At 58.4% G+C, this 56514-nt stretch carries 58 protein-coding genes (1 of these 58 cut by a window edge); 24 read left to right on the top strand and 34 right to left on the bottom strand.

What is annotated here, in order from left to right; translation table 11 throughout:
- Nucleotides 1–11: 11 nt before the first annotated feature.
- Complete coding sequence (locus HY36_RS08445; protein WP_035551075.1) at nt 12–1223, top strand: pyridoxal phosphate-dependent aminotransferase; 1212 nt, start codon at nt 12–14, stop codon at nt 1221–1223.
- Between the two features lie 104 nt (nt 1224–1327).
- Entirely contained in the window at nt 1328–1792 is a 465-nt protein-coding gene (locus HY36_RS08440; RefSeq protein ID WP_035551073.1) for a Dps family protein, read from the top strand.
- A 354-nt stretch (nt 1793–2146) separates the two neighbouring features.
- Here the strand turns inward: HY36_RS08440 and HY36_RS08435 are convergent, their stop codons facing one another.
- Nucleotides 2147–3055 carry a LysR family transcriptional regulator gene (locus HY36_RS08435; RefSeq protein ID WP_035551071.1) on the bottom strand — a complete coding sequence of 303 codons (909 nt, stop codon included), beginning with the start codon at nt 3053–3055 and terminating at the stop codon, nt 2147–2149.
- Nucleotides 3056–3305: 250 nt separating this feature from the next.
- Here HY36_RS08435 and HY36_RS08430 point away from each other — a divergent pair, with 250 nt between their 5' ends.
- Nucleotides 3306–3947: a carboxymuconolactone decarboxylase family protein gene (locus HY36_RS08430; protein WP_035551068.1), complete on the top strand. Its 642-nt coding sequence runs from the start codon at nt 3306–3308 to the stop codon at nt 3945–3947.
- 2 nt (nt 3948–3949) lie between these two features.
- Complete coding sequence (locus tag HY36_RS08425) at nt 3950–4489, top strand: VOC family protein (RefSeq protein WP_035551065.1); 540 nt, start codon at nt 3950–3952, stop codon at nt 4487–4489.
- Between the two features lie 5 nt (nt 4490–4494).
- Here the strand turns inward: HY36_RS08425 and HY36_RS08420 are convergent, their stop codons facing one another.
- A complete protein-coding gene (locus HY36_RS08420) occupies nt 4495–5112 on the bottom strand; it encodes a S24 family peptidase (RefSeq protein ID WP_035551063.1) in 618 nt (205 codons plus the stop codon).
- Between the two features lie 78 nt (nt 5113–5190).
- Here HY36_RS08420 and HY36_RS08415 point away from each other — a divergent pair, with 78 nt between their 5' ends.
- A complete protein-coding gene (locus HY36_RS08415) occupies nt 5191–5919 on the top strand; it encodes an alpha/beta fold hydrolase (RefSeq protein ID WP_035551061.1) in 729 nt (242 codons plus the stop codon).
- A 3-nt stretch (nt 5920–5922) separates the two neighbouring features.
- Here the strand turns inward: HY36_RS08415 and HY36_RS08410 are convergent, their stop codons facing one another.
- On the bottom strand, nt 5923–8511 hold the full coding sequence (locus HY36_RS08410; RefSeq protein ID WP_081806107.1) for a response regulator: 2589 nt from the start codon (nt 8509–8511) through the stop codon (nt 5923–5925).
- Nucleotides 8512–8709: 198 nt separating this feature from the next.
- Between HY36_RS08410 and HY36_RS08405 the strand changes: the two genes are divergently transcribed.
- Nucleotides 8710–10599 carry a DUF885 domain-containing protein gene (locus HY36_RS08405; protein ID WP_035551391.1) on the top strand — a complete coding sequence of 630 codons (1890 nt, stop codon included), beginning with the start codon at nt 8710–8712 and terminating at the stop codon, nt 10597–10599.
- A 169-nt stretch (nt 10600–10768) separates the two neighbouring features.
- Complete coding sequence (locus HY36_RS08400) at nt 10769–11788, top strand: TerC family protein (protein WP_241764173.1); 1020 nt, start codon at nt 10769–10771, stop codon at nt 11786–11788.
- A gap of 31 nt (nt 11789–11819) precedes the next feature.
- Here the strand turns inward: HY36_RS08400 and HY36_RS08395 are convergent, their stop codons facing one another.
- Together HY36_RS08395 and dksA are read right to left on the bottom strand one after the other, a co-directional pair.
- The gene (locus HY36_RS08395) at nt 11820–12989 is read right to left on the bottom strand and encodes a FliM/FliN family flagellar motor switch protein (protein WP_081806106.1); all 1170 of its coding nucleotides are present in this window, start codon (nt 12987–12989) and stop codon (nt 11820–11822) included.
- A gap of 240 nt (nt 12990–13229) precedes the next feature.
- The gene (gene dksA, locus HY36_RS08390; RefSeq protein ID WP_027837297.1) at nt 13230–13646 is read right to left on the bottom strand and encodes an RNA polymerase-binding protein DksA; all 417 of its coding nucleotides are present in this window, start codon (nt 13644–13646) and stop codon (nt 13230–13232) included.
- Between the two features lie 281 nt (nt 13647–13927).
- Between dksA and HY36_RS08385 the strand changes: the two genes are divergently transcribed.
- A complete protein-coding gene (locus HY36_RS08385) occupies nt 13928–15226 on the top strand; it encodes a hypothetical protein (RefSeq protein ID WP_035551053.1) in 1299 nt (432 codons plus the stop codon).
- A gap of 3 nt (nt 15227–15229) precedes the next feature.
- Here the strand turns inward: HY36_RS08385 and HY36_RS08380 are convergent, their stop codons facing one another.
- The 3 genes from HY36_RS08380 to HY36_RS08370 are packed head-to-tail and all read right to left on the bottom strand — an operon-like array spanning nt 15230 to nt 16578.
- The gene (locus HY36_RS08380) at nt 15230–15877 is read right to left on the bottom strand and encodes a MarC family protein (protein WP_035551051.1); all 648 of its coding nucleotides are present in this window, start codon (nt 15875–15877) and stop codon (nt 15230–15232) included.
- A 9-nt stretch (nt 15878–15886) separates the two neighbouring features.
- Complete coding sequence (locus HY36_RS08375; protein WP_162175969.1) at nt 15887–16192, bottom strand: hypothetical protein; 306 nt, start codon at nt 16190–16192, stop codon at nt 15887–15889.
- A complete protein-coding gene (locus HY36_RS08370) occupies nt 16192–16578 on the bottom strand; it encodes a flagellar biosynthesis repressor FlbT (RefSeq protein ID WP_035551046.1) in 387 nt (128 codons plus the stop codon). Before HY36_RS08370 ends, HY36_RS08375 begins: the two co-directional genes overlap by 1 nt.
- A gap of 394 nt (nt 16579–16972) precedes the next feature.
- Between HY36_RS08370 and HY36_RS08365 the strand changes: the two genes are divergently transcribed.
- A complete protein-coding gene (locus HY36_RS08365) occupies nt 16973–17848 on the top strand; it encodes an AAA family ATPase (protein ID WP_035551385.1) in 876 nt (291 codons plus the stop codon).
- 122 nt (nt 17849–17970) lie between these two features.
- Here the strand turns inward: HY36_RS08365 and HY36_RS08360 are convergent, their stop codons facing one another.
- Nucleotides 17971–18327 carry a VOC family protein gene (locus tag HY36_RS08360; RefSeq protein WP_035551044.1) on the bottom strand — a complete coding sequence of 119 codons (357 nt, stop codon included), beginning with the start codon at nt 18325–18327 and terminating at the stop codon, nt 17971–17973.
- Between the two features lie 99 nt (nt 18328–18426).
- Here HY36_RS08360 and HY36_RS18115 point away from each other — a divergent pair, with 99 nt between their 5' ends.
- Entirely contained in the window at nt 18427–19152 is a 726-nt protein-coding gene (locus HY36_RS18115) for a helix-turn-helix transcriptional regulator (RefSeq protein ID WP_199285770.1), read from the top strand.
- A gap of 40 nt (nt 19153–19192) precedes the next feature.
- On the opposite strand, the gene HY36_RS08350 is transcribed toward HY36_RS18115, so the two are convergent.
- The 5 genes from HY36_RS08350 to HY36_RS08330 are packed head-to-tail and all read right to left on the bottom strand — an operon-like array spanning nt 19193 to nt 22471.
- Nucleotides 19193–19945 carry a DUF2270 domain-containing protein gene (locus HY36_RS08350; protein WP_051602639.1) on the bottom strand — a complete coding sequence of 251 codons (753 nt, stop codon included), beginning with the start codon at nt 19943–19945 and terminating at the stop codon, nt 19193–19195.
- 55 nt (nt 19946–20000) lie between these two features.
- Complete coding sequence (locus HY36_RS08345) at nt 20001–20906, bottom strand: mechanosensitive ion channel family protein (RefSeq protein WP_035551037.1); 906 nt, start codon at nt 20904–20906, stop codon at nt 20001–20003.
- A gap of 35 nt (nt 20907–20941) precedes the next feature.
- A complete protein-coding gene (locus HY36_RS08340; RefSeq protein WP_035551035.1) occupies nt 20942–21694 on the bottom strand; it encodes a hypothetical protein in 753 nt (250 codons plus the stop codon).
- Nucleotides 21695–21741: 47 nt separating this feature from the next.
- A complete protein-coding gene (locus tag HY36_RS08335; protein ID WP_035551032.1) occupies nt 21742–22164 on the bottom strand; it encodes an SRPBCC family protein in 423 nt (140 codons plus the stop codon).
- Complete coding sequence (locus tag HY36_RS08330) at nt 22157–22471, bottom strand: ArsR/SmtB family transcription factor (RefSeq protein ID WP_035551029.1); 315 nt, start codon at nt 22469–22471, stop codon at nt 22157–22159. Before HY36_RS08330 ends, HY36_RS08335 begins: the two co-directional genes overlap by 8 nt.
- Before the next feature lie 142 nt (nt 22472–22613).
- Here HY36_RS08330 and HY36_RS08325 point away from each other — a divergent pair, with 142 nt between their 5' ends.
- Entirely contained in the window at nt 22614–23795 is a 1182-nt protein-coding gene (locus tag HY36_RS08325; protein WP_035551027.1) for a vWA domain-containing protein, read from the top strand.
- A 10-nt stretch (nt 23796–23805) separates the two neighbouring features.
- A complete protein-coding gene (locus tag HY36_RS08320) occupies nt 23806–24714 on the top strand; it encodes an alpha/beta fold hydrolase (protein WP_035551026.1) in 909 nt (302 codons plus the stop codon).
- 4 nt (nt 24715–24718) lie between these two features.
- Here the strand turns inward: HY36_RS08320 and HY36_RS08315 are convergent, their stop codons facing one another.
- The 3 genes from HY36_RS08315 to HY36_RS08305 are packed head-to-tail and all read right to left on the bottom strand — an operon-like array spanning nt 24719 to nt 27679.
- Nucleotides 24719–26431, bottom strand: coding sequence for a DUF2207 domain-containing protein (locus tag HY36_RS08315; protein ID WP_035551024.1), 1713 nt, complete (start codon nt 26429–26431; stop codon nt 24719–24721).
- A complete protein-coding gene (locus HY36_RS08310) occupies nt 26431–26994 on the bottom strand; it encodes a LemA family protein (RefSeq protein ID WP_081806105.1) in 564 nt (187 codons plus the stop codon). The genes HY36_RS08315 and HY36_RS08310 overlap by 1 nt, the downstream gene beginning before the upstream one ends.
- A 55-nt stretch (nt 26995–27049) precedes the next feature.
- The gene (locus HY36_RS08305; protein WP_035551021.1) at nt 27050–27679 is read right to left on the bottom strand and encodes a GNAT family N-acetyltransferase; all 630 of its coding nucleotides are present in this window, start codon (nt 27677–27679) and stop codon (nt 27050–27052) included.
- Between the two features lie 114 nt (nt 27680–27793).
- On the opposite strand from HY36_RS08305, the gene HY36_RS08300 reads away from it, so the two are divergent.
- Nucleotides 27794–29062, top strand: a complete 1269-nt coding sequence (locus HY36_RS08300) for a TCR/Tet family MFS transporter (protein ID WP_035551018.1) — start codon at nt 27794–27796, stop codon at nt 29060–29062.
- 33 nt (nt 29063–29095) lie between these two features.
- Here the strand turns inward: HY36_RS08300 and HY36_RS08295 are convergent, their stop codons facing one another.
- Nucleotides 29096–29380 carry a hypothetical protein gene (locus tag HY36_RS08295; protein WP_035551015.1) on the bottom strand — a complete coding sequence of 95 codons (285 nt, stop codon included), beginning with the start codon at nt 29378–29380 and terminating at the stop codon, nt 29096–29098.
- Between the two features lie 143 nt (nt 29381–29523).
- Here HY36_RS08295 and HY36_RS08290 point away from each other — a divergent pair, with 143 nt between their 5' ends.
- The 4 genes from HY36_RS08290 (at nt 29524) to HY36_RS08275 (ending at nt 34638) form a co-directional block, all read left to right on the top strand.
- Nucleotides 29524–30054, top strand: coding sequence for a D-glycero-alpha-D-manno-heptose-1,7-bisphosphate 7-phosphatase (locus HY36_RS08290; RefSeq protein ID WP_035551013.1), 531 nt, complete (start codon nt 29524–29526; stop codon nt 30052–30054).
- Nucleotides 30055–30244: 190 nt separating this feature from the next.
- Entirely contained in the window at nt 30245–31453 is a 1209-nt protein-coding gene (locus HY36_RS08285; RefSeq protein ID WP_035551011.1) for an acetyl-CoA C-acyltransferase, read from the top strand.
- A 111-nt stretch (nt 31454–31564) separates the two neighbouring features.
- A complete protein-coding gene (locus HY36_RS08280; RefSeq protein WP_035551008.1) occupies nt 31565–32740 on the top strand; it encodes a redoxin family protein in 1176 nt (391 codons plus the stop codon).
- A gap of 134 nt (nt 32741–32874) precedes the next feature.
- Nucleotides 32875–34638 carry a hypothetical protein gene (locus tag HY36_RS08275; RefSeq protein ID WP_035551007.1) on the top strand — a complete coding sequence of 588 codons (1764 nt, stop codon included), beginning with the start codon at nt 32875–32877 and terminating at the stop codon, nt 34636–34638.
- A gap of 2 nt (nt 34639–34640) precedes the next feature.
- Here the strand turns inward: HY36_RS08275 and HY36_RS08270 are convergent, their stop codons facing one another.
- A complete protein-coding gene (locus tag HY36_RS08270) occupies nt 34641–36095 on the bottom strand; it encodes a TrkH family potassium uptake protein (protein ID WP_035551004.1) in 1455 nt (484 codons plus the stop codon).
- A gap of 261 nt (nt 36096–36356) precedes the next feature.
- Between HY36_RS08270 and HY36_RS08265 the strand changes: the two genes are divergently transcribed.
- The 6 genes from HY36_RS08265 to HY36_RS08240 all read left to right on the top strand — a co-directional run bounded on the left by HY36_RS08265 (nt 36357) and on the right by HY36_RS08240 (nt 42506).
- Nucleotides 36357–37397: a Glu/Leu/Phe/Val family dehydrogenase gene (locus HY36_RS08265; protein ID WP_035551001.1), complete on the top strand. Its 1041-nt coding sequence runs from the start codon at nt 36357–36359 to the stop codon at nt 37395–37397.
- Between the two features lie 78 nt (nt 37398–37475).
- A complete protein-coding gene (locus HY36_RS17795) occupies nt 37476–38306 on the top strand; it encodes a universal stress protein (RefSeq protein WP_081806104.1) in 831 nt (276 codons plus the stop codon).
- Nucleotides 38307–38319: 13 nt separating this feature from the next.
- Entirely contained in the window at nt 38320–38688 is a 369-nt protein-coding gene (locus HY36_RS08255; RefSeq protein ID WP_035550999.1) for a hypothetical protein, read from the top strand.
- Between the two features lie 91 nt (nt 38689–38779).
- Entirely contained in the window at nt 38780–40690 is a 1911-nt protein-coding gene (locus tag HY36_RS08250) for a DUF3604 domain-containing protein (protein WP_051602637.1), read from the top strand.
- Nucleotides 40691–40704: 14 nt separating this feature from the next.
- Complete coding sequence (locus HY36_RS08245; RefSeq protein ID WP_035550996.1) at nt 40705–41538, top strand: peptidyl-prolyl cis-trans isomerase; 834 nt, start codon at nt 40705–40707, stop codon at nt 41536–41538.
- Nucleotides 41538–42506, top strand: a complete 969-nt coding sequence (locus tag HY36_RS08240) for a HupE/UreJ family protein (RefSeq protein ID WP_051602636.1) — start codon at nt 41538–41540, stop codon at nt 42504–42506. Before HY36_RS08245 ends, HY36_RS08240 begins: the two co-directional genes overlap by 1 nt.
- Here HY36_RS08240 and HY36_RS08235 read toward each other — a convergent pair.
- Nucleotides 42503–43324, bottom strand: coding sequence for a sulfite exporter TauE/SafE family protein (locus HY36_RS08235; RefSeq protein WP_035550991.1), 822 nt, complete (start codon nt 43322–43324; stop codon nt 42503–42505). The two genes, HY36_RS08240 and HY36_RS08235, sit on opposite strands and share 4 nt — an antisense overlap.
- Nucleotides 43324–44550 carry a hypothetical protein gene (locus HY36_RS08230; protein WP_051602656.1) on the bottom strand — a complete coding sequence of 409 codons (1227 nt, stop codon included), beginning with the start codon at nt 44548–44550 and terminating at the stop codon, nt 43324–43326. The genes HY36_RS08235 and HY36_RS08230 overlap by 1 nt, the downstream gene beginning before the upstream one ends.
- A gap of 103 nt (nt 44551–44653) precedes the next feature.
- Between HY36_RS08230 and HY36_RS08225 the strand changes: the two genes are divergently transcribed.
- The gene (locus HY36_RS08225; RefSeq protein WP_081806103.1) at nt 44654–45535 is read left to right on the top strand and encodes an alpha/beta hydrolase; all 882 of its coding nucleotides are present in this window, start codon (nt 44654–44656) and stop codon (nt 45533–45535) included.
- A 3-nt stretch (nt 45536–45538) separates the two neighbouring features.
- Here HY36_RS08225 and HY36_RS08220 read toward each other — a convergent pair whose 3' ends face one another.
- The 13 genes from HY36_RS08220 to HY36_RS08160 all read right to left on the bottom strand — a co-directional run.
- On the bottom strand, nt 45539–45952 hold the full coding sequence (locus tag HY36_RS08220; protein ID WP_035550989.1) for a DUF1489 family protein: 414 nt from the start codon (nt 45950–45952) through the stop codon (nt 45539–45541).
- Nucleotides 45953–45970: 18 nt separating this feature from the next.
- Entirely contained in the window at nt 45971–46696 is a 726-nt protein-coding gene (locus HY36_RS08215; RefSeq protein ID WP_035550986.1) for a hypothetical protein, read from the bottom strand.
- Nucleotides 46697–46865: 169 nt separating this feature from the next.
- Nucleotides 46866–47279 (bottom strand): Fur family transcriptional regulator, encoded by a 414-nt coding sequence (locus tag HY36_RS08210; protein ID WP_035550984.1) that lies wholly within the window; start codon nt 47277–47279, stop codon nt 46866–46868.
- A gap of 84 nt (nt 47280–47363) precedes the next feature.
- Nucleotides 47364–48242, bottom strand: coding sequence for a dienelactone hydrolase family protein (locus HY36_RS08205; protein ID WP_241764172.1), 879 nt, complete (start codon nt 48240–48242; stop codon nt 47364–47366).
- 68 nt (nt 48243–48310) lie between these two features.
- Nucleotides 48311–48769 carry a GNAT family N-acetyltransferase gene (locus HY36_RS08200; protein ID WP_051602635.1) on the bottom strand — a complete coding sequence of 153 codons (459 nt, stop codon included), beginning with the start codon at nt 48767–48769 and terminating at the stop codon, nt 48311–48313.
- Entirely contained in the window at nt 48769–49413 is a 645-nt protein-coding gene (gene tsaB, locus HY36_RS17790; protein ID WP_051602634.1) for a tRNA (adenosine(37)-N6)-threonylcarbamoyltransferase complex dimerization subunit type 1 TsaB, read from the bottom strand. The genes HY36_RS08200 and tsaB overlap by 1 nt, the downstream gene beginning before the upstream one ends.
- A 6-nt stretch (nt 49414–49419) precedes the next feature.
- Nucleotides 49420–50019, bottom strand: a complete 600-nt coding sequence (locus HY36_RS08190; RefSeq protein WP_035550978.1) for a malonic semialdehyde reductase — start codon at nt 50017–50019, stop codon at nt 49420–49422.
- A gap of 98 nt (nt 50020–50117) precedes the next feature.
- Entirely contained in the window at nt 50118–50696 is a 579-nt protein-coding gene (locus HY36_RS08185; protein WP_035550975.1) for a NifU family protein, read from the bottom strand.
- Between the two features lie 83 nt (nt 50697–50779).
- Nucleotides 50780–51832: a hypothetical protein gene (locus HY36_RS08180; protein WP_035550972.1), complete on the bottom strand. Its 1053-nt coding sequence runs from the start codon at nt 51830–51832 to the stop codon at nt 50780–50782.
- Nucleotides 51833–52030: 198 nt separating this feature from the next.
- Entirely contained in the window at nt 52031–52486 is a 456-nt protein-coding gene (locus HY36_RS08175) for a copper chaperone PCu(A)C (RefSeq protein WP_051602633.1), read from the bottom strand.
- Nucleotides 52487–52572: 86 nt separating this feature from the next.
- On the bottom strand, nt 52573–53610 hold the full coding sequence (gene trpS / locus HY36_RS08170) for a tryptophan--tRNA ligase (RefSeq protein WP_035550969.1): 1038 nt from the start codon (nt 53608–53610) through the stop codon (nt 52573–52575).
- 24 nt (nt 53611–53634) lie between these two features.
- On the bottom strand, nt 53635–55191 hold the full coding sequence (gene murJ, locus HY36_RS08165) for a murein biosynthesis integral membrane protein MurJ (protein WP_035550966.1): 1557 nt from the start codon (nt 55189–55191) through the stop codon (nt 53635–53637).
- 22 nt (nt 55192–55213) lie between these two features.
- A protein-coding gene (locus HY36_RS08160) for a [protein-PII] uridylyltransferase (RefSeq protein WP_081806102.1) crosses the window boundary here: on the bottom strand, nt 55214–56514 show its final stretch. 1552 nt of this gene lie beyond the right edge of the window; the window shows 1301 of its 2853 coding nt (coding positions 1553–2853); its start codon lies beyond the right edge, outside the window; its stop codon occupies nt 55214–55216.

Here is a 56514-nt window from a genome sequence, read left to right as displayed (position 1 = left end):
AGGAAATACTCATGTCTGAAACCCTTCGCCTTTCTGAAGCCCTGGACCGCGTAAAGCCTTCCGCCACTATCGCCGTCACCACAAAAGCGAATGAACTGAAACGGGCCGGACATGATGTGATTGGCCTCGGAGCGGGCGAGCCGGATTTCGATACGCCGGACAATATCAAGGAAGCCGCCATGCAGGCGATCCGCGATGGCAAAACCAAGTACACACCCGCCGATGGAATTCCGGAACTGAAAGAAGCAATCTGCGCCAAATTCCAGCGCGAGAATGGCCTGACCTATACGCCGAGCCAGATCCATATCGCGCCGGGCGGCAAGCCGGTCATCTATAATGCCTTTGTCGCGACGCTAAATCCCGGCGACGAAGTCATCATCCCGGCGCCATATTGGGTGTCCTATCCCGACATGGCGCTGATGGCAGGCGGCACGCCCGTGCCGGTCGCCTGCGGACCGAACGCCAATTACAAGCTGACGCCGGAAGCGCTGGAAGCTGCAATCACGCCGAACACCAAATGGCTGTTGCTGAACTCACCGTCCAACCCGACTGGCGCCGCCTATACGAAGGAAGAGCTGCGCGGCCTGGCCGATGTGCTGCTGCGCCACCCGCATGTCTGGACGCTGACCGACGACATGTATGAGCACCTCGTCTATGACGATTTTGAGTACTTCACGATCGCGCAGGTCGAACCGAAACTGTTCGAGCGGACGCTTACCGTGAATGGCGTGTCAAAGGCTTATGCCATGACGGGTTGGCGCATCGGCTATGCTGGCGGACCGGAAAAGCTGATCACAGCCATGCGCAAGGTGATCAGCCAGACCACATCCAATCCCTGCTCCATCAGCCAGTGGGCCGCGGTCGAAGCGCTGAACGGGCCGCAGGACTTCTTGCCCGAACGACGCGCCGTTTACCAACAGCGCCGCGACATGGTCGTGGCTGGCCTCAACGCTGCCGAGGGCATCACCTGCGCGACGCCAGAAGGCGCTTTCTATGTCTACCCGTCCTGCGCGGGCGTGATCGGCAAGACCGGCCCTTCCGGAAAAGTCATTGAGAGTGACAAGGATTTTGCTTCCGAACTGCTCGAACAGGAAAAAGTCGCCATCGTCTTCGGTGAAGCTTTCGGCCTTTCCCCAGCATTCCGCGTATCCTACGCGACCTCCACAGAGGCACTGCAGGAAGCCCTGACCCGCATCCAGCGCTTCTGTGCGAACCTGTCATAAACCAATGGTATAGAGGGGCTCTATATCGGGTGTTCCACGTATTGATTTGAATGGAACTTTCCCCGTTCTTACGTGCTGAACAAGAGAGCACAAAGGAGCCCCTCATGCCTGTAGACATCGGTCTGAACGACGACGCCCGAAACACATCCGCCGACGCCCTGCGCGTCCTGCTGGCGGAGACATATGCATTGTACTCCAAGACGCACGGCTACCACTGGAACGTGACCGGCCCACGCTTCAACAGCCTGCACACCATGTTCGAGACACAATATAATGAGCTGTGGCTGGCGCTGGACGAAATCGCTGAACGCATCCGCGCGCTCGGCCATTTTGCCCCAGCCTCTGCCAGCGAGATGGTCGAACCAGCTACGATCAAGCCGGACAATGGCATTCCGGATGCTGACACGATGGTCGAAAACCTGGTTAAAGGTCATGAAGCGGTCAGCCGCGCAGCGAAAGCCGGCCTGAAAATCGCGGAAGATAATGGCGACGCCGTAACGGCCGATCTGATGACGCAGCGCGCCGCCATCTCGGAGAAGACCGCCTGGATGCTGCGCGCCAATCTCTAGGGAATCCGCGCCTCTGGCGCATCCTGTATATTGCACTGCACAACAAGTGCCGCGTTTCATGGGCTTGACGGTCCCGCTGAGGCGCGGCACTCTTTCATTTGTGTAATGAATGGGTCAGCAAGAGCCCACCGGAACAACCCCGGACTGCGCGCAAAAAAAGGCCCGGCAGCGAGTTAACGCGCCGGGCTGTAAAGTATCGGGTCCCGTAGGGGGGAGGAAACGCCCAATCGGAGGAAGGATTGGGTTAATGCCCGGGACCCTTGGCATGCGTGTTAAATAAACACTCCAGCCCTGTTTTCAACCTACGAGACAGCAAAGCTTTCATGCAATTATGCATGAATGTCGCATTTCTGACTAATTCTGACGCATAGCAGGACGACGCAGGATTTCGGTCTCTGCGGTGATGAAATCCCGAAACGCCGCAATCCGCTTGGAACGGCGCAAATCACTCGGATAGATGAAGTAGAGATCGAAGATCGGGCCGACCGTTTCCGGCAACACTTTCACAAGGCGCGGCATTGTCCCGGCCATGTAATCCGGCACATCCGCAATCCCCAGACCAGCATCCACCGCGCGCAACATGGCAAACACATTGTTCACCTTCAGCGCGGCCTGGCGTGGCGGGCTGTCATCGCGACCGACCCGGCAGGCAAAGCTCATCACATCCAGCATGGAAGTTTCGTCGCCATAGGCGATGATGCGGTGATTATCCAGATCCTGCGGCGTGCGGGGCATGCCATAGGCTTTGAGGTATTCCGGCGAGGCATAAAGGTTCGTCGCAACTGTGCCCAGCTTGCGCTGGATAAGGTCTGCCTTGTCCGCAGCCCACAGGCGGATGGCGCATTCGGCCTCCAGCTTCAGCAAATCATATTCGCGGCTGTCATCAAGACGAAGGTCCAGATTCATGTCCGGATGCTTGCGCATGAACCCGCCAAGGCGCGGCACAAGCCAGGTGGACCCGAAAGCCACTGGCGCGGCTACGATCAGTTCACCCTGCGGGGTTTCCTGTTGGTCCTTCAGCAGCGTATTCGCCGATTGCGCGGCGGTGGCCATTTCCATGGTCGAACGGAACAGGGTGTGCCCGCTATCGGTCAGCACCAAACCGCGCGCATGCCGCTGGAACAGGGACACGCCAAGCGCCTCTTCCAGCGCCGCAATCTGGCGCGAGACAGCCGACTGCGATATGCCCAGCCGTTCCCCTGCCGAGGTCAGGCTGCCAGCTTCTGCCGCCGCGTGGAAAGATTTCAGTTTACCCCAATCCATGGGGAGCGTTTGTGACGCCTAAATGACCCCACGGCAAGCAGAGAATGCGGCAGTCCCTCCCACCCGCATACTGTAGGGCGGGTTGAACAAAGCGATGCGCGCCCGTTCCACGCTCTCTCTGTGATGTGGTGTTGGTGGAATCCTGTCCAAATTCGCACCCAAGCCACTACGTTCCCCAACGTGACGCCCCACTGCCATGCCTGTTCTTCTAGTTTCCGGGTGATACACTCCTCATCGGGAGGAATATCAGATGCCACGACTGAAACAGGCGGGGCGCGAAGCGGAAAATCCGTTCGCAAACCGGATTTTTGACATCCTGTTCGGCGAACGGGACCCGATTGCGGAGCCTGGAACCGAGACCGGAACGCCCGGTAACTGGTGGACTGTTTTCAACATCGTGCCGGATGCATTCAAGCACACAACTGAAGGGTTTCAGTTTTACCGGTCAAAAAATCGGAAGCTGGATCCGAAACTGCGTGAACTCGGACAGACCCGCGCAGGCTTTGCCGTTGGCTCACAGTTTGTCTTTTCCCAGCATTGCAAGGCCAGCCGCGACGTCGGCCTCACCGAAGACCAGATCGCCGCCATACCTCATTGGCAGGTGGCATCCTGCTTCAGCCCGCTGGAGCGCGCAGTTCTCGCCTATACGGACGGACTTGTCCTGCAGCGCGGCCGCATTCCGGATGGCGTGTTCGATGCGCTGAAGTCCGGGCTGTCGGATGAGGAAATTCTCGAGCTCACCTACATCACCTGCACCTATATGATGCACGCGATCATGAGCCGCGCACTGAAGCTGGAGTATGATGATGTGGATGAGCGTATTGTTGAGATAGCCGCACCAAAAGATGCGAACACGGACGTCATGTCGATGGTCGACAAGGGAGGAAACTGAACATGGCCTATCATCATCTCGCCCTCGCCGCGAAAGACATGAAAGCAACGCACGCATTCTATGAAGGCATCATGGGGTTTGAGCTGGTAAAGGTTGAAGTTGCTCCCATCATGACCGGAGGCTGGGGCAAGCATTTCTTTTACCGCATGGATGGCGATGACAGCCGGTTTATCGCCTTCTGGGAACTTCATGACACAGAGGGCAGCGAAGACTATGTGTATGACATCAACGCCGCCGCCAAACTGCCGCCGGGCACGAACCATTATTCCTTTTCCGTTGACTCGAAACAGGAGCTGAAAGACTGGAAACAGAAATGGCTCGCAGCCGGTCTGGACGTATTCGAAATCGACCATAACTGGTGCCATTCGATCTATACCAGAGACCCAAACGGAAACTCTGTCGAATTTTGCCTGACCACAGGAACGTTCACCGAGACCGACAGGCAGCGCGCGCTCGACGCACTTTCGGAAACAGAGTTCACCCCCTCCCCGCCCCCTGCCTTCATGCAATTATGGAATGCGAAAAAGGTAGACAGCCGATAGATCGCCTACTGACTGGCCCAGAGGATACGGGCGATCCAGGCGATCTCGGACGGCTTGAAACTGCGCGTGGGATAGGCCGGGTTCAGAGAGGCAAGCTCCACCGCGCGCGAATTCCGCCGCGCAAGGATTTTGGCCATCACTTCACCTTCCAGCGTTTTCGCCACAACCCGGTCACCAATTTTCACCTCGGAGCCCGGCGAGACGATGATCCGATCCCCTGCGCGGTAGGCTGGCTCCATCGAATCTCCGCTGATCTCCAGCGCATATACAGACTCGGTCTCAAGCCCCGGAAAGCGAACCTCTTCCCAGCCGCCCCCAACCGGAAACCCTGCATCGTCAAAAAAGCCATCCTGCCCGGCTTGCGCAAAGCCAATCAAGGGCGCAATCGCGCCGCGCCGCCCATCGACCAGCGCCGCGAAATCCTCAAACCGACTGCCAACTGAATCCAGCACACGCGCAAGACTCTCCGTAGACGGCCAGCGCGGACGACCATCCGCCGCCTCCCGCTTCGACGGATTAAACGCCGTCGGGTCCAGCCCGGCCCGCCGCGCAAGACCAGATGGGGTCAATCCATGATGAGCGGCCAGGGCATCAATGCCTCGCCAGATGTCACGATGTTTCATGGGATAATTTTCCCAACTATTGCCTTGCTCGCTAAATAGGAATATCCACCTATTGTCAAGTCAGCTTGGGAGTCAGGCATGAAACTTTTCATTCATGGCGTGCCGGATACGCCGCATTTGTGGGAACCGTTGATTTCCGTGCTGGACCTCAGTGAAAACGACTATCGTGCGCCTGCCCTGCCCGGTTTTGGGTGCGCCCGTCCGGCCGGGTTCTCTGCCACGAAAGAAGCTTATACAGATTGGCTTGTCGGCCAGATGGAAGACATTGGCGGAGGCATAGATATCGTTGGCCATGACTGGGGCGCCTTGCTGACCTTGCGGGCCGTCTCTCTGCGGCCGGATCTTGTGCGCACCTGGTGCGTTACCAACGCGGTGATCGATCCCGAATATCGTGGACATGCCATGGCCCGCCGCTGGGCTACACCAATCCTGGGGGAGTTGGTTATGCTGGGCATGCGGAACAAGAAGCGGCTTCTTCCCGCCATGATCGCTGGCGGCATGCCGAAAAGCCTCGCGAAGAAAGAAGTTCCTCTGATTGACAAGACCATGCGGCAGAGCATCCTCGATCTTTACCGCTCAGCCGACGGACTGCGGTTTTCAGATGACTGGGTCAACGGCCTCGCAAATCTGCCACAGCGCGGACAGCTTTTCTGGGGCGAGACTGATCCTTATGTTGACCTTTCCGTTGCCAAACGGTTTTCAGAGCGATGGAATGTCCCACTTCACGTGGAGACCGGTGCGGGGCACTGGGCCTGTGCAGAGCGGGCGACGGAATTCGCCACCCTTCTCCAGTCACATTGGGCGTGAACTTCAGGCGGCCTCTTTTTTCGGGCTGCCAAGCTCCTGCTTCACACGCTCTGCCAACTGACGAACAGTAAACGGTTTCGGCAGGAAGGAAACTGCCCGGTCATCATCCAGCTGCTTGGCAATATCGCGCTCTGCATAGCCAGAGATGAAGATCACACGTGCATGGCCAAGCAACTCCTTGGCCTCGCGGATCAGCGTCGGACCATCCTTACCCGGCATGACGACATCTGAGATAACGAGGTCGAAACTTTCCGGATTGTCTTCCAGAATCTCCATTGCCTCTTCGCCATCGCAGGCTTCCTCAACCTCATAGCCGCTCGAGCGCAGCAGAGAGGCCGCAATGCCGCGAACACCGTCTTCATCCTCGATCAACAGGATGCGACCACGGCCGGAAATATCCACTGGCTGGCTCGCGGCGTGCTCGACCTGCGCCATATCCACTGGCTCTGGAATCTCTTCGGCGGCCAGCGCTGGCAGGTAGATGTGGAAGGTCGTGCCTTTGCCCACGCCAGAGGTGGTGCAGATATAGCCGCCGGATTGCTTGATAATGCCGTACACAGTCGCAAGACCAAGACCCGTCCCAACGCCCGCTTCTTTCGTGGTGAAGAAGGGTTGGAAGATCTTGTCCATGACATCCTTCGGCATGCCGTGGCCGGTATCTTCCACTTCAATCAGCATGTAGTCGCCATCATTGACGAAGGAGAAGCCCTTCTCCTGAGCTTCCTTGCCAGTCGCCCGCGCCGTACGGATCGTCAGCTTGCCGCCATTCTTGTGGCTCAGCATCGCATCGCGCGCATTGGTGGCAAGATTGAACAGCGCGTTTTCCAGCTGGTTCTTGTCAGCCTTGACGTATGGCACATCGCGGCCATGCTTGACGTCCAGTTCGATCCGCTCGTCCAGCAATTGACGCAGGAGAATGGAGAATTCGGTCATGAAGTCTGTCACCGCGAAGACTTCGCGCTTGAAGGTCTGCTGGCGCGCATAGGCGAGCAGCATCTTCACAAGATCCTTCGCACGGATCGAGAATTCGTGGATCGACTTCAAATTTGGATAGGAAGGGTCGCCCAGCGGATGGTGGACCATCAGCTGCTCATTGTTCAGGATGATACCCTGAAGCACATTGTTGAAGTCATGCGCCACGCCGCCGGCAAGCTGGCCAATTGCCTGCATCTTCTCGCCATGCGCCAAACGCATCTCCAGCTGGCGCTGTTCTGTAATATCCATGACATATGCAACCGACGGTCGACCCGCGCCGTCCAGCGCCACGAAGACGTTGACGTGCTTTGGCTCCTGCCCGGCAAGCTTCAGGCTGATCGGCTTGTCGATCGCATCAACGAGGAGACCACTCAACGCCTCCTGCCCTTCCTCGGCGAGGAAGAGGTCAGAGAATTTTCCGCCCGGCGCAGCCTTGCCTTCGGTCAAATCCATCAGGGAGCGGTTGGCATCCATGATGATCGCGCTGTCGACGCTGCCGCCTTCCAGACGCACAGCACCAAAAGGCGCGTCATCAAACATCGGGTCGCCATCCGGGCGCGGCGGACGCGAAGCGGTCGATAGGCGGAAGCCTTCCTCGCCCGTATTCATCACCTGTTGGCTGGCCAAGATGATTGTACGACCGGTCGCTTCGGCGCCCTTGCCAGACCAAGTCGTGATCGCCTGAACCGGACGCTCGACACCATCGCGGCCGCGCAACTGAATATCCACCCGGCCCGGCACGCCGGATTTGCGATCTCGCGACAGCATCTTCACAAATTCCGGACGCATGATGTCATCGATCCGGATGTTCTTCGACATTTCCGGCAGGCCGAGCATATCGCGCAGCCAGCCATTGGCGTAGGTAATCGTACCGTCCGGGCGCGCGGCAAAGAACCCCATTGGGGCGTCTTCGACATAAAGCGACTTCAAGTCGGCCGCACCAGTCGCTTCGCGCTCGCCTGCGATCGGGCGGATGCGCCACAGAACCTTGTCACGTGGCAGCGGAGAAACAGTGATCTCGAACTGCGCCGGTACGCGCTCAGGGCCAATCGTGATCGGTGGCAGGATTTCGCGGCGCGCATGGCCGACTTTGGCGTCCTTGGAGAGGCGATAAACGGGCGCTGCCAGACCGGGATTAGCCCCGAACAGGCGGTCGACAGTGACAGGCGCACCTTCGGCCTGTGAACCAATCAGAGCCAGCGCGGTCAGTTCGCGGTAAGATCCATTCGCCGCCATTGGCGCGCCGCCGCGGTCTGCAATCAGAACAGATTCATCCAGCGCTTCGATCCAGCCATAACGAGGAGTCGCCGCCTGCGCTGCACGAGCAATCGAGCCGCGCTCCGGAAACAGGCCCAGCATCCGACCGGCGCCGCGCACACTCCACAACAGGAAAACCAGACCACCAGACGCCATTGCGATCAGAAGGATCGGTCCCGGCGCGCCCGATGCGTTTGGCCAGGCAAGCGCTACACTCGCAGCGGCAATCGACACAAGCAGGCAGATCCAGAATGACAATTGCATCCAGTCCAGCCGTCCACGCTCAGACAACGCACTCAGTTCAGCGGCAGAATCCTGATCGTCAACGGGAGCAGCATTGGCCTGCACTTTTAAATCCATCGGTCGCTTTACACTCCTGCTGCCAGCCGCCAAGGTCGCGCCAGCACTTTACGCCTATTTCCGTCCAGCATCGCTGGCGACTCAGTCATACGGAATCCTAGTCTACCAAATGTGGCACGACAAAGGTTAATGAAGTGGGAAAAGACGTTAAGATGAACGTTGAAAATTGCAGAAATCACAGTGGAATCGGAGGTTTTCATGAGACGGACTTCAACAGCAATCGCAGCGCTCCTGCTGCTCGGCGCATGCCAGAGCGAGCCCAGCGACACGCTTCCGCCGCCAGTTGCCGAGATGCCGCCAGCGCCGGCAATTCAGGACCGCGCTGAAATCGTTGCTGCAGAAAGCGCCCGCCTGAACCAGTTCTTCGAAGACAAGTTCCAGGCCACGCTTTCGCGCAATCCGATGTACCAGACCTATCTGGGCGTGAAGACCGATTATGACAAATGGAACGACGTCTCTGACGAAAATGCCGTGCGCGAAATGGAAATCCAGCGCGCCGACATGGAAGAGATGAAAACCCTGTTCGACTACGACCTGCTGGACGATCAGGCCAAACTGTCCTGGCGACTTGCGGAATATGAACTCGCGCAGGCGGAAGCGGCCTTCCCATTCCGCCATCACAGCTACACGTTCGATCAGATGCGGGGTGTGCAGTCGAGCATTCCGGCTTTCCTGGTCAACCAGCATGGCGTCACCAGCCTGTCAGACGCGGAGGCCTATGTTTCGCGGCTCGAAGGCATCTCAGCTTATCTCGATCAGCACATTGAAAATGCGGAGTATTCGGCGAGCCTTGGCATCAAGCCACCGGCCTTCGCCTACGCCTATGTCCTGAACGATTCCAAAGGCGTCATAACAGGATACCCGTTCACGTCGGACGTTTCCGATGGCAGCGAAGACAGCCCGCTGATGAAGGATTTCCGCGGCAAGGTCACCAAACTGGTCGAGGCTGAAACCATTGGTCAAAGCCAGGCGGACGCATTGCTTTCGGATGCAGTTGCGGCGCTGACATCATCCGTCGGCCCAGCCTATGAGAATGTGATCACGGTCATGGAGGCCCACGCCGAAACCGCCACGACAGATGATGGCGCGTGGAAGCTGCCAGACGGCGACGCCTATTACGCGATGCGCCTGAACCAAATGACCACGACAGGCATGAGCGCAGCTGAAATTCATCAGCTGGGTCTCGACGAAGTGGCGCGCATTCACGGCGAAATGCGCGGAATCATGGCGCAGGTCGGATACGAAGGCACGCTCAAAGAATTCTTTGAATTCATGCGGACTGACGAGCAATTCTACCTGCCGAACACGGAAGAAGGTCGTGAGGCTTACTTGTCCGAGGCACGTCATCAGATCGAGCTGATGAAAGAGGACCTGCCGAGTGTGTTCAACACATTCCCGAAAGCCGACATGATCGTGAAAGCGGTTGAGCCGTTCCGCCAAAAGTCCGCAGGCAAGGCCTTCTATTCCCGCCCTGCCCCGGATGGCAGCCGGCCCGGCACCTACTATGCAAACCTCTACCGCATGCAGGATATGCCGACCTATCAATTGCAGGCACTTGCCTTCCATGAGGGCATTCCGGGCCACCACATGCAGATTGCCATCGCGCAGGAACTGGAAGGCATTCCGAGCTTCCGGAAGTATGGCGGCTACACCGCCTTCTCCGAGGGCTGGGGCCTGTACTCGGAATACTTGCCGAAGGAAATGGGCTATTATTCCGACCCGTATGATGATTTCGGCCGCCTCGCCATGGAGATCTGGCGCGCTGCCCGTCTCGTCGTCGACACCGGAATTCACGACAAGAAATGGACCCGTGAACAGGCAATCCAGTATCTTCTCGACAATACGCCGAACCCCGAAGGCGACGCGAAGAAAGCCATTGAGCGCTACATCGTGATGCCGGGTCAGGCGACAGCCTACAAGATCGGCATGATCAAGATCCTGGAGCTTCGGGAAGCAGCCAGAGCCGAACTTGGTGATGCATTCGACATCGCAGAGTTCCACGATGTTGTGCTGAAGGATGGCCCGGTTCCGCTCAGCATTCTGGAAGAGAATGTGAAAACCTGGGTCGCTTCCAAACAGGAAGCCTGATCCGAAACGCCGCGCAGCCCTTTGCAGACTTTCCGCATTTGGCGGGAATGGCGAATACGCTGCGCGGCGCTTTCTTGGGAACTGATAAAGTCAGGCGACGTAACTTGATCTGAACGTTTGACCGTCCCTATCAGGGGACTGGACCAATTTGCCATCAGGAGATTTGGGGATGCTGGGTGAAATCATGACGGAGGTCTTCTCCGTATCGGGCCTGTTTACGCTGTTGATGTTGTTGATGCTGCAGGCCGTGCTCGGCTTCGACAACCTGCTCTACATTTCCATCGAATCAAAACGCGTTGGCGAAGAGAAAGCGCCGATGGTTCGCCAATGGGGCATCGGCCTCGCGGTCGCTTTCAGGATCATCCTGCTCTTCATCATCGTCGCTCTGTTCGATGCATTGGCCGAGCCGCTGTTCGGATTTCATCTGACCGGGTTCTTTGAAGGCGAGTTTACCTTCCAGAGCCTCATCACGCTCGCGGGCGGCGCGTTCATCATCTACACCGCGATCAAGGAAATCACCCACCTGCTGACGGTCGACCACATTGAGCACAGCGAAGGCGGCAAGGCCAAATCGGTCATGCAGGCCATCACGCTGATCGTGGCAATGAACCTCGTCTTCTCATTCGACTCCATCCTTTCCGCGATGGCGATTGCAAACGTCGAAGTCGCAAACATTGTATCGGCCAGCGGCGAGGTGATCGACACGTTCAAGGGCACCGTGACGGATTGCAAGTCCGCCCTGATCAGCACGCCCATCGAAGGCGCTGTCGGCTGTCGTCCCGGCAAGGATTATCAAGTCTGGCTGATGGCGATCGCGATTATCGTATCCGGTATCGTGATGGCACTCATGGCGGACGCGGTCGCTGAGTTCCTCAAGAAGAACCGGATGTACGAAGTTCTCGGCCTCTTCATCCTGTTCCTGGTCGGGGTCCTGCTGGTCACTGAAGGCGCCCATCTGGCTCATATGAAACTGTTCACCTTCACCATCGAAGCCATGAGCAAATCGAGCTTCTACCTCGTCATCTTCGTACTGGTGGTCACCGACATCATCTCGACCAACTACCAGAAGCGTCTCTGGCGGCAGCGCGAAGCGGAACTCCAAGCCCACGGAGAATCCGAATCCGTTGTCGCTGCGGTTGACGATGAAATGGATAGGAAGCCGCCGATCTTCACAGGCTTCAGACTGTAAGGAACGGCACTACTGGACGCCCTGTTGCCGACTAGCGCAGCAGGGCCGTCCGTCTGCTGATGCGCAGGGCCATCCTGTTGCCCTTGCGTCCGATCTGGCCCTCTGCAACCACAGCGCCGTCGCGGCCACCAGTCAGCAATTCGACAGGCTGGTCTGATGGCAGGCCAAGCAGCAGGGTCGAGCCTGGCTTGAGGTCTGCAAGACGCGAGAGTGGGACGCTGAGCGATGCGATACGCGCGGTCAGAACGGCTGTCATCGCCCCTGCCCCCGCTGCTGCTGGTACACCTGCAGGCGCACTCAAAGCCATCTGGCGAGACCGGACAGGCGCCGGTTCACTCGCGCCATCGAACAGGTCGTCCTCCGCCATGATCAGACGCGCTGGCATCTTTGCGTCATTCACGCGTACATCGAGGTCAAGAATCGTGGTCTGCCCCGGCCCGGCCAGCGCGGACGCAAATTCCGGATCCGTCTCGATACGGGAGAATTTCAGCGACGACGCCAAGGCCGCGCCCAATGGCCGAACCAGCCCTTCCAGCAGCGCCGCATCCATCGGCGTCAACATGCGCGCCTTCTGCTGGGATGGGTGTCCACCGCACGCCGTTTCGATCAAGGCATTCGCCAGCGGCGCGCTGATCACCAGCATCGCGGCAATCTCTCCGCCGGGCGCGGTGAAGCAGGCGATCGCTGATCCCGTACCTGCGCAATCTGTCTGAAGACCCTGGTCGAAACTGCCCCGTGCACTCGCGCGCGCCAGAGCGGCGGCCTTCAGGCCACATCCATCACGCAGGGCGAGACTCAGGCGAGACGCCATCCGGCGTGCCTCGTCGGTCACATCGGTCGGTTGCGCTGGCGGCAAGGCGAGGTCGCAAACCTGTACGTCTTCCACCTGCTCCGGCTCGGGTTCAGGCTCCGGCATGTCATCCAGATTGGGCCGCAGCAACGCTTCGATTTCCGCCGCGCTCAGAACACCGCGCGACGTCGGCAACGGACGATCGGGCGTGATCGGCTCGAACGTTGTTGGCATGTCCAACATGATGTCGGACTCACGTCGAGGTGACATGTCCCATCCATCATCAGCAGCAAGAGGCAAGTCGGTCTTCATGGAGCGGTCGGCCGGTTCTTGGGTTCCTGACCGTTTTGCGCCAGATACGGTTAACGACTGGTTAGGAATTTCCTCTTTCGTCCGCTCATCGTCAGCCATGATTCTACCCTGGTCTCCGTTGGGATTAATGCAGGCGCACTTCACGTTAAGTATCACGAGCTGGCGTTAAGGCCTTGATTACGATGCTGTAAGACATCGTTTGGACCTTCATGCCATTATGCCTTCATCGCATGAGGCACCAAGCATAACCGCCGAAGCGTTGGGTAGATTGGGCGAAAGAAAACGGCGGTAATCCGATGCCGGATTACCGCCGTTGTTTTATTCCGAACTGGAATTGAGTTAGTCGTCTCGCAGCGTGCGCTCTTTGCGCTCATGGCGCTCCTGCGCCTCAAGGCTGAGCGTGGCGGTCGGGCGCGCTTCCAGGCGACGCAGACCAATCGGCTCACCCGTCACTTCGCAATAGCCGTAAGATCCATCATCGATGCGGCGCAGCGCCGAGTCGATCTTGGAGATCAGCTTGCGCTGTCGGTCCCTCGTGCGCAGCTCAAGCGCCTTGTCGCTTTCGGCAGACGCGCGATCCACGATGTCCGGCAAGGATCCTGACTCACCCTGCAGATTGTTGATCGTCTGCTTTGCGCCATCAAGAATGTCAGCCTTCCAGTTTTCCAGAAGCCGACGGAAGTAGGCGAGCTGGCGCTCGTTCATGAACTCCTCGTCGTCCGAGGGGCGATAGTCGTCCGATAGGTCAACACTCATCGCTTATTCACCTTACTCTGTTTGGGGGCGGATATAGACCGCCTAGTGATTCTCTGCAATTCCTGCCGCTGAGTAATTTTTGCCAATGTTTTCAGTCAATTGAGGCAAAATCATGTAATCTTCATGAGATTGTTACCAATCGACGGCGTCGTATTCCGAGAAATTCGGTGCAATTTACAGGCCAGCCCTTGATCTTTCTCGCGACGATGCGCTGAATGAAATCTGTCCCAAACACTACGGATGCATTGGTTTCAGCGTACATGGCCCGACGCCGGAAAACTATGGATAAGACGTCCGGCTGGATGCAGGCAGTTGTCTTCAACTCGCTGCTGGTCCTCATGCCTGTCATCGCCGCGCAGAGCCTCTCAATGGCATTCTCCGGCGAAGGGTTCTCCGACACACCCACCATCGAAGCCATCGACCAGACCCGCCGCAACATGGACGAGTCCTTTGCCTCCATCTCTCCGCGCAGCGGCGGCGACAAATACAAATTCTGGCACGACATCGTCGAACGCGAACTGACCGATATGGACGTTTCCGCAGCGCGTGGTTTCCTGCTGGCTGCGCCCGAAATGCTTGACCGTGAATCTGTGCGGGAGCTTCAGGCAGATTCAGACGGGGTGAAGATGGACCGCGCGGATGATCGCCTGGCCGCTGCCGCCTTGCGCAAGCTTCCGCTCGATATCGGCCTGAAATTCGAAGAGGCAGAAGCTGCCGCTGGCCGCAAGACATTTGCATCCGCATCGACCGCTCTGGACGAAACAGATGAAGCGGAAGCGACGAACCCGGACACGGACGCTGAAACGGCAGACACGTCGGACCTGGGCGAGGAAGCCGAAACCGAGGTGACCCTTGCGGCGAGCGCCCGCTCGGCCGACCGGCGCTTCATCCTGCTCGGCACGTTCGCGGACCTTGCCAACAACTCAGAGCGCTGGGTAAAGGGCGACCGGGTTGATCCGATTACGCTGAAAGTGACGGCCATCGGCCTCATCGGTGCCGAGAGCGCGGATGGCGTGGGCGACGGGAACGTCCGGGCGGCGTCCATCCTGAAGTCCGCCCGGCGCGCCCGGCGAATGACCCCGGAATTCACGACCTATATGCGCAACCGGCTGAACGATGCGATTCCCGACTCGGTACTCCGCCCTGCCCTGGAAGACGCTTTCGACGAACTGGCCACAACCAGCGTGCGTGTTGATCGGGTGCGCGACGCCTATATGAACGCCATCGATCCGGCGGGCCTGCAGCAACTCGAGGCAGACCTCGTCCAGATTGACCGGATCGGCATGCTGACGAGCACGCCCGCAGCCATCACTTTGATCGAGCATTTGAAAGACGAAGCGGATCTGCGTCGCGCGCGCCTGCTGGCCGAGGCTGGCGGTGACCGCTCTGTTGCTCTGGTGAAGCAGAATGGCGAAGACGCCCTGCGCATTGCCGACACCGGAATCAAGTGGACCCGCGACCTGATGTTTCAGGTCATGGGCCTTACTGCGTCTGGGCTGGCCCTGCTCTATGTGATGATCGCAACGTTCCGCCGGAATGTCCGCCTTCCGAAAAAGCGTATCGAGCCGACAGGAATCTGATCGCTAGAGATTGAATGCGCCGCGAATGCCATCGATCAGAAGCTGAACGGACAAGGCCGCAAGAATGACGCCCAGGATCCGCGTCAGCGCGCCCGCAACACTTGCCCCCATAAGTCTGACCAGTGGCCCCGCAGCCAGGAAGATCAGAAGCGTCAGCGCAAGGTTCAGGCCGATCGCAGACAGGACAATCCCCTTCTCGATCCAGTCGGACTTGTCAGACATGTAGAACATGGCCGTGGCGATCGTACCTGGCCCGGCTACCATTGGAATGCCAAGCGGGAACACGGATACATCATCCGGCTCGGGGTCTGCTGCGTGGCTGTCGATATGCTCTTCAACGCGGTTTTCGCGACGTTCCGTCCGTTTCTCGAACACCATGTCGAGCGCGATCATGAACAGCAGGATGCCGCCGGCAGCCCGGAACGCATCAATCGAGATGTGCATTGCGCCGAGTAGCCAGGAGCCGCCAAACGCAAACCCATAAATGATAATCGTGGCGACAATAATCGACTTGATCGCCATGCGGCGACGATAGGCGGCATCACCACTCGCCGTCAGCGTCGCAAACACGGGCGCGACGCCCAAGGCGTCGATCAGGACGAAAAAGGTGACAAAGGATGCGGTAAAAAGAGAGATCAGTTCGGCGCTCATGCGCGCGACCTAATCTTTTTGGTCCGCTGCGTCGAGGATTTCCTGCACGAGCGGCGCAACAATGACTGCATCTCCCATGCCCGCGAACCGGGACAGGTCGGCGCCGCCAGAGGCCAGGGACATCATCATGCGATGGCCGCGCAGACGCTGCAGCAAGCCTTCCTCACCACGATGGCCATCTGCTGTGGCTGTGCGGCCGTGTCCGAGATCCACCAACAAGCCTTCACCCTTCCCGGCCTCCAACAGGGAGATTGCCTCATCTAGTGAGACAGCCTTCGGATCAGGGAGAGGGTCCATGCGCATTGGTTTCGCCATCATTCCGGTCCTCGCGCGTCAGCGGCCATCAGCTTTCTGCACCGGCTCAGCGCGCGATATAGATTGGAACTGGCAACATCGGCCGAAATTTCCAGAACATTTTCACGGTCTTCATCGCTTTCGCAGACGGCGAGCAACCCTGCGATGGCTTCAGCTGCCTGCGCATATGGCGGACCATCGACTTCGCCGAGCAGGTACATCTGCATGATCGCGAAATAGGCGCGCCCCGCCTGCGTGGTCGCTTCGGTAGGTCTCAGAATATCCTTCTCGCGCAGCACTCGGGCGCGCGTTTCGAGCAGAAGTACGCCGCGCCGGTCGCCATTTCTGACAACCGCGCCGTTCACCACGAATGTTTCGCCCGGTTTGAGGGACAGCTTCAATGGCATAGTGTCTGATTCCACTCCTGCAGATTTTGATAAAATTTGCAGAAAGGCGTTAACGCTTGATTGCGATTGCGTAAGTCTGTCAAAAATCTGCAATCAATTGCATACCATAAAGGCACCATGCGCCCGGTTCCCGAATGCGTAGGATCAACAGGCCTGCGAGGGGTTTGGTCCGTCACGGTCCTCAGGGGACGACCTAACCAAATCCAGCGCGGCACTCATCTGAAGCTTGAGGCACTGCGGCGGTACGCATGGCTGACTTCCTTTTACCACAGAGCCTCCCTGCGCAAAAATGAATTCAATGCTGCAGCGCGACAGCTGCCCTTTCGCCACGTCAGCGCTTGCTCCTCAGGCCCGCCACACTATTGTTGGGTCAGACCCAGATGAGGAAGAATTCATGCGTTTTGAAGGCACCCAGGATTATGTCGCCACCGATGATTTGAAAGTGGCAGTCAACGCGGCAATCGCTTTGGAGCGTCCGCTCCTGATCAAGGGTGAACCCGGCACCGGTAAAACCGTCCTCGCCGTTGAAGTGGCCAAAGCGCTCGGCGCAGAACTGATCGAGTGGCACATCAAATCTACAACGAAAGCCAGCCAGGGCCTTTACGAATATGATGCGGTCTCCCGGCTGCGCGACGGCCAGATGGGTGAAGAGCGCGCGAAGGACGTGGCGAACTACATCAAGAAGGGCAAGCTGTGGGAAGCGTTCACCGCTGAAAAGCGCCCAATTCTGCTGATTGACGAGATCGACAAGGCCGACATCGAATTCCCGAACGACCTCCTGCAAGAGCTCGACCGGATGGAGTTCTATGTCTACGAGACCGACCAGACCATCAAGGCGAAGCAACGTCCGATCGTGATCATCACATCGAACAATGAAAAGGAACTGCCGGACGCCTTCCTGCGCCGCTGCTTCTTCCACTTCATCAAGTTCCCGGACGAAGAGACGATGAAAGAGATCGTCGATGTCCACTTCCCGGATATCAAGAACAAGCTGGTCAAGGACGCGCTGACGACCTTCTACGCCATGCGCGAACTGCCGGGTGTGAAGAAGAAGCCGTCCACGTCTGAGCTACTCGACTGGCTGAAGCTCCTGATGAATGAGGACATCGATCTAGAGACCCTCAAGGAACAGGATCCGGACCGCCTCACCCCGCCCCTGCATGGCGCACTCCTGAAAAACGAACAGGATGTCGCCCTGTTCGAGCGCCTCGCCTTCCTCGCCCGCCGCGGCGACGGCAATGGCGGCGGCCGCAGAGGCCCGGCGGGTTAAATCCGCACCATCAAGATGCAATTACCCCCAATCCGAGATGAACAGATGCGATCATCCTGAATTGGGCCATTGTGGATGGAATTCGGTCAGAATTTTATCGCACGGCCTTCGTCGTGCTCGGCTTAGTCAGACAAGCAAATCTTGTTGCCATCGAGATCTCTGACATAAGCAGAATATTTAGGGCCCCGTTGCCCAGGTGCCCCCTCGCACGTACCGCCATGCTCAATGGCTAAGGCGTGAATGCGCCTGACCTCCTCAACGGTTCCGACGCAGAATCCCACCATAGTGCCGTTCCCGAAAGTCGCTGGCTGTTCGTTGAATGGGCGCGCCACGGCAAATGCAAAATCCTGCTCCACCCAATAAGTCATGCGGTCGGACGGAGCAACCTGATTGAGACCCTGCCGCTCAAACAGCGCTTTGTAGAATCGGACAGCAGCGGGCATGTCATTTGTTCCGACGACGAAGTAGTTCATTTTCATGATGCAATCTCCAATACGCCATTTAGCTAGCGCGTGCGTTGAGGTGTGTGGTGAGAGTTGCTTATTGAAAAATGCGACATTTTGTGTCGTATTTCTTTGATGCCCAGAGCAAATACCTCAGTCAGATTGCGCAGGATAGAATTGCTCGCGGTTGAACTGAAACAGGACTCCCACCGCACGGTCAAAGACCTCGCCCGTCAGCACGGCGTCAGCGAACGCACCATCACCCGGGATCTGGCGCTCATGCGGGACCAGGGAATGCAGATTGATGCCGATCGCGGGCGGGGTGGTGGCGTACGCCTCAATCGAAACTGGGGCGTCGGCCGCCTGAATCTTGATTACTCCGAGGCTGTTGACCTTCTCATCAGCATTGCCGTTGCGGAGCAAATGAAATCGCCTCTGTTTCTGGCCAATCTCGACTCGGTTCGCCGTCAACTCGTAGCGTCATTCTCGCCAACCAAACGTGAATCTGTTGACCGATTAAGAGCCCGAATTCTGGTAGGCGCTACGGCCTCGACATATGTGCAGGCCAGTGTCACCGCTCCCCCAAAACGGATTGTTCAATCCTTGCATCAGGCATTTATGGATTTGGAAACACTGGAAATCGACTACAAGAGCGAGGATGGCGCGGTATCGCGGCGACGGATTGATCCGCACTACCTCCTGCTAAAATATCCGGTCTGGTATGTCGTCTCATTTGATCATCTACGAAACGAGCCCCGCACTTTTCGATGTGATCGCATACTAAACGCTTCACGGACCGGTGACGTATTCAGCCTGTTGCCTAAGAGTACTTTTCAATTGTCGCTCATTTGGAATGACTGACTGGCTTGGGCGACTACCGATTGGCAACGTCACACGCACCTCAATCCTTTGAGATGTCGCCCAGCGGCTGCGCCTTGGGCCGCCGGTTGACGTCTTCGCGGCTTTTCAGGAAGTCGGCCATCTTGGTGTTGTCCTGGCGTTCATCGAACCAGGTTTTCCAGGCCAATGTCATCCAGGCGGCATGGAACAGCAGGCCGCAGATGATCGAAACCAGGCCCGGGATCGGCCCAATATGAGCACGTCGGACAAACTCTCCCAGAGTCAGCACATCGGTTGGATGGATCGCAATCTTGGCAAAATAGGCCGCGCCCTGAATGGCGAAAATCCAGCCATAATTCCGGCGCAACCGCCGCCCAATGGCGCGCGCCATGGATATTCGGTATTGCGGCTTTTCATAATCGTCCGACAGGGCGGTGCCTCGGTCGAGCGGTATCCGGGCGCCTTTCCCGCGCAGCATGGGGACGTAAAATGCAATCTCCAGCACGCGCGCCCGGAACCGCCAGACATAGAAAAATCGATAGCGACGCGCTTCCAGTATCAGGAACATAATGCACAACGCACCGACCAGCACGATGGGAAAGGGAGATGCGCGATCACTGGCAAACGACACTGACAAGCCGATCCCGGTCGAGATCACAGCCCAGTTCGTCGTCTGGTCCAGACGTTGTCGCCAAATGGTCGAGCGATAAACTTCCGCACGATAGAGGTGGGCCAGCGCGCCAACCTCCTTGCTGCCCACAATGGCTTCAGGCGGATCGCCATCAGGATCTTCGGTAAATTCCAAATCGCTCATACGGGCATTCTACGGCGCGAATCTCCGCCTCGCCAAGGGGCAATCGGGCGCGGGCTCAGCTGTTTTCGCCGACCTCTTCGCGGTCCTTGACCATCCGTGCCTGCAACGGGATCGGGACAGCTTCCTTCCGGAAGGACAGCGTGGATTGCGGGAATGGAATGGTGATACCTGCGTCGTCCAGCGCATCCTTCACAGCAAAGGCGACTTCATCATAGGTCGCGCGCTGATCCGCCGGACGGCTGCCAGACCACCAGAGCAGTTTGAAATCGATGGACGAGCCACCGAACGAGACACATTGAACGTCCATGGTTTCAGACTGCTCGACCGACTCACAGCTTGCCAGCGCCTCCTGAAGTACCGACTTGGCCTTGCGCATGTCGGTATCATAATCGACGCCGACCACGAGTTCCTGTCGCTTCAGGGTGCGGTCGGTTTCAATATTGACCGGATTCTTGAACAGGTATGAATTCGGCACGATGACAAGCTCACCGTCGGTTTCCCGCACATGGGTCTCGCGGATCAAAATGCTCTCGACCCGGCCATAGACCTCTTCGCATTCGATCACGTCACCGATCCGAAGCTTCTCGCGGCCAAGGATTATAACGCCTGCAAGGAAATTCTCGAACACGTCCTTGAACGCAAAGCCGATCGCGACAGATGTCAGGCCGAGACCGGCAATAATGTCAGAGGGCGACACGGACGGGAAAATCACCGTCATTGCAATCGCCACGCCGACAATCCAGGCCGCGATGGAAATCAGGTTTTGCGCCAGTGTCACCAATGCGTCCCGAACCCGCGCGCGATGCATGGCCGTCGAGACAATCGCCCGGATAATCCGGCCCGCAATCAGGGTCACAATCAGGATGACCAGCGCAATGGTGAGATTGGGCAGGCTCTTGAAGAAGGCTGAAGCCATGTTTTCGACTTCGGTCTTCAGGTCTTCAATGGGCGTAAACTCCATCCGCGTGTAACGCGCGAACCCGGTTCAGGTTCCCATCAATTGCAGTAACCGAGCTTGAGGACGGGTCCATAGCCGTCGAGGGCAAGACGAACATGGTGCGTGTCGTCGGAATTCGCGTCCGCCCGGATGCGCCCAGCCAGCGCTCCGGCCTGCCCGGTAATCCGCCGCCGCCACAGCGCATAGCGTAGAGACTCCGGATCAGCGGTGAGCGCAATGGCACGGTCAAAACTGCTCAAGTCACATGCCTCCATCGCCAGTTCTGCGAGGGAATGACCGAAATCGGCCTGTTCAAACGACCGGTCCAGTCCGCTTGCTGCAATTGGACGCCCGGCCAATTCGAACATCGCATCAACCACGCGCCGTCGGGTTGGAGCGTCCGGTGCCAGACGCGCGCCCTCTGCCATGATCTCAGGACGGCCAATATTGAAGGGCTGCGCCCCTGCCCGTGCATCGCGCAAAAATGCTGTCCAATTCCCCCGCGACAAAGCCGCCTTGGCCTTTTTCCTCGCATAGGGTTCGACGGCCTTCTCACGTCTCAGATCTGCGCCAAGCCGCGCCTGCCAGTGCTGCAGCAACAGCGTGTCGCCACTCTTCGCCACGGTTTCCAGAAACGGCGCCTTCAACCGGTTCTGCTTTTCTGCGGGCAAGTGCTCAGCCGCCGACCAGATCGCGTCCAGCATGCACGCCGCCTCATCAGCGGTGCCGCACGCCGGATGTTCGAACGCATGTGCAGCGTCCAAACCGAACGCGGCAATGCTGAACAGCAAACTGGTCAGAAGGGATTTCATGCTGCCCGGTTAGCAAGAAGCAGCTGAACCGGGCATGAGTAAGCCGCTCAGGAAGCCACCGTGCGCAGCCGAACGAAATGCTGGTCCCAGCCCTTGTCGTGACTTGTCAGCATGTCGAACACATCACCGTCGAACGTCTCAAATCCGGAATGCACCAGTGTCAGTCGTGTGCCGCCAAATGCGGATTCCAGCGTCCAGTCCACAATGGTTTCATGTCCATTCAGGAACGCATGCGTAAATGTGTAACGCAGGCGATGAGGCGGCTCCGACACCAGAACCTTGCCCCAAATCATCTTCGGGTCGGGCTTGTCCGGGTTTTCGCGCAGCAGCGCATAGTCAGTGCCTGCGCTGAGGTCCGAATCTGCCTCGTGGAACCATCGCGCCAGCTTTTCCGGCTCGACAAGATAGGTCCAGACCCGTTCCGGCGCAGCGTTGATGAATATGGTTTTGGTAAGAGTGGCGTCAGTCATCGGATCCCTCCACGGCCTGTTTCAGTTTGAGAAGTTTGTCGTCCCAGAACTGGCTGAAGAAGGTCAGCCATTCCGCAACAGGCTTCAGTCCGTCGGGATTGAGACAATTAATGGCTTCCCTGCCCTGGCGCTCAACGCGGATCAGCTGGGCCGATTCAAGCAGGGCCAGATGTTTGGAAACCGCTGGTCGGCTCATGTCGAACCGGCTGGCAATGTCAGACACGCGCAAATCGCCGCCGGCGAGCAAGGCCATGATCTGGCGGCGAGTGGGGTCAGCAATCGCGCGGAATACGTCTGGATCAGTCATAAAGGAAACCTCTTGGTTTCCCTTTTAATAGGAAACCAAAAGGTTTCATGTCAAGCAGCCTTTTGCTTTTCCCAGCGTCATCTTGGACAGGGCGGCCCGGCGACGCTATCTTTCAAGAGAACCCAATCGAAGAGACCGCCCCATGTTCCTGAACTTCTTCAATGAGCTGCGCGAAGCAAAAGTGCCTGTCACGCTGAAGGAATACCTCCTGCTGATGGAGGCGATGGACAAGCAGGTCATCAATATGGAGGTGGAGGATTTCTACTACCTCTCCCGCGCGGCCCTGGTGAAGGACGAGCGCAACATCGACAAGTTCGACCAGGTGTTCAGCCACGTCTTCAAGGGGCTCGATACGCTCGCCGACGCGGTAGACGTGCAGGATTTGCCGGAAGAATGGCTGCGCAAGATGACCGAGAAATTCCTGACCAAGGAAGAGATGGACGAGATCGAAGCGATGGGCGGCTTCGAAAAGTTGATGGAGACGCTGAAACAGCGGCTCGAAGAACAGAAGAAGCGCCATGAGGGCGGAAACAAATGGATCGGCACGGGCGGCACATCGCCCTTCGGCGCCAACGGCTACAACCCGGAAGGCGTGCGCATCGGGCAGGAAAAATCCCGCCATCGCCGCGCGGTGAAAGTCTGGGACAAGCGCGAATTCAAGAATTACGACGACTCGGTTGAGCTCGGTACACGCAACATCAAGATCGCCATGAAGCGCCTGCGCAAATGGGCGCGCACCGGCGCGGATGATGAACTCGATCTGGACCAGACCATCCGCAACACGGCGCGCAAGGGGTATCTCGACATCGAAATGCGCCCGGAGAAACGCAACACGGTCTCCGTGCTCTTGTTGCTGGATGTCGGCGGATCGATGGACCCTTATGTCCGCGTAATGGAAGAATTGTTCTCAGCTGCGCGGTCCGAGATCAAGAACCTCGAATACTATTACTTCCACAACTGTCCTTATGAAGGTCTGTGGAAGGACAATCGCCGTCGCATGAACAATCGCATCCCGACCTGGGACGTATTGAACAAGTTTCCATCCGATTACAAGGTCATCGTCGTTGGCGACGCCACGATGAGCCCATATGAGATCACCTATGCTGGCGGCTCCGTCGAGCATTGGAACGAGGAAGCCGGCGGCATCTGGATCCAGCGCTTTGTTGAGCGTTACCCGAACTTTGTCTGGCTGAATCCGGTCAAGGAAGGCGCGTGGGAATATACCGGCTCCATCAAACTCATCCGTGAGCTGATTGGTGGACATCGCATGTTTGAGATGACGCTGGAAGGCCTGGACGAGGCGATGAAGGAACTGAGCCGCTAAAGGATCTTGTATGCCGCGTATTGCCGTCAACGGAATTGAAATCGAGTACGCTGAGACAGGTTCACCTGAAGATCCGCTGATGCTGCTCGTGTCAGGCTTTTCCGGGCAGATGACCCGGTGGCCCGAAGCATTCCTGAAGGGATTGGCCGATGCCGGCCGACGCGTCGTCGTATTCGACAATCGCGACATCGGGCTGAGCACGGAACTGGCAGGCAAAGTGCCGCCATCTCCCGAAACCATCGTCAAAGGCATTGCCGCGGGCGAACCGGTCCATGAACGCGTGCCCTACCTTCTGGATGACATGGCCGCAGACGCCGCCAACCTTGTTGATGCCCTCGGTGCAGACCAGGCTGACATACTGGGCGTGTCGATGGGCGGCATGATCGTTCAGCTCATGGCGCTGAACCATCCAGAGAAAGTTCGAACACTGATCCCGGTAATGACAACATCGGGTGACCCGTCCCTACCCCCGTCAGATTCGGTTGCCATTGAGGCCCTTACAGCGGTCCCGCCGGAACGCACGCCTGAAGCCATAGCGGACCAGGCGGTCAAGTCTGCAGCGGCATACGGATCGCATCCCGATATCCGCAACTCAGACGATGATATCCGGAAGCTTTCAATGGATGCCATGACGCGCTCGGATCGCCCCATGGGCGTCGCACGGCAATATGCAGCCATTCTGGCCCAGCCGCGATGGCATGAGCGTTTGGAGCGCGTATCGCACCCTACATTGGTTCTGCACGGCGCAGTGGACACGCTGATCAAGCCGGCTGCCGGAGAGGATATCGCCCGCCGTATTCCGGGAGCAGAGTTAAACATCCTCGACAAATGGGGCCACGACATGCCGGAGAAAATGATCCCCGTGCTGCTGGATCTTATCGTGCCCTTCCTTGATCGCCACGCGCCGGGCGCTCGCTAGGCAGCTACCAGCCGCCGCCACCGCCGCCGCCGCCACCGCCGCCGGAAAAGCCGCCCCCTCCTCCACCGGAAGAGCTGGAACTTTGCGGCAATGAAGCGCTGACACCCGTGCTCATGCTGGACATGACAGCATCATTCATGCCGCCAACATTGCTGAACGAACGACTGCCGAAATGTCCCCAGGCAGGAGCATACGACGCCGCCTCCGTCGGCAATGTGTCCTCGAAATACTTCGTCCAGGGCTTTTCCACATCCAGCGCGATCGCGTAAGGCAAGAACCGCTCATATCGCTCAACACTCATGGGCGGCGGTGCATCCCTGCCGACTTCGACCGAGTTCAGCTGCAACTTCTCAGCTGTTTCCAGATACAATTTGAAACCCTCGATCTCTGTACGGATCTTCTGCCCTTTCGGCGTCGGGGCCGGCATCAGATACATGAACAGGCCATTGAGGGCAGCGAGCGCCAGGATGAACGCCAAATGCCAGACGGACCAATTGACCGTCTGCGTGATCGCCACAGCGACCCCGATAATGGTCAGCACCACAGCCACAAGTGTATAGCTCAAATTCCAACGGAAATACGGCTTGCCATATTTCCGCGACAGGGCCTTGCGAAACAAGGTGTAGGAGGTGGTAAAACTGGCATCATACTTGCCGCCCAGCGTGCGCGTCTTCTTGCCATCGAACAATTCGCTATCGAGCTTTTGCTCGTCAGTGGTCAGGGTGGCCGCCGCACCGCCCTTGCGGGTCAGCACAGTGGACTTCTTCTCTGACGCATCAATATCCACGAGGCCTTTTGTGCCCATATTTATCAGTGTCGAGATCAGCGCCCCGTGGCCGCGAAAGCCCCTGAAGTAAACATGATGCACCGCAGCCGGAGACAACCCTTCTGGCGGCTCATAACGCGCAAAGACCGGGCCCTTCGGAGGATCTTCTCCGACTTTCCGGAAGCTGCGCATCAGGAATCCCAGAACACCCAGGAATGAGGCGAGCAATATGCCCAGCGCGCCATACCGGAACCACCAGAGCACGCTCTTGTCTGCAAATGACGGCGGTTCAATCACGCCCTTCTCAAGACCCAGCGAAATGGTCAGGCCCTCTCCGGCATCGAAGGGTCGCGTTGCCTCAAACACATGGGCGCCGCCGCTTTGCCGATAGGCGTAATCGCTGCCCGAGTTTCCGTAACCGCCTGTATATCCGTCCTGCAAGACCACGCGTGCATCCTCTGGCAGCGTGATACGCGCCGCGGCCTGATCTATCGGGAACAGCCAATAGTTTCCCGTCACGTTCCAGTACAATTCGTCATGCGTGTCGAAGTAGCGGATCTGGTTCTTTACTTCGTATTCGATCTCATAGGTATGCGCGCCGCGATCTATGAACACATCCGCATCCCCGATCCGGATACGGAAGGCATTGCCGTCGCGTTCCACGGCATAGGGCTCCTTGCGGCCATCCCGTGTCACGCGCTTTACATTGATTTGGTAGGGCAGCTTGTCCCCCGGCTGCCCTTCATCATCGGCGTAGTATCGCGGCAATTCGCGGAAAATGCCCCGGCGGATGCGGACGCCTTCCGATGTGACCTGAAGTGTTTCAGACACCTGAATATCGCCATCTTCTTCCACCGTGATGGCCACGTCGAAACTGTTGATCCGCTCTTCGGCGACGGCGGAAAGCACAAACAGGCTGGCGGCCAGGCATGCCGCGAAAAAGCGCAGCATCACGACCGGCTCCCCATATCGATTTCGGGCAGTGCGCGATCGGCCATGTCGACTTCGAAATATGATCGCGCGTGGAACCCGAACGGTCCGGCAAGCAGATTGGCCGGAAAACTCTGAATACTGGTGTTCAGCTCACGCACAGCCCCATTGTAGAAACGCCGCGCCATCTCGATCTTGTCCTCGGTCTCGGAAAGCTCCTGCTGCAACTCCAGAAAGTTCGCACTGGCCTTCATGTCTGGATACGCCTCGGCCACAGCCATCAGGCGCGCAACCGGTTGCGACAGCGCGCTTTCCGCCGCGCCCCGGTTCGCGAGATCATCACCCGCTGCCAGGGCCTGGGTTCGCTTTTCGGTGATCTCCGCGAACAAGTCCCGCTCATGCGCAGCATAGCCTTTCACCGTCTCCACCAATTGGGGAATAAGGTTCGCCCGGCGCTTCAGTTGAACATCAATGTCGGACCATCCATTGTCTGCCATCTGTGACCGGCTGACGAGGCGATTGTAGATGAGCACGCCCCCGACAATGAGAACGGCCACAAGGCCAAGCAGGATATAGGTCAGCACGTGTCGGGCCCTCCGGATTCGCAGACCTTATCCTTATCCGGCCTTGCAGGCGCTGTTAAGGCTGACCGGCCCCCTGTCTGGCGCGCCAGGCATCTCGCGTCATTTCCCAGACGAGGGACCATCGCGCCGAGCCGTCCGGCCGACGGCTTTCTACCTCGCCTTTGCGCTCAAAGCCCATACCGTCCAGCATGCGCTGGGTGGGCACATTCTCAAGGCTGGCCGTTTCACACAGCAGGTCCAGATCGAGCGATTCGAACATCCAGTCGAAGCTCGCCGCCGCGCCGCGTGTGCCCTGCCTTCTATTGTGCTCTGACGGGTGCAGCGCGCCGCCCAGTTCCCCTGCGGCCCAGTGCGGCCAGACCTGCACATCACTGTAGCCCATGATGCGGCCATCCTCTGCCGCCCGCACGAACAGCAGGCCCGTGCCCGCCTCCCGTTCGTCCAGATGGGACTGGATGAACGCCTGAACACTTGCCTCTGTCAGCGGACGCGGCAGCGTGTAAATCGGTGCATGGACTGCAGGATCAGACAACAGGGCATAGAGCGCCGGCGCGTCGTCCGGCCTCGCCAGCCGAGACGCATCAGGCGCATCTCCGAGCGTCTCTGCTCTGCGCACCATTTGGCGAATATTGTCAGCCCGCTGGGCGGACACGAGACGACGCGTGACGGGAATTCCATCGGTCATTTCCCAGACTGGCCACAGCCCGGTTTGCTCGGCAAGGCGTCACCCGGCGACATGGTCAACAAAGTGGACGCATAAACGCATTGACCAGACCGGACGCTACGGCCAGATGCGCGCATGACAGATTCCCCTGCCTCAACGAAGCGCCACGGCAAGAACGCGTTCATGTTCGTGATCATCACGGTCGCGATCGACATGCTGGCCTTCGGCCTGATCATCCCGGTGATTCCGACACTGGTGCAGGAACTCGGCAACATCTCTGCCGAACAGTCCACCCTGTATATCGGCGCGCTCGGCGCGACCTATGCGATCATGAATTTCCTGTTCGGGCCGGTTCTGGGATCACTGTCTGACAGGTATGGCCGTCGCCCCATCCTGCTCGCCTCCATCGCGACCCTCGGGCTGGACTTCCTGATCATGGGCTTTGCCAACTCTGTCTGGCTCCTGTTTCTCGGGCGGGCCCTGTCCGGAATTTCAGGCGCGACGTTCTCAACGGCCAACGCCTATATTGCCGACGTCACCGAACCGGCAGAACGCGGCAAGGCGTTCGGCATGACGGGCGCAGCGTTCGGGTTCGGGTTCGTGTTCGGCCCGGTTCTGGGTGGTTTCCTCGGGGACTTCGACCCGCGCGCTCCCTTCTTCGCCGCCGCCGCGCTCGCCGGTCTCAACTTCATCTATGGTGCGTTCGTGCTTCCGGAATCGCTCAACCAGGAAGACCGACGCGATTTTGACCTGAAACGTGCAAACCCGTTCGGCGCGGTGAAACACTTCTCCAAACTGCCCCACGTGTCCTGGTTCCTTGCCTGTGCAGGCATCTTCTTCCTGGCGCACACTGTCTTCCCGTCCACATGGTCGGTCTATACCGAGATCCGCTATGACTGGACGCCGCGCGATATCGGTCTGTCGCTGGGCCTTGTGGGCGTCGGCGCGGCAATCGTTCAGGCTGGCCTCATGGGACAGGCGCTGAAACGCTTCGGCACGGTTCGCACCGCCCTGTACGGCATCCTCATCAATGCCGTATCGCTTTTCCTGTTCGCGATCGCGGGCACCGGATGGATCGTCTATCTCATCATTCCGCTCAACGCGCTCGGCGGCGTGGCAAACCCCGCGCTCAATGCGCTCATGTCGACTGTTACCCCCAAGAATGCCCAGGGTGAATTGCAGGGGGCGTCCGCCAGCCTGAACTCGTTCGCGATGATCTTCGGCCCGATCCTGATGAGCGGCGCGCTGTTTTACTTCACCCGTCCGGAATCCAGCATTCACTTTGCAGGCGCGGCATTCCTGCTCGCCGCAATCCTGACGGCAGTCTCGCTCATTCCCTTTCAGCGGGGGGTCATCGCGAACCGGGGCGCCCTGCCCGACGATGACGGGACAACCGGCCCCTGACAGGGCCGGCGTCCGTTGGATTTCGCAGCGAGATCAGCCCTTCGGCTTCATGACCAGTCCGGCCAGCACGCCAACGATGCCACCACCCACGCCGCCTTCGAGCAGCGAGTTGATGATATTCATCAGGGATGCAGGATCAGCTGCCGCATCTCCCAGCACCTGAATACCTGCTGCATCCAGTCCGAAATGCGCGCCAATGCCGCCAACAATGCCACCGATAAGTCCCCCGGTGCCACCGCCGCCGCCAAGGCGCGCAACCAACGGTCCAATGACTAGCCCGCCAATCGCGCTCAGAATGAGTGGTAAGATACTTTCCATAATACGCCCTCCCTTAAGGCATTTCGGGGGGCTCTTTCGGCCCCTCCATGGTTAAGGAAATCTGCTTTTGCCGGTCAGGTCCAGCAAATTCCCCCCAATGGGAGAGTTGCAACTTGGCGGGAGGACGGGCAGAGACCGATCCAATGACTGCTTCCCGGCCAGCCCTGTTTCTAGATCGAGATGGCGTGATCAACGTCGACAAGGGCTATGTCAGCCGCATCGAGGACTTCGAATGGATTCCCGGCGCGGCGGAAACGATCGCAGCCTTCAATGCACGAAACTGGTTCGTATTCGTCGTGACAAACCAGTCAGGCATCGCCCGGAACTATTATTCCGAAAGCGATATGCAGACGCTTCATGACTGGATGTTGGCGGAACTTTCGATGAATGGCGCTAACATTGATAAGGTCTATTATTGCCCCTTCCACGAAGAGGGTGAGAACCCGCTTTATCGGAAAAAAAGTTTCGACCGAAAGCCAAATCCCGGGATGCTGCTGACGGCGATGGCTGAATTTCCCGTCAAACGTGAGCAAAGTTTCCTGATCGGCGACAAGGATACCGACATCGCCGCTGCGCGTGCAGCAGGCATTGCAGGTTTCAAGTTCAAAGGCGGCAACTTGTCAGAGTTCGCCGAATGGACTCTCGCTGGTTTTGAAGATGGAAATCGCGGCTGACCTGATCTTTCAAGTACCAGCCGGGAGACGAACAGGCTTCATTCCGACGGGCTTCAGCCCCCCGGTTGTAGAGGATTTTCGATCACAATGCAGTTTCTGCGTTCCGCTTACGCTAAGGTAAGGCTGGCGTTGCGGAATTCTGCTGATTAGTGTGCGCCGCAACAACGACGCTTATCTTGGAGGAAAGCTCATGCGCGAAGCCGTTATTGTATCCTACGCCCGGACCGGCATGGCGAAAGCCAGCCGCGGATCCCTGAACAACACGCACGGCATCACGATGGCCGGCCATGCCATCAAGGGCGCAATCGACCGCGCCGGCATCGAGGCCGCTTCCGTGGAAGACGTGTTCCTCGGCTCTGCCCAGCCAGAAGGCGCAACCGGCCACAACGTAGCGCGTAACGCTGCTCTGTGGGCTGGCTGCCCGTCCACCACGTCTGGCGCCACGATCAACCGTTTCTGCTCTTCCGGCCTGCAGGCCATCGCGAACGCCGCGCACACCGTGATCAATGAAGGCGCTCCGGTTGCCATCGGCGGCGGTGTTGAATCCCTCTCCCTCGTTTCCCGCAGCGGCCACATGAACGTGCACCGCTACACCGAAGACGAACTGATGAAGAAGTGGCCTGCGATCTGGATGACCATGATCGAGACCGCCGAGATCGTTGCGGACCGGTATGGCGTCAGCCGCGAGTATCAGGATGAATATTCCGTTGAATCCCAGAAGCGCACCGCTGCCTTCCAGGAAAAAGGCTACATGGCCGAGGAAATCGTTCCGCTGAAGACAACGATGAAACTGGTCAACCGCGAAACCGGCGAAGAAACCTTCCAGGAAGTCGTCTGTGACCGTGACGAGTGCAACCGCCCCGGCACGACCTATGAAAGCCTTGCTGGCCTGAAGCCGGTCTTCTCTGGCGGCATGGTCGTCAAGGAAGGCAAATACGTGACCGCCGGTAACGCGTCCCAGCTGTCCGATGGCGCCGCCGCTGTGGTCGTCATGGAAGCCAAGGAAGCCGAAAAGCGTGGCCTGAAGCCGCTCGGCCGTTTCGTTGGCTTCAACGTTGCTGGCTGTGACCCGGATGAAATGGGTATCGGCCCGGTCTTCGCTGTTCCACGCCTGCTGGAGCGTCACGGCCTGAAAGTCGACGACATCGACCTGTGGGAACTGAATGAAGCCTTCGCATCGCAGTGCCTCTACAGCCGCGACCGTCTCGGCATCGACCCGGAAAAGTACAACGTGAATGGCGGCTCGATCTCCATCGGTCACCCATTTGGCATGACCGGCGCGCGCTGCACCGGCTCCCTTCTGATGGAAGGCCAGCGTCGCGGCGCGAAATATGGTGTTGTCACCATGTGTATCGGCGGCGGTATGGGCGCGGCCGGCCTGTTCGAAATCTTCAGCTGATCCTCTTCAGTTTGAAGGCTGCGAGCGCCTCGAACTTCGGTTCGGGGCGTTTTCCTTTTGGGGACAAGACCTTATGTTGAAGCCCATCGACTTGCCCGAACTGGAGCCATCATGATCCGCCAATTCATCTCTGCCGCCAGCCTGATCGCACTTGTTGCCTGCGGGCAAGGAGCAGACAAAACCGATCACGGCGTCAGCACGGATCCGAACGCTGCAACGGGCTTCATTACCTCCAACACGGTCGCACCGGAAACCGCGACGGTTCGCGAAGGCGAAACCATCGCGCGCGACGCGGACGGCCGGCCCTACAGCTATGCTCTCCTGGGAGAGCCGCTGCCCGCCCTGACCGGCCAGATGGCGGACGGCACCTCATTTGATCCGGCCTCGCTGGACGGCACATGGAATGTGATCGACGTCTGGGGCATCTGGTGTGGCGACTGCATGGCCGATGCGCCTTATGTCGCTGCGCTGGTCACCGCGATCGAGCAGGATCCGGATCTCGGCTTCCTGTCCATCCACACCCCGGCCAACGCCAATCGCGCGACGCCGTCTGACATGTACGGAAAGTACGGTTCTGTCAGCGCCTATTTCGAGGACAAGGGATATTCCTATCCGACGCTGCTCGATGAAGATGCCAGCCTGCGCGACGCGCTCGCCATCAAATGGACGCCTTCCTACCTGCTGGTCGATCCAAATGGCGTGGTCCGTGGATTCCGAACAGACTTTTCCGTCGCAGAGGGGGAACCCGTGAAGGATTTCCTGAAGGATGTCGCCAGAGTGAAGGCCGAAACGAAGGAGGCCTCGCTTCCTGAAGCGCCGCTCGCGACCATTGGCCCGGATGGCGCGGCATCCCTGTCCGGCGCAATTCCCTTCAATACAAATGCCATCCGCGCCGCCTTCCCCGGTTTTGAGGTCGTCCCGGACCAGATGCAGGCAGAAGGCCAGACCTATCCGGTCTTCAAGATTGTCGCCGACAGCCAGGCCGAAGCCGCCTTTGTGCTGGAGCCTGACTGGTCACTTGGCCAGGTCCAGCGTGTCACGACCACGCACCCGGATGTTGCCGGTCCGGGCGGCGAACGTGTGGGCAGCTTCACGCTCAACCAGCTCACCGATGCACAGCGGGAAACCTGTCAGGATGGCGTGGATGAGGCCGAAGGGCTCCTGATCTGCACAAGCGGTGACACGGGCGCACGCTTTCAGTGGGGCTTCGCGACAAATGGCGACACGTCGCGACCCGTTCTTGCGCGCATGATGTTCCTGCCAGAGCTGCCCCAGACCGCCGATTAACTCAGCGGAAACTGTAACCTGCCGGATTTCGCGCCATTTCCATGATTTTGGCGCGTCTGGACGTTTGATCATTCGCCTAGCAGCTTGTAATTGATAGAAACGCAGGCGCGGGACAAACAGAAAGGCGGGTCTTGATGCTACACCCATCGACCAAACGGCTGATCGACAAGCTCGGCGACATGACGCGCCGGCAAAAAGTGGCGTGGCAGGAAGGCGAAGATGGGAACATCACCCACGACACCGAAGGATATCGGGTCACGCTGACAGCCGACCCCCACGCGGTGCTGCTGACAGATTCCCAGGGCCGCGAAATAGAGACCTGCAGCCCGGCCGAATTTGCTGATGAGATCGACGCAGAGGGCCGCCCCTATGCGCAATTCGTCGAAGAATTGTACCGCGAAGCCAAACGCCATGCGCGCGGCGCGGAAGAAGCCATCAGCGCCGTGCTGGCCGGACTGGACGCTGTGGAGGCCCCGGCTGAAGAGATGATCGATCCACCGGTCGACGAACCAGTCGAAATGGTCGAGGTGACCGAAGACAGTGTCGAAGACCCACTCGATGACAGTTCCCCGCTCGACGCGGAAGACTATGCCGAGATGGACAGCCAGTCCGAAGACATCACCTTCGCGGTCGCCAGCCTCGCTGACCAGGTCAATGGTGCCTCCATGGTTGCGCCTGCCGGGCCTGAAGAGGCGGCGCAGGAAGACGAGATCCTGACGGACGAGAACACAGCCGTGACGGCGACCGAAGTCGACAGTGAGACGACATCCGGCGACGAAATTGAACAAACGGCGACATATGACGACACCGTCGCGACAGACGGCGACACCGTCGCGACAGACGGCGACACCGACGCGACAGCGAGCGACGATGCGCAACACGATGCGATCAATGCGTTCAGCGTGACACCGGAAGCCGAACCTGCTGCGCTGGAAGAGATCGAAGAGCCAACGCCGCTCAATGAGCCCGCCGGTGGCTACACACCCACAGGATTCACAACAACGACACCAGAAGACACGGCACCAGAGCCTGCCGACGATTCTCCCGTTCCGGACATGATGGAAGAGGCTGCACCTGTAGAAGCACAAGCCGACCACGCCTACGCGCCCGCCTTCTCTGATGACGTTTCAGATGCGCCCGGCTACGCACAGGCCGAGCCGTTTGGAAACTTCACCCCCACATCCGAAGACGCGCCCGAAACACCTGTATTCGATGCAGACCCCGCAGAAGACACAACAGCAGACCCAGCCCCGCAATACGAGAAAGACATCGACGCGCCTGAAACCGAGACGGAAGCCGCTGATGACCCTGAGCCACAGCCAGCCCCTGCCCCGCAAGGCAGTTTCGGCAACACTGGCGGCTTCTTCGGTGGCGGCTATGGCAGCAGCCTCGGCGCGTACCGCACCGACACAGCCCCTGCGCCGGATCGTCCTGTCGACAGCTCTCCGGAGGCTCCAGTCGCAGACGTAGCGCCTTCAGAACCCGAACCAATCGAAACCGTCGAAGCGCCCCAACCTTCCCCGGAACCCATGCGGTCCTTCAGCCTGTCGGGCATCACCGCGCCCCGGGACACTGTTGAGCCGCCCGCTCCCGTCGAGGCCAGCACGCCCGAGGAAACCGAACCTGCGCCGGATGTCGTCATCGATGGTACCAGCGATCTTCCCACCTGGCTGGGCCACGACACGCCGCTCGCAGAAGCAGACGAGAGCGCGGAACCGATAGCAGAGTACGACCCACCTCAGCCCGTGACGGAGCCCCAACACGCCCCGGCACCAGAGCCGGAATTCGTAACAGAAGCTGTTGCCGCGCCGGAACCGGCTGCCGCGTCTGAGGAAGAAGTGTCAGAAGCTGAAACACCGGCGCCACGCCCGGTCAAACGGTTCAATCCCTGGAACTGAGCCTAGCCGCGCCAGAAGCGCCGCGTCAGCACCACGAACACCGCCACAAATTCAAGCCGCCCAAGCAGCATGGCGATGGCGCAGACCCATTTCGCAAAGTCCGGCAATAGCTGGAAGGTTCCCGACGGCCCGATCATTGGCCCCAAACCAGGCCCAACATTCGAGACGCTGGTTGCAGCGCCTGAAATCGCCGTCAGGGCATCCACGCCCGTAAGGCTGATCAAGGCTGCCGCGACGAGGAAGGTCAGCAGATAGAGGCTGACAAACACCATAACCGACTGAAGGACTTCCTCGTCCACAGTCTTGCCAGCATAACGCACGGGCGTTCGGCGATGGGGCTGAATCATTTTCTGCGAATAGGCGAGAATTGTTTTCGCGGCGATCTCAAGCCGGAACATTTTCAGGCCGCAGGCTGCCGATCCCGCACACCCGCCAACAAACGTCGCGCCGAGGAACACAACCATGACCGGTTGCCCCCACGTATCATAGGGCGCGGATGCGTAGCCTGTGCCTGTCATGATCGAGATGATGTTGAACAGGGCTTCCTTGAAGCCGTGAAAGATGTGGTCGAAGACAGGCGGGTCTACAACGGCTTCGTGGTACACCACGATGATCGTCGAGAAGGTCAGCGCGAGGCACACATACAGGCGCGGTTGTGGATCTGACAGCATCGGGCGAATGCGCCCTTGCAGCATGAGCATGGCCAGCAGGCTGAATGGCAGGCCCGCCACGAACATGAAGAAGGTCGCCACATAAGGCGCATTCGTGTCGTTGAAATACCCGAATGAGGCATCATGGGTGGAATAGCCGCCAGCTGACATCGTGGTCATCGCATGCGCAATCGCATCGAACCAACTCATGCCTGTCAGGTAATAGAGAAACGCACACAGCACCGAGATCAGCAGATATGTGAGGCCGAGATAGGCGGCGATATCGGTAATGCGCGGCAGGAATTTCCCTGAAATGTCTGAGCTTTCGAGTTCAAACAGCTGCATACCGCCGACCCTTAGCTGTGGCAGGATGGCAATGGCCGTCACGATGATACCGATCCCGCCGATCCATTGCAGGATTGCCCGCCACAGCAAGATCCCGCGCGGCATGTCATCAAGCCCAGTCAGCACAGTTGCGCCGGTTGTCGTCAGGCCCGAAATCGACTCGAACATGGCGTCAGTGAAGCTCATGCCCAGCGCCAGAAACGGAATCGCGGCAATCATGGGCAGAAATACCCAGACCAGGACGGTCAGCAGAAATCCTTCACGCTGACCTGAGCGCTCCACTTCGCCGCGCGACAAGACCCAGATGCACGATCCGATCAAAATTGAGCCAAATGCAGAGACTTCGAAGACATATGTCTCCTGCCGACCATCAGCCATGTCGATCAACGCGCACGGAATCATCGCCATGCCGAGCAGGACGGTCATGATGCCAATGGCAAGGAAAACGGAACGAAGCTGCATGACTGGCGGGAGGATACGCTGCAAATCCTGCTGAGGTGTCAACGCATTGCGTGGTTAAGCAGTCTGCATCAGATGAGTGATCTGAATGGTTTTCGCGCGTATTCCTGTGGCTCCTGACGCTGAATTGCGACCCTTGGTGGCCTGCGGCACGGCAGATATGCCATTTTCACGCCAAGTCCAAGAGCGCTGGCCCTGTTGACGCGGTCAACTACGAGGGCCTACACGCGGCTTTCGTTTCATTTGCAACTGACGATCCCTCGCATGTTTGACCATTCTTCCTTCGATGCCCATGAGGGCGTGCACATGTTTCACGATGCGGCAAGCGGCCTGAGGGCGATTGTCGCGATCCATTCAACGGCGCGAGGCCCTGCGGCTGGCGGATGCCGCATGTGGAATTATGACACCGGCGAAGCCATGCTGCGCGACGCGCTGCGCCTCAGCCATGGCATGAGCTACAAGAACGCCATGGCCGACATTCCACTGGGCGGCGGCAAAGCAGTCATCTGGGGTAATGCAAAGACCGACAAATCTCCGGACTTGTTCCGCGCATTCGGGCGGGCGGTGGAGAGCCTGCAAGGCAAATACATCACGGCAGAAGACGTTGGGATTGATGTCGCCGACATGCAGATCGTGCGCGAAGAGACGGCTCATGTAGCCGGGTTGGACCAAGGCATCGCAGCAAGCGGTGACCCCTCCCCGATAACAGCCATGGGCATCTATCTGGGCATTCGCGAAACCGCCAAGCGCGCCTTCGGAACCGATGACCTGAATGGCCGGACGATCGCAGTTCAAGGAGTGGGGTCGGTTGGCGGCCATGTTTGCGAACATCTGGCCAAGGCAGGCGCAAATCTGATCATCACCGATATTGATCAGGTGGCACTGGCGGACGTGTCATCCCGCACCGGAGCACGGATCGTGACGCCGGATGAGATTTATGACGCCGAGGCGGACATCTTCTCGCCAAACGCGCTGGGCGCGATTGTCAACGAGCAGACTCTTGAGCGGTTTCGAGTGAAGGCCATCGCCGGGGGCGCGAACAATCAGCTGATCGTGCCTGAAATGGGTGAACTGCTCCGTCGCCGGGGAATCCTCTATGCGCCGGACTATGTCATCAATGGCGGCGGGATCATCAATGTATGCGCAGAGATATCCGGCACCTATTCGCGTGAATGGGTAGATGCCAAGGTCCAAACACTTATGGAAACGCTTGGAGGAGTCCTGGACGCGGCGCTTGAGACAAACGAGCCGACCAACCATGTGGCAGACCGGATCGCCCGCCAACGGATTGGCCGAACAGATTAGGTAGTCTCACTTAGTTCGTTCTCTGCGATAGATGTTACACATATCCTATCGAAGCTGATCGACACGAGGAGTGAGACAATGTCCGTAGTAGCCATGTTGCAGGGAACGGTTGAGACCGACCGTGCCACCGTAGAGACTGCGCTGTCATTGGCCCGTCGCATGAACGTTCCGGTGCGTGCCTTGTGCGCCCTTCCCGATCCGAACTCTGCCATGATGGTGATCGCGACACCGGAAGCTGCGGGACTGACCGGCGTTGCCACTCAATCCATCTTCGACATGCAGGAAGAAGTGCTCGCCAACGCCCGCGAAGCCTTTCAGGCGGCAAAGCAGGGCGTCGACGACGTCACTTGCGAATTCAAGCACGAAGTGAACACTGTCGAACGCGCTGCGGCTAACGCTGCGGCTCTGGCTGATGCAGTGATCTTTCCGCGTGCGGCCACAGATGCCTCGCAACCGCTGAATATCGGTTTTGACCATGTGCTGATGGACGCACACTTGCCTGTTGTTCTGGCAGGAACATCGACCGACATGTCAGGTCCGGCGATCATCGCCTGGGATGGCAGCAATGGCGCCGCACGCGCTGTCCGCTTCCACCTTCCCCTCCTCCGCGCAATTGGCGATGTCATCATCGCACAGAACACAGACGATCTGAACAAGGATCCTGAAAGGGAAATCGCCGCCCCGGAGGCCCTTTCCGACTGGCTTCTCTTGCAGGGTATTTCATCGCGCCTGATGGAAATCGAAGGTGAAGTCGCATCTGGACTGCTCGCCATGGCCAAAGGCACGAATGCCAGCATGATCCTTGCGGGCGCCTACGGTCATTCGCGTCTGGCTGAGCGGATCTTCGGTGGCACGACACGGCGCCTTTTGAACGCGGAACATGCCCCCGCACTTGCTCTGGCCCACTAAAGGAGACTCAGACATGAGCCTGTCCAAGATTGTACTCCAACTTGCCCGCAATCCTGGCCTGCCGAACGGCGACGCCGGTCAGGGCTACACGCTGGTCGCTCCGCTGGACACGTCCGGGCAGATTGATCTTGAAGCCTGGCGGGCGCACCGTGATGCCTGCCATGTCGTTCGGTTCAGCCCGGATCCCGATGAGCACGCCACCGGCAAACTGACCCATCGGGGCAGCCGCTGGTTCTTTCACTATGATGAAGATGATGAGGGCGATGATGAATCCGGCTACCGGCTTGGTGATCATGTCTTCAAGGAAGGCGAATATGTCACCATCGCCAGCCACGGTGAAACACCCCTTACATACAAGATTACCGACATCAGCCCCGTCTAGTCTTTACCGGGCGTCAAGCTAGACACATCTGTGATAACGGCGCACTATTTCCACCAATGAGAGCAGGAAACCTGCCCATTGGGAGGAAAACATGAAGAGATATCTGAGCCTCGCCGTTTCGGCGATTGCTTTGGCTGCGTGCAGTAACCCTGCGCCAGAATCGTCTGCACCGGAATCCGATACCGCAGAAACGCAAACAGATGCTCAATCGACCGAGCGGACAGCTGGATACAATGAAGACCGAAATGCCTATTTCGGTGATCTTCATATCCACACCCGGTCGAGCTTTGATGCGTATATCTTCAATGTTCGCAGGACCGCCGATGATGCATACCGGTTTGCACGTGGGGACACGATCACCCACCCTTCCGGCTTTGACATGACCATTGCCGGCGGTCCGCTTGATTTCTACACGGTGACAGACCACGCCGAGTATCTTGGCATCCTGCCCGCCATGAATACGCCCGGCACGGAACTGTCTGAACTTCCCCGTGCACAAGACATGTTCTCAACCGATCCGGGCCGGATCACTGCAGCCTTCCAGGGGGTTGGCGCATCTGTCCGTTCCGGCGAAGTGATCGCGGAGATGCATGATACGGACGTGATGGATTCGGTCTGGATGCAAAATGTCGCTGCGGCTGACCGGCACTATGTACCTGGTGAGTTCACAACATTCGCAGCCTATGAATACACGTCCGTTGCGGCCAATGAAGAGCAAGGCTCCTTCGCTGGCGGCAACCTCCACCGTAACGTCTTCTTCAAGGGCGACGCGCCTGACCGGGCTTTCTCAACGCTCGACTCGACCAACCCCGAAGACCTTTGGGACTGGATGGACGCCAAGCGCGCCGAAGGATACGAATCCATTGCCATCCCGCACAATCCAAATGTGTCGGATGGACTCATGTTCCGACTGCAGACTTATAATGGCGACCCACTTGATGCCGCCTATGCAGAGCAGCGCATGCGCAATGAGCCGCTTGTGGAAGTCACGCAAGTCAAAGGCACCAGCGAGACGCACCCTGCCCTATCGCCAAACGACGAATGGGCAGATTTCGAGATTTATGATCGCCTGCTTGCCTCCTACGAAGTTTCCAAGACCGAAGGCAGCTATGTCCGGGAAGCGTATCGCAACGGATTGAAACTGCAGGAAGAGCAAGGATTTGATCCATTTCGCTTCGGCCTGGTCGCGGCATCTGACAGTCATGTTGTCGGCGGCGCCTATGCCGAAAATGATTACTGGTCGAAGGTTGGCATTGTCGATGGCACGCCAATGGCGCGTGGATCTGTCCCCTTCTTCGGTACAAAGAGCTGGGACGAACAACCAGACAATCAGATTGTTCAGAATGCACGAGAGTGGTTTTCGCGCTGGGGCGCGTCTGGCTTGACGGGGGTTTGGGCGGAAGAAAACACGCGGGAATCCATCTTTGACGCATTCCGCCGCAAAGAAACATTCGCCACCACAGGCCCCCGGATGAAAGTCCGCTTCTTTGCCGGGTTCGAGTATTCCGACGACATGTTGTCTGACTCCAATCTCACCCGACTTGCCTATGATGGCGGGGTGCCGATGGGCGGCGATCTGGTGGGCAATGGTACAGCCCCGACATTCCTTGCCTGGGCACAGCGCGATCCGAATATGGGCGCACTGCAGCGCGTTCAAATCATCAAGGTGACCTCAGAAGGCGAAGCCGTTTATGATGTGGCTTGCCATGATGGAACGCCCGATCCCGACACACACCGTTGCACCGACAATGGCGCAGCCGTCGACATGGAAACCTGCACCCCAACCGGCGACGGCGCAGGCGAATTGAAAGCCCTTTGGCAGGATCCGGAATTCGATCCGGAAAGGCGCGCAACCTACTATGTTCGCGTCCTGGAAAATCCGAGTTGCCGTTGGTCGACATGGGAAGCCATGCGAGCTAACGTTCCCCCTCGGCCTGATGTACCACAAACCATTCAGGAGCGGGCCTACACCTCGCCAATCTGGTACATCCCCAGCGAGTAAGGATTGGTACTTCAGTGAAATTACTTCGCGATCCGCTGACTCATTTCGTCTTGGCGGCAACCTTGATCTTTGTCGCCTATTCAGTCTGGCAGAACCGGTCAGACAAGGCGGATTCAACGATTTTCGTGACGACGGGTGAGCTTGAACGTCTCGCCGCGCTATACACATCCGAAGCAGGCGCACTGCCGAGTGAAACGGACATGGCCGCGATGGTCTCCGATCTGGTGCGGGACGAGGCCTTGTCACGCGAAGCCAGGCGCTTGGGACTGGACAGGGATGATACGATCATCACGCGTCGACTTGCCCAGAAGATGAGCTTTGTCGTGTCCGATCTGGCAGAAGACCCGGAACCGACGCGTGATGAGATGCTGGATTGGCACGCAACGCATACAGAGCGTTTTACAACCCCCGCGACCCTCACATTCTCACACATCTATTTCAGCCCCGATGTGCGCGGCGACGGCACCGAAACAGATGCCGCCGATACGCTCGCACAGCTCAACGCCTCATCGGCAACCGCCTTGGACAATCTCGGAGACCCGTTCATGCTGCAGCGCCAATATGGTGATGTGCCCCTTCGGGAGGTCGCACGGCAGTTTGGGGGCGAGTTCGCAAATGAACTCTCTGAATTAAGCGTATCAGATGAATGGCAAGGTCCGCTCCCCTCCGCCTTTGGCCTTCATTTGGTCAAGCTGGAAAGTTCGACACCCGCCACGGTCATTCCCTTCGACGACATCGTGGATCAAGTCCGCAAGGACTGGCTTGAAAATTCACGCCGAATTGCAAACGAGCAGGCAGTGCGGGACATTATTGCGCGCTATACGGTAGAGATTGAAGGCGTCGAATAGTGCGCTTCGTCCTGAGTCTCTTCGCTGCGGTTGTGATCGCCTTGTGCGCGGCGGCTCACGAAGTCCGCCCGGCCTATCTGGAAGTCAACGAAACCGAGGCCGGACACTATGACGTCATCTGGAAACAGCCCATTCTCGATGGACGTCGCCTGAAACTCGAGCCGTCGTTCCCGGAGGGTTGCACACGAGAGAATGAGCGTGTGTCGGCCCCGGCCGCTACATTGATTACGCGTTGGTCCATGAGCTGTGATCTCAACTCTGGCACCCTGGCAATTGAGGGACTGGACCGCACGCTCACGGATGTCTTTCTGCGCATGGACCGACTGGACAATGAGGATATCTCGATCGTCCTGCGGCCCGAGGCAAATTCGGTCGATCTGGGTCAATCTCAGGGCGCGCCATTGCTGGCCTATTTCCGCATCGGAGTAGAGCACATTATTTTCGGATACGATCACTTGCTGTTCGTTCTCGGGTTGGTGCTGCTTGTTCGCCCGCACCAATTGCTCGCCACAGTTACCGCTTTCACAATTGCCCACTCCATCACGCTTGCGTCCTCGTCTCTTGCCGGGATCACGCTGCCCGGGCCGCCTGTCGAGATCACAATCGCCATGAGTATCGCTCTGCTCGGAGCGGAAGCCATTTACAGGATGCAGGGTCGGGATACCCTGTCCCAGACACGCCCCTGGATCATCGCATTTGGGTTCGGATTGATTCATGGATTTGGATTCGCTGGCGCGCTATCCGAAATCGGTCTTCCAAGAGACGCCGAAGTAATGGCGCTACTGTTATTCAATCTGGGAGTCGAAGCGGGGCAGGTCGCCTTTGTGCTGTTCCTCCTCGCGCTCGCCTGGCTAGGGCTTCGCCTCTACCGCCACGGGGAGCACGCTGTGAAGACGGCTGCAGCCTACGCAATCGGAATCACGGGTAGCTATTGGGCGATCGAACGAATTGTGGCGACCTTCTTCTAAAGGCCCAGCGCTTTCCACAACATGCGAGCCGCCACGACCGCCAGCAAGATCGCGAACCATCGCTTCAGCTTGGCCGCATCCAGCTTGTGCGCCAGCTTCGCGCCAATAGGCGCCATGGTGACGGTAAAGGTAGAGATCAGCGCGAACGCGGCCAGGTTCACATTGCCAAGCGAGAATGGCGGGCGCCCGTCCACGCCCCATCCAACGAAGATCGCCGCCAATGCGCCGGGCAAACCAATCGCCACACCCCAACCAGCCGCCGTCGCCACGGCGCGATGAATGGGACGTCCGCACAGTGTCATCAGGCTGACCCCGAATGTGCCTCCGCCAATTCCCATCAGTGCCGACAGCGCCCCAACGGCTGTGCCCAATCCGGCACGCGGAAAGCCGCGTGGCATGTCGTCCGCCAAGCGCCAGGTGGGTCGTCCAAAGTAAAGCTGCGCCGCAAGCAGAAAGGCAAGAGATCCGAAGATCGCCAGCAGGCCGCGATTGGAAAGATACCCACTGGCGGCCATGCCGAGCAGAGCCCCGACGACAATCCACGGCGCCCAACCGCGAATTATGCTCCAATCCACTGCGCCGTGGGAATTGTGCGCCATCACGCTGCGGATGGATGTCAGGATGATCGTGGCAAGTGATGTGGACACGGCCACATGCATGGCTGTTTCCCCATACCCCATCCCTTCAAAGAGAAAATACAGCACAGGCACAATGATCGCCCCGCCCCCAATTCCGAAGAGGCCTGCGGCCAATCCAGCGGCGATCCCTGCTGCGACGAGTGCGAGCAGCAAAGGGGCATACTGAACAATCAACTCCATCAGGTGACGATCGCCTTTTCGCGATAGCACGCCGTATCCCAGCTGCGCGTTTCGACGATCTCGGCAAGCTCAGACATGGCATCCCAAATTTCGGCATAGCTCAGGAACAAGGGCGACAGCCCCAGCCGGATGGTATGCGGGGTCCGGAAATCTGCCTCGATCCCCCAATCCGCCATGGCGCGTACCAAAGGATAACCGTCAGGGTGGCGAAGGCTGACATGGCCACCGCGCCGCTGAGGGTCTAGCGGAGACGCAATGTCCAGTCCCATGCCCTCCGCCATCATCAGGCACATCTGCCCCAGCGACCTGGACTTGGCCTGTACGTCGCGCATGGCAACATCGTCGAACACTTTCAGTGCTCCATCCAACGCAGCAAGCGAGAGAATTGGCGGCGTTCCGCATGCAAACCGCGCTGCGCCATGCTTGGGCTTGTAGTCAGAAGTAAATTCAAATGGCGCGGCATGCCCCATCCAACCAGGCAAAGGAGAAGACAATTCACCGGCTACATCGCCGCGCGCGTAAAGGAAGGCTGGTGCGCCGGGGCCACCATTCAGATATTTGTAGGTACAGCCCGCGGCCAATCTTGCGTGGGATTTGGCCAGTTGAACATCCAGCACCCCCGTCGCGTGGCTAAGGTCCCAGACGATCCAGCCGCCCTCATCCTGCGCCGCAGCCTCATCCGCGACCATGTCCGCCACATCGGCAGAGCGATAGTTTACGAGGCTTTTGACCAGTACGCCGCCATTCAGCTGGGCAAGCCCCTGCCCCGGTTCGGCGCGGATCAGTTCTACATCCGCGACACCGGACAGGCCTTCCAGAATATACTGGTCGGTTGGAAATTCGTCCGTCTCAACGACAAGCCTACGCGTCCTCGCGAGCGGCAAGGCCGCTGCCGCCAGTTTGAACAGATTGACCGAGACGCTGTCACACACGACCACCTCGGACGCATCCGCTCCGACCAGTTTCGCAGTACGACCACCGACACGTTCAGCCAGCTGAATCCAGTCTGCGCTGTTCCATGCGCCCACACGATCATTCAGCCACGCGCCTTCGGATGCTTCCCGCACCGCTTCCATCGCGCCAATTGTCGCTGGCCCCAGGGAATGTCCGACGAGGTAAGTCACCCCCTCTGGCAACGCAAAGGCCGCACGACACCGCGCCAGCGGGTCGACTTCATCCAATGCCTCCGCATCTGCGCGGGATTCTGGAAGGGATATCAAGGTCATCGCATGTTTGTGCATGACAGACCGCACGGAGGCTAGTAGCAAACATGCCATGCGTGCACCTTTCCTAGCGACTCTCGCACTAATTCTAGCGACTGGATGCGACATGTCTGACACGGAGCAGCTTGCTCCGGCCCCGAAAGACACAAGCACCGCGACGCTGATGAGCTGGGCGGATCTCTTATCTCGAGACCGCCCCACAACGCCTCATACGATCCGAACGGGGCCCCGCGACGCTGATATCGTCGACCTTTGGCTGCCAGATGGGGATGGCCCCCACCCTGTTGTAATCATGGTTCATGGCGGGTGCTGGCAGAAATCCATTGCAGACCATTCGCTGATGGATTTCGCCGCCGAAGACCTTCGCCAGAAGGGATTTGCCGTCTGGAACATTGAGTATCGCGGCGTGGACGAAGATGGCGGCGGCTACCCAGGCACGTTTGAGGACGTCGCACACGCCGCAGACGCGCTGAGAGAGCATGCCGACACTTACAATCTCAAGATCGACCGCATCGGCGCGTTCGGCCACTCGGCAGGCGGCCATTTGGCGCTGTGGCTCGCGGCGAGACCCAAATTGCCAAAGTCCAGCCCGCTCTGGCAATCAGATCCGCTTCATATCGACCTCGTTGTAAATTCCGGCGGCCTGGCTGATTTGGAGGCTTCCGCTCCCGTAACGCTGGAAAGCTGTTTGAGCGCCATCATGGATGATTTGACGGGTGCAGCGTCAGGCGGTCGACCTGATGTCTTTTCAGATACGTCGCCCGCCGAGCTCCTGCCATTCGCAGCCCACCAATTCAGCGTGAATGGCGCGCTAGACCAGATTGCCCCGCCCATTCTCGGGGAGGAATACTCCAACAAGGCAAAGGCGGCCGGCAGCGACGCCCGTTCCATTCTCGTACTGGAGACCGGCCACGTCGAGCTGATCGCGCCTGGCAGCGATGCGTTCGAATTGCAGGCTGAAATCCTGCTGACAGAATTGTCGGACTAAGGCCTACCAGACGCCAGCCTGTTTCAGTGCAGCATCAAGGGACGGCGGAATATCCACCGCCGCTTCCTTGCTACCCAAATCGCGCGGCGCATCCCCCGGTTTCAAATACCGCCAGCCTTGGAATGGACGCTTGGGTTTGGCATATGTCCGCACGAGCTCAGGGTCGAACACCAATTCACACATTGTGTGGCCATCCCCTGCCACTTCGCGAACATCGATGATTTGCTGACGAACGCGGATGGCGCCCTTGATCACCCAATAGATAGAGCCGCCCTGAAGCAATTGGTCTTTCTGCTTTGGCATCATGCGTGTGCGATGAAAGGGTTCATGCCCCTGTTTCATCAGACGCTTCTGCCAATTGACCAGATCGTCGATATCATCCGCGCCGACGCAGAGCTTCACCATGTGAATCGTCATGCGAGTAATCTAGCGACCTCAGCGCGGCAATCCAGACATCAGCTGCGGACCCTTGCGAATGGCCTCAAACTCCGCCTCGGCCTCTGCGCTCGCAAAGAAGAATTCCGTCTGAATGATGTTCGCCGAATATTGTCGTGTCATCGTTCGGAATGCCGCCCGCGCTTCCAGATCAATCGAGAAGCTCGACACATAGCTCATCCCCCAGCGCGGCTCCGTCCGGATGAAATAGCTCTGCTCGTACCGCGTTAGCTTACCGCCTTCTGGACCGGCAACAGGCTTCGGCAAATGATAATCTATACGCAGAAACCGCTCGCCGACCGGATCTAACCAGGCAGACGCCTGAAGGCGCTCGGCCGCCCAAACATCGAATTCGCCATCATTGGTGGATGGGTGGTGGCGAAACGACACTCGCCAAGCGTGTCCCATATCGTCGACACTGACTTGCCGCCCCATGCTCGCGCGCAAATCATCTGGAAACAGTCGGCCATCCGGAGCCGCTTCATTCGCCCAGGTTCTGGCAACCTCTTCGAGTTCGTCATCTTCGCCCTGCCAGGAGACGACTTGCCAGCGCTGCCCTTTTTCGCGGCGAGGATCATACGAATAAACACGGCTGGCATGCTGGCTCTGGAGTTCAACGGTGAAGGCTGCACGCAGCGATGTCGGTGCTTCCGTGGCCGTAAGCGCCGTATCCAGTGGCGGCGCCTGCGTCATGAGGAAAAAGCTCGCAAGAAAAGCCAGAAGCATATCGAATTACCGTCCCGTAATGTGATTAGGTCCGGAATGCGGCTGATCTTTGGCAGCGCAATCAATTTCGCGCGCGAATGGCCCGTCCGGTCAAACCTGTCGGGCCATTCTGCTAGAGCAATGCTTTACGGGTCTTGAACAGGCTGCGCTTATGGCAGACTTGCGGGGGCTATTCGCCGTCTTTGAGCGGAATACCGTACAGTTCGAGACGATGGTCCACCAGTTTGAAGCCAAGCTTCTTGGCAATCTCGACCTGTAGTCGTTCGATTTCTTCGGAGTGGAACTCGACGACCTCACCATTCTTCACATTGATCAGATGGTCATGATGCTCATCAGGCACTTCCTCATAACGGGCGCGCCCGTCGCGGAAGTCGTGAGCCTGAATGATACCGGCGTCTTCAAACAGTTTTACCGTTCGATACACAGTCGCCAAGGATATTGACGCATCCATGGAATTGGCACGGCGATGCAGTTCTTCTGCATCCGGGTGGTCATCAGATTGCGAAAGAACCCGCGCAATGACGCGCCGAGGCTCTGTCATCCGCAATCCTTTTTCCGCACAGAGTTTTTCGAGTCGATCCATGGAAGTGTTTTGCCCTCACATTTCAGGGAAGTCCAGTCGATTGAACGCAGCGTAACCCTGTTTGATTTTTCATGATTTTCAGTCTCAAACGAGGTGAAGGCGGAAATAGTCCAGAGTGCGCTCCCATGCCAGTTTCGCAGCCTCTGAATCGTAGCGAGACGTCGTGTCATTGTGGAAACCGTGGTTCACGCCCGGATAGATGTATGCCTCATATGACACTGAATTGGCGTCCAGCGCCGCCTTGTAGTCAGGCCACCCGGCGTTCACGCGCTCATCAAGGCCGGCAAGATGGATCTGAAGTGGGACCTGAACCTGTGCGGCCTCATCTGCCGTTGGCCAACCACCGTAATACGGAACTGAGGCCGACAGCCAGGGCTGGCGCACCGCCATCAGATTGGAAACGGCGCCGCCAAAGCAGAAGCCAACGCAACCGACCTTGCCGTTCACCGCCACATGTCCGCGCAGGAATTCTGCTGCCGCCATGAAATCCTGCACCATGCCTTCGCGATCACGTTTCGCCTGCATCGCGCGGCCATCATCGTCATTTCCGGGATATCCCCCAAGCGGATACAGGGCGTCCGGCGCGAAGGCGACAAAGCCTGCCTGAGCCGCGCGGCGCGTAACATCTCGAATATGAGGGTTCAGTCCTCGGTTTTCGTGAATGATCACAATGCCAGGGAGTTTTCCCGCGGCGTTGGCAGGGCGCACGAAATACCCTTCCATCTCACCCGCTCCGTTGGGCGAATTGTAGATCAGCATTTCCTCATAAAGGCCGTCCGCGCCGGGTTGGGTTTGTTGCTTCGCATAATCCGGCATCACACAGGCCGCGAGGCTGGTTACCGTCATGCCGCCCACCGCATACTTTCCGAGACCTGAGAAAAAAGCCCGTCGCGAAATGTCGCCATGGCAATAGGCGTCATAGAGTTCGTACACTTCTTGCGGAATATCCTGCTTATTCGACATCAAGGCCTCCATCTCGGTCTGGACCGGAACATAGTCCAATAACTCGCGAGGCCCAACGTGATCTGGAACTATGTGGCTATTCCAAGCATGCGGGACATCAAGATAGCATCCACAGGAATATCCCTTCCGGCTCGATAGTATCGTGGCCGCCGCCCATCTTCTACGAAGCCGTGATCTCGATACAATTGACGTGCAGCCACATTATCTTCCGCCACGTCCAGCATGATCCGTGACACGCCCCGCTCGCCGGCACGTGCGATCAAGGCATCAATCAACTGGCTGGCCAACCCCTTCCTGCGCTCGGCCGGATCAGTCGCCACCGTCAGAATATCGGTTTCTCCCGCCACCGTCTGCGCAATCAGGAAGGCGACGATTGCGCCGACGCTCTCAACGCCCAGTGCCAGAACCTTCGAATCCTCCAACAGTCCTCTAATCGCGGCGGCGTCCCACGCGTCGTCGAAACACTGCGCATGTAGAGTCGCCAGCTGCCGCGCATCGTCTGGCCTCAGAATGACAAGCCCGGTCATCAGGATTTCAACTCAGGCAGCTTCGCATCTGGCTCACGCGCATAAACGGGCGCAGGGGTGTGATATGCCGGGTCGAACAGCGGTGCCTTGAGCGCAGCTGTCACGGCTGAGGGAATGAGCGGGCGAATGTCCAGCAAATCTGCCTGACCTTCTAAAGCCTCAGGCGATTGCATGAATACGGGCGCGGTAAATCCGGTCAGCATGGCCTTCAGCTCATTCAGCCCGACTTCTATCGTATCTGCGATACCCGCATTGTCTGATACACCTTGCACCCACCAGGTTTGTTCGGGCGGTCGTTTCTGGGCCGCAAGACACCCCAGGGCCGTGTCTTTCATGCCCGCCGGAATGGCAGCTTCAATGCTGGTGACACCTACGCACGGGGCAGTCGTGACGAGTGACAAACCGCGGGCGTAGGCCACGCCAATGCGAATGCCGGTAAAACTACCGGGGCCCGTCACGACGGCCAGCCTGTCAATGTCCGACAGGTCAATTCCTGCATCGGCCAACAGCCGCTCCACAAAGCCCGGCAAGGCCTTGTCTTGCCCTCTCGCCATCGTCTCGCGCGCATCGGCCAGGATTTCACCATCCTTGACGATAGCCGCTTCCATGGCGGTGAACGCTGTATTCAGTCCCAGGACGATCATGACACGTCAGACGATCCTGCATGCCTCTTCAAAGCGTAAGCGCGGGCTGCGTGCAAAGATGCTGGACCGGTCACCATAGCCAAGATTGCAAATCCAGTTGGCGCGCCAGTTCTTTTCCTCGCCATCCTGAGATGCGAAAAATTCCTTGTTCACACCATCCATGTCGAACCCGGACATTGGTCCCGTATCGAGCCCAAGTGAGCGCGCAGCCATCAGGAAGTAAGCGCTCTGGAGCGTTCCGTTCCGAAAGGCCGTTTCTTCCCTGTTGTTGTCGAACCAGGTTTTCGCGCTCGGATTATGCGGAAAGAGTTTCGGAATCTTTTCCTGGAACTCCATGTCATAAGCTATGATCACGGACCATTTCGCTTGCTTCACCTTTTGCTGATTGCCCTCGGACACCAATGGCAGCAGGCGCGACTTACCTTCTTCTGACGAAACGAAGACGAACCGCGCCGGTGAGCAATTCGCGCTCGTCGGCCCCATCTTGGCAAGGTCATAGACGGCCCGCACCAGAATCTCCGGCACGTCCTTGTCCTCAAACCCGTTATAGCTACGGCCGTCGCGAAAAATTACGTCGAGCGCATGGTCATTCACCGGATGGGCCATGTCCTGTATCCTTCCGTCAAAACAAGTTCTTTCAAGAAGTCTTGCCGGGAAACGCAAGCACAATCAATGACATGTCGTCAGCGACAATGCTGGCAAAGCTACAGAACGGCCTCGACTGCCGTTACTTCCGGAACATAAGTCTTCAGCATGTTCTCAATCCCCTGCTTCAGGGTCATGGTCGACGACGGACACCCGGCACACGCGCCCCGCATGGACAGGTGGACAATTCCCGTGTCCGGCTCGAACTTGTGAAAGATGATATCACCCCCATCCTGGGCCACGGCAGGGCGAACGCGCGTTTCAATGAGTTCGCGGATCTCTTCCACGATCTCGGCAGCTTCGCCTTCATAGCTGACATCAGCCTCGGTGTCGGCCGAAGGCGCCGCGCCTGCCTCCACGACTGGCAGACCCGCCATGTAGTGATCCATGATCGCAGCCAGCACCATCGGTTTGACGTGCTTCCATTCCTTGTCGGGATCCTTGTTGATCGACACGAAATCGCTACCCAAGAACACGCGTTCAACGCCATCTACCTGAAACAGTGCGCGCGCCAGCAGGCTGATGCGGGCGCTCGCAACATCGGGGAAATCAAACGGACCGGCGTCGCCCGCGACAGGGTGACCGGGCAGGAATTTGACGGTGTCCGGGTTTGGCGTGGGTTCGGTTTGTATGAACATGGCCTTGGGGGCCCTTTCTGGATTGCAGTCTTGACAACCAGATGGCTTGGCCGAGCGACCAGTTCAAGGGATTGCGTGAAGTCTCAGGGTGCGGCGGCCAGTTGCTTTTCCAGCGACGCCACATTTTCCAGCGCTCCAGCTGGTACATGCACCAACGCTTCAGCGAGATTCTGCGACGCGTCCTGCGCTTCACCGAGGTAGAATCCGATGCTGGCCAGATGATTGGCCATAAAAGGACCATCGCCGTTCTGATTTGACACAATCAGTGGCTGCATCTGAGCGGCGCGGCTCCAAGCCAGTTCAGCCCGATCGAAAGCCGAACTTACGGCGGGCAATCTTGCAAGGCGTGGTTCGGAGTTGCGGGCCGCAACCAGCATCTGCTGCGCAATATGAGCGCGAGCTTTGGCGCCATAGAAGGTCTCGATGTCAGTCTTGCTGGCGGGCCACTCCACGATGTCTTGATTCACTTGAAGCGACAAATCGTTTCGGTCCGCTTCAGCCCACCCGGCGAACAATGCCGCTTCCGCCTTAAGCTTGTCGAGTTTTGCTGGCGTAGAGGCCAATCCGCGAGCAGCCCGCGAATCATATCGGTTCAAGGCTTCAGCGGCTGCTGTGAGGCGCGGGCGCATATCTTCACCCTCTACGCCCATCAGCAAACGCGCGGCAGCCTTGAGATCGGAATCAACTTCGCCATCCTGCACAGTCAGTTCAGCCAGCAAGTTCGTATGTTCAGACAAGGCATCAGCAGTCGCGCCCTGCCAGGCCGGCATGGCAGTCAATCGAGCCTGAGGGTGCCAATTGGCACGATCGCCCGCCCAGCCAGCGCCTTCCAGCTCGCGCGCGATCTTCACGATCGACACGCCCACCGCTGGCACGGTCCAGTCCTGGCCTGCCACCTCAATCGGGCTGTCATCAATCTTGTTCGATGCGACAGTCATGATCGGATACGCGCCAACGGCGGCAATCACGACACCCACTTTCATCAAGGTGATGGTACGGCGCCACCAACGTTGAGCGAACAACATGATGGGGCTGGGTTCTGCATAGTCGAATGTCACGAGATGGTCAGAGCCAAGTACGGTCACCACAGGACCTTCCTCCTGGTACGCCGCTGGAAGACGACTATCAAATGCCATTCACTCTACCCTGTTCCAAAACATGCCCACGCCAAGCCTGTTGCGGTTAAAGCACTATGCAGGCAAAAAGCGGATATTAACAGTCTATTTACTGTTAAATATATGCAAGCAACATGCCTGCCCGCGATTTGACCGGGCGGGGCATATCTTCAGGAATTTCTCGTGGCAAAATCCGGCAGTGAATTGCCGAAATCAGGCTCAATCGCCGAGGCCGCGTATCTCTGCCTGGGTGGTCAGGGTTGACTCAGTGCCGTCGGCATCGGTCAGCGTAAGGACCAATTCCGCCGTTTCACCGATTTCAATGTCAGGACTAACCCCAAACAGCATCAGATGATTGCCGCCGCTCTTCAGCTCAAGCGGAGCATCTTCAGTGACGTCCATCTGATCGACCTTGCGCATTCTCATGACGCCGTCGTCCATGCTCATCGTATGAAGCTCAACCGTGTCTGCAATATCGGTCTCTGCGCCGACCAGTGACATCGGCTCGCCCGTAACAGTCAAAGTCAGTCCTCCACCCGCAACATCGCGCCCAGGTGCAGGCTTCACGACGAATGCGCCGCTCGCCGTCACTGAGCTTTCCGCTGTTTCTGGTGCTGGCGCACAGGCGACCATAGCGACAAGTCCGAAAGCGGCAGTGATAGAAGCGATACGCATGGTACAGGTCTCCAACCGTGTGATAGCGACACGAGACCTACCCCACTTCAGGCGAAGGTCAACAACTCCCGTTGCCGCAGGCCGGATCAGGCGCCCCAGAATCCAACAAGTTTCCACACCTCTGCGATAACCGGAGCAGAAATCGCATCGGCCCGCTCTGCACCGTCCTGCAGGACAGAATCAATAAAGGCCGGATCATCCAGAATTTCGCGATAGCGCTGTGTGATCGGCGAGAGATGATTCACAGTCACCTCCGCCAGGGCCGGCTTGAATACACCAAAGCCCTGTCCGCCATACTGTCTTAGGATTGCCTCGACGCTTTCTCCTGACAACGCCGCGTAAATGCCGACCAGATTCTCAACTTCCGGACGGCCCTCAAGGCCATCCACTTCGCTCGGCATATCACCCAGCAAATCCGTTTTCGCCTTCTTGATCTTCTTGGCAATCATGTCGGCGTCATCCACCAGCGCAATTCTGGAGAGTTCGGAGGGATCGGATTTCGACATCTTCTTGGTGCCGTCCTTCAAACTCATCACGCGCGCACCCGGCCCCTTGATGAGCGGTTCTGGCAGCGGGAAAAAGCCTGGCGCATCATATTCACGATTGAAGCGGTCAGCGATATCGCGGCTGAGTTCCAGATGCTGCTTCTGATCCTCGCCTACCGGCACGTGCGTTGCCTTGTAGGCCAGAATATCAGCCGCTTGCAGAACAGGGTATGTGAACAAACCGACTGATGCGCGCTCAGCATCCTTGCCCGCCTTGTCCTTGAACTGGGTCATCCGCTCGACCCAACCCATCCGGGCGACACAGTTGAAGATCCATGCCAGTTCGACATGCGCCTTCACTGAAGACTGCGCGAACAGGATGGATTTCTTGGGGTCCACGCCGCAGGCCAGGAACGCCGCCGCAATCTGGCGGGTCTGGCTGAGCAGAGCCCCCTTCTCCATCGGCATTGTGATCGCGTGCAAATCCACAACTGCGTAAACGGCATCCCAGCCATCTTCCTGCAGGTCCACGAACTTCTTCAGGGCGCCGAGATAGTTGCCCAGATGGAGGTTGCCTGTTGGCTGGATGCCCGAGAAAATGCGTTGCGGGCCACTATAGGATGCAGGTGTATCAGTCATGGGCAGGCGCTTTAGCGCGTTTGTCTAGCGCCGCAAAGCCTGTCGAATGTCAGAAATGCGGATTGCCCCAGTTAAAAGCGCGGCAAATGCGTAAATTACCCCGCCCGCGAACACGATGGCTGCGGCAGAAGCGATCCGGGAATCCCACAACTCCGCGCGGATCTCGGGCAGGTTTTGGAGCATGAACCAGACCGCTGCAGACATGATCGCGGTGGCCAAAGCTGCACGCACCACACCAGAAACAAGACGCGGACCGGGCGTATACCATCCCCGCGCCAGCAAGGTCATCGCCAACAGCGCCGTGTTCATCCAGGCAGCAACGGAGGTTGCGATGGCCAGACCTATAAACCCAGCCCCGCCATTCGATTTCATCCAGAAGAAAAGACCCGCGCCCAGCACGGTATTGATGACGACGGAGACGAGCGCATAGCGCATTGGGGTCTTCGTATCTTCCCGCGCAAAAAATGCCGGCGCGAGCACCTTGATCAAAACGAAGGCAGGTACCCCCCAGGCGAAATGGAACAGCGCGCTTCCGGACATGGCCGCATCAGATGGCAAGAATTCGCCGCGCGTGAAGAACGCATCGATCAGAAAGACCGGCGCAATCATCAGCGCCGCCGCCGCTGGCAGGGTCAGCGCCATGGCAAGCCCGATCCCTTCATCCATTGTCTGTCGACTGGAACCGTCATCGCTCGCGCGCGCAGCACGGCTGAGACGAGGAAGAATCGCGACACCAACCGCCACGCCGACCAGACCAAGGGGCAACTGATACAAGCGATCAGCCGCATATAGCCAGGATTTCGCCCCGACTTCGAAACTCGCCAGCGACTGGCTGACGATAATGTTGATCTGGGTACCGGACGCCGCGATCGTTCCGGGTATGGCGAGCTTCAAAACCTTCTTCACGGCGGGTGTCAGCCTAGGCCAGCCAATCAGGCTGAGGCGAACCTTTTGGCGATTGACGCCCCACCAAAGCGCGCCGGCCTGCAAAAGACCGGCGACAAAATACGCCATCGCAGCGGCAAGGGCTGTGCCCTCGGCGTCCGGAGCGACGAAGGCTGCCGGGATCAGACACAAATTCAGCAGTGTTGGCACGCCTGCTGACAAGACAAATCGCTCGGCCGAGTTCAAAACCCCTGACAACAAGGCGGCGATGGCCATGAACGTCAGATATGGCATCGTAATTCGCGTCAGCAGCACAGCCAAACCATAGCTTTCCGGATCGTCGGCCTGTCCGCCGTGTATCAGCAACAGCACCCATGGCATGAAAATTTGCGCCACGATGGTCAGCGCTGCCGTCGCCGCAAACAGAACTCTCAACGCTTCCTGCGCCACATCACGCGCCGCCTCTGCACCTTCTGCCTCCAAGGTGCGGGCATATGTCGGCACAAAGGCAGAGGCGAACGCCCCCTCAGCAAAAATCCGGCGGAACAGGTTCGGGAACTGTTGGGCCGTTGCCCAGGCATCACCAATCGGCCCGGCACCAATCTTCGCGATAAGCAGAATGTCGCGAACCATACCGAGAATGCGGCTGGCCAATGTCAGCGAGGATTGCACGAGTGTATTGCGAGCGACGCTCATGCGGCCTCCCCTGATCGAATTCTCAGAAACTGTCCACGGCGCGTGATCGCTTCAGCTTCCTGGCCGGCGTTTCCGGTGCATCCGGTTCATGCTGCCCCAATGCGTCAAGAAGACGTTCTTTCAATGTTTCAATCCGGTCAGCATCCGTAAGCTTCTCTCCAGCAGCCGTCTGCACGTAAAAAGCATCGAACATACGCTCTCCATACGATCCGACATGCGCTGAATGGATAGACAAATCGCTTTCTGCCAGAACGCTCGCGACATCATAAAGCAGCCCGGGACGATCCCGGCCCGCGATGTCGACCACCGTATATTCCGTCGAAACATCATTCCGTATCTGGGCGGATGGTTGCACCAGGAAGGCCGCTTCGCGCCGTCCCATGCGTGCAGCGGCTGGCTCTTTCACGCTCGTGCCCGAAAGGGTCTGCTCCAATGCGGTTTCCAGACGTTGCAGGCGGGACGCGTCCTTCAATCCATAAGGCTGTTGTGAGCCATCCTGAAGAATGAAGATGTCGAGGATGCGTCCGCTACGATTGGTAAAGACCTGCGCTGAGACAACATTCGCCCCAAGGTTTGCAAGGGTTCCCGCAAGATCCGCAAACAGGCCGGGCCGGTCTTCCCCGCAGACCATGAGCGTGAGCGCCCCCCCTTCAGGCGGGAAGCGATAGCATACGACGCTCCCCCCCTCCTTCAGCGCTGTGGCGTGCCATGTCAGGTCCGGCACATCAAACCCTGTCCAGTATGCAGTCTCCATCTCAAGCAGCGTGTGCGGAATGCTTCCCAGCTCCTCCACAACGGATTCCCGCCGCGCTTCCGCTCTTGCTTCAAGATGCGCCTGTACGCCCGATTCATCCGCCCGACCGCCGCGCAAGGCAGCTGCCGTATTGTGGTAGAGGTCTGCCATCAGCTGCCCCTTCCAGGCATTCCATACGCCCGGTCCGACTGCGCGAATGTCCGCAGCCGTCAGAATGTAAAGCAAGCGCAACCGCTCAAGCGAGCCAACCAGATTGGCGAACTGCGTGACCGTTCGAGGGTCAGAAATATCGCGCTTCTGCGCGGTCTCACTCAGCTCCAAATGGTTGCCGACCAACCAGGCGACCAATTCCGTTTCGTCTTCTGGAATGCCCAAACGCTGACAAGCCCGCGTGGCTGTCTTCATGCCTTCGATTTGCTGATCGCCTTTTCCCTTTCCGGTATCATGCAGCAGCATGGCAAGGTAAAGCGCACGGCGATTCTCAACGAGCTGGAATATTTCGGTCGCAAGCGGAACGCGCTCGGCATTGACCTGCTCCATCTCCGCGATTGCCTCAACTGCGCGGATCG

Origin of the sequence: Hyphomonas atlantica corrig. (assembly GCF_000682715.1) — a bacterium.
Taxonomy (GTDB): Bacteria; Pseudomonadota; Alphaproteobacteria; order Caulobacterales; family Hyphomonadaceae; genus Hyphomonas; species Hyphomonas atlantica.
Note: the sequence above shows the minus strand (reverse complement) of the source record. Positions and strands in the feature narration are given on the sequence as shown.

Coding starts and splice junctions, on each gene's coding strand:
- HY36_RS08445 (WP_035551075.1), top strand. CDS start 12: ATGTCTGAAACCCTTCGCCTTTCTGAAGCCCTGGACCGCGTAAAGCCT.
- HY36_RS08440 (WP_035551073.1), top strand. CDS start 1,328: ATGCCTGTAGACATCGGTCTGAACGACGACGCCCGAAACACATCCGCC.
- HY36_RS08435 (WP_035551071.1), bottom strand. CDS start 3,055: ATGGATTGGGGTAAACTGAAATCTTTCCACGCGGCGGCAGAAGCTGGC.
- HY36_RS08430 (WP_035551068.1), top strand. CDS start 3,306: ATGCCACGACTGAAACAGGCGGGGCGCGAAGCGGAAAATCCGTTCGCA.
- HY36_RS08425 (WP_035551065.1), top strand. CDS start 3,950: ATGGCCTATCATCATCTCGCCCTCGCCGCGAAAGACATGAAAGCAACG.
- HY36_RS08420 (WP_035551063.1), bottom strand. CDS start 5,112: ATGAAACATCGTGACATCTGGCGAGGCATTGATGCCCTGGCCGCTCAT.
- HY36_RS08415 (WP_035551061.1), top strand. CDS start 5,191: ATGAAACTTTTCATTCATGGCGTGCCGGATACGCCGCATTTGTGGGAA.
- HY36_RS08410 (WP_081806107.1), bottom strand. CDS start 8,511: ATGGATTTAAAAGTGCAGGCCAATGCTGCTCCCGTTGACGATCAGGAT.
- HY36_RS08405 (WP_035551391.1), top strand. CDS start 8,710: ATGAGACGGACTTCAACAGCAATCGCAGCGCTCCTGCTGCTCGGCGCA.
- HY36_RS08400 (WP_241764173.1), top strand. CDS start 10,769: ATGCTGGGTGAAATCATGACGGAGGTCTTCTCCGTATCGGGCCTGTTT.
- HY36_RS08395 (WP_081806106.1), bottom strand. CDS start 12,989: ATGGCTGACGATGAGCGGACGAAAGAGGAAATTCCTAACCAGTCGTTA.
- dksA (WP_027837297.1), bottom strand. CDS start 13,646: ATGAGTGTTGACCTATCGGACGACTATCGCCCCTCGGACGACGAGGAG.
- HY36_RS08385 (WP_035551053.1), top strand. CDS start 13,928: ATGGATAAGACGTCCGGCTGGATGCAGGCAGTTGTCTTCAACTCGCTG.
- HY36_RS08380 (WP_035551051.1), bottom strand. CDS start 15,877: ATGAGCGCCGAACTGATCTCTCTTTTTACCGCATCCTTTGTCACCTTT.
- HY36_RS08375 (WP_162175969.1), bottom strand. CDS start 16,192: ATGGCGAAACCAATGCGCATGGACCCTCTCCCTGATCCGAAGGCTGTC.
- HY36_RS08370 (WP_035551046.1), bottom strand. CDS start 16,578: ATGCCATTGAAGCTGTCCCTCAAACCGGGCGAAACATTCGTGGTGAAC.
- HY36_RS08365 (WP_035551385.1), top strand. CDS start 16,973: ATGCGTTTTGAAGGCACCCAGGATTATGTCGCCACCGATGATTTGAAA.
- HY36_RS08360 (WP_035551044.1), bottom strand. CDS start 18,327: ATGAAAATGAACTACTTCGTCGTCGGAACAAATGACATGCCCGCTGCT.
- HY36_RS18115 (WP_199285770.1), top strand. CDS start 18,427: ATGCCCAGAGCAAATACCTCAGTCAGATTGCGCAGGATAGAATTGCTC.
- HY36_RS08350 (WP_051602639.1), bottom strand. CDS start 19,945: ATGAGCGATTTGGAATTTACCGAAGATCCTGATGGCGATCCGCCTGAA.
- HY36_RS08345 (WP_035551037.1), bottom strand. CDS start 20,906: ATGGAGTTTACGCCCATTGAAGACCTGAAGACCGAAGTCGAAAACATG.
- HY36_RS08340 (WP_035551035.1), bottom strand. CDS start 21,694: ATGAAATCCCTTCTGACCAGTTTGCTGTTCAGCATTGCCGCGTTCGGT.
- HY36_RS08335 (WP_035551032.1), bottom strand. CDS start 22,164: ATGACTGACGCCACTCTTACCAAAACCATATTCATCAACGCTGCGCCG.
- HY36_RS08330 (WP_035551029.1), bottom strand. CDS start 22,471: ATGACTGATCCAGACGTATTCCGCGCGATTGCTGACCCCACTCGCCGC.
- HY36_RS08325 (WP_035551027.1), top strand. CDS start 22,614: ATGTTCCTGAACTTCTTCAATGAGCTGCGCGAAGCAAAAGTGCCTGTC.
- HY36_RS08320 (WP_035551026.1), top strand. CDS start 23,806: ATGCCGCGTATTGCCGTCAACGGAATTGAAATCGAGTACGCTGAGACA.
- HY36_RS08315 (WP_035551024.1), bottom strand. CDS start 26,431: ATGCTGCGCTTTTTCGCGGCATGCCTGGCCGCCAGCCTGTTTGTGCTT.
- HY36_RS08305 (WP_035551021.1), bottom strand. CDS start 27,679: ATGACCGATGGAATTCCCGTCACGCGTCGTCTCGTGTCCGCCCAGCGG.
- HY36_RS08300 (WP_035551018.1), top strand. CDS start 27,794: ATGACAGATTCCCCTGCCTCAACGAAGCGCCACGGCAAGAACGCGTTC.
- HY36_RS08295 (WP_035551015.1), bottom strand. CDS start 29,380: ATGGAAAGTATCTTACCACTCATTCTGAGCGCGATTGGCGGGCTAGTC.
- HY36_RS08290 (WP_035551013.1), top strand. CDS start 29,524: ATGACTGCTTCCCGGCCAGCCCTGTTTCTAGATCGAGATGGCGTGATC.
- HY36_RS08285 (WP_035551011.1), top strand. CDS start 30,245: ATGCGCGAAGCCGTTATTGTATCCTACGCCCGGACCGGCATGGCGAAA.
- HY36_RS08280 (WP_035551008.1), top strand. CDS start 31,565: ATGATCCGCCAATTCATCTCTGCCGCCAGCCTGATCGCACTTGTTGCC.
- HY36_RS08275 (WP_035551007.1), top strand. CDS start 32,875: ATGCTACACCCATCGACCAAACGGCTGATCGACAAGCTCGGCGACATG.
- HY36_RS08270 (WP_035551004.1), bottom strand. CDS start 36,095: ATGCAGCTTCGTTCCGTTTTCCTTGCCATTGGCATCATGACCGTCCTG.
- HY36_RS08265 (WP_035551001.1), top strand. CDS start 36,357: ATGTTTGACCATTCTTCCTTCGATGCCCATGAGGGCGTGCACATGTTT.
- HY36_RS17795 (WP_081806104.1), top strand. CDS start 37,476: ATGTCCGTAGTAGCCATGTTGCAGGGAACGGTTGAGACCGACCGTGCC.
- HY36_RS08255 (WP_035550999.1), top strand. CDS start 38,320: ATGAGCCTGTCCAAGATTGTACTCCAACTTGCCCGCAATCCTGGCCTG.
- HY36_RS08250 (WP_051602637.1), top strand. CDS start 38,780: ATGAAGAGATATCTGAGCCTCGCCGTTTCGGCGATTGCTTTGGCTGCG.
- HY36_RS08235 (WP_035550991.1), bottom strand. CDS start 43,324: ATGGAGTTGATTGTTCAGTATGCCCCTTTGCTGCTCGCACTCGTCGCA.
- HY36_RS08230 (WP_051602656.1), bottom strand. CDS start 44,550: ATGACCTTGATATCCCTTCCAGAATCCCGCGCAGATGCGGAGGCATTG.
- HY36_RS08225 (WP_081806103.1), top strand. CDS start 44,654: ATGTCTGACACGGAGCAGCTTGCTCCGGCCCCGAAAGACACAAGCACC.
- HY36_RS08220 (WP_035550989.1), bottom strand. CDS start 45,952: ATGACGATTCACATGGTGAAGCTCTGCGTCGGCGCGGATGATATCGAC.
- HY36_RS08215 (WP_035550986.1), bottom strand. CDS start 46,696: ATGCTTCTGGCTTTTCTTGCGAGCTTTTTCCTCATGACGCAGGCGCCG.
- HY36_RS08210 (WP_035550984.1), bottom strand. CDS start 47,279: ATGGATCGACTCGAAAAACTCTGTGCGGAAAAAGGATTGCGGATGACA.
- HY36_RS08205 (WP_241764172.1), bottom strand. CDS start 48,242: ATGTCGAATAAGCAGGATATTCCGCAAGAAGTGTACGAACTCTATGAC.
- HY36_RS08200 (WP_051602635.1), bottom strand. CDS start 48,769: ATGACCGGGCTTGTCATTCTGAGGCCAGACGATGCGCGGCAGCTGGCG.
- tsaB (WP_051602634.1), bottom strand. CDS start 49,413: ATGATCGTCCTGGGACTGAATACAGCGTTCACCGCCATGGAAGCGGCT.
- HY36_RS08190 (WP_035550978.1), bottom strand. CDS start 50,019: ATGGCCCATCCGGTGAATGACCATGCGCTCGACGTAATTTTTCGCGAC.
- HY36_RS08185 (WP_035550975.1), bottom strand. CDS start 50,696: ATGTTCATACAAACCGAACCCACGCCAAACCCGGACACCGTCAAATTC.
- HY36_RS08180 (WP_035550972.1), bottom strand. CDS start 51,832: ATGGCATTTGATAGTCGTCTTCCAGCGGCGTACCAGGAGGAAGGTCCT.
- HY36_RS08175 (WP_051602633.1), bottom strand. CDS start 52,486: ATGCGTATCGCTTCTATCACTGCCGCTTTCGGACTTGTCGCTATGGTC.
- trpS (WP_035550969.1), bottom strand. CDS start 53,610: ATGACTGATACACCTGCATCCTATAGTGGCCCGCAACGCATTTTCTCG.
- murJ (WP_035550966.1), bottom strand. CDS start 55,191: ATGAGCGTCGCTCGCAATACACTCGTGCAATCCTCGCTGACATTGGCC.